Raw genomic sequence first — 50832 nt, 5'->3', positions numbered from 1 at the left:
CGGTCGAGCTGTTCGGCGGGGTGCGGTTCCCGGCCATCGGCGAGCTGCCGTACCTGCTGACCCTGGCGGGACACGGCTTCTACTGGTTCCGGCTCACCCGAGCCGCGGCCCGGGTCGGCCGACGCCGGTGAGCGTGCGCCGAGGAAAGGATGGGTCACCGTGACGAAGACCGCCTCCCTGAGACCGGGCGCGGCCGGCGGGGTCCGCTCCGTCGGACCGCTCGCGGCTCTGCTGCGCGAGTGGCTGCCCGGACAGCGCTGGTTCGCCGGCAAGGACCGGCCCCTCACCGATCTGCGCATGCTGTCGATGACGGAGCTGTATCCGGGCTGTCTGCACGTGCTGGTGCACGCGGGGCAGTCGGGCGTCCCCACGCCGGGGGGCACTCCCCCGGCCGGTGACTGCTATCAACTGCTCCTCGGTCTCCAGGAACATCTGTCGCCGCGGCTGGGCCGGGCCCTGATCGGGAGGGTGGAGGAGGGCGCGCTCGCCGGGCTGACGGTCCATGACGCCCTGCAGGAACCGCGGTCGGCGCAGCTGCTCCTGGAACGGATGCGGCACCCGGGGACGCTCGGTCCGCTCACCTTCGAGTCCGACCCGTCCGTGTCGCTGCCCGCCGGGCTCGCGCCGCGTCTGCTGGAGGCCGAGCAGTCCAACACCTCGCTGGTGTACGGCGACGCGTTCATCCTGAAGATCTTCCGGCGGGTCCAGCCCGGGGTGAACCCCGACCTGGAGGTGCCGGTGGCGCTGGCCGGGCAGGGCTGCGGGCGGGTGCCCGCACCGGTGGCGTGGTTTCGGACGACGCATCCCCAGGAGGCGACGCTCGGTGTGCTGCAGCCGTTCCTGCCCGACGCCTCGGACGGCTGGACGCTGGCGCTGAAGGCCCTGGCCCGCGGCGAGGACTTCACCGAGGAGGCGGCGGAACTGGGCCGGGCGACGGCGGACGTCCATCTCGCGCTGGCGGCGGCCCTGCCGGCCGGTCCGGACGCGGAGGACGGCCGTACCGCGGCGGCGATGACCGAGCGGCTGGAGGCCGCCGCCCGCCATGTGCCGGCGCTGCGACCGTACGTCCCCGGTCTCACCACCGCGTTCACGGCCCTCGCCGTGTGCGACCAGGGGCCGTCGGCCCAGCGCATCCACGGCGATCTGCACCTCGGGCAGGTGCTGCGGGCCGGTCACGACTGGTTCGTGATCGACTTCGAGGGCGAGCCGTCCCGTCCGCTGGCCGAGCGGCGCATGGCGCACTCACCGGTGCGGGACATCGCCGGGATGCTGCGCTCCTTCGACTACGCCGCGCGGCAGCGCCGCCCCTGGCGTCCGGAGTGGGCGCGCCGCGCCCGGGAGGCCTACTGCGCCGGGTACGCGGCCCGGGCGGGCTGGGATCCGCAAAAGAAGCACGCCCTTTTGCGTGCCTATGAGACGGATCGGGCCGTTTACGAAGTGCTGTACGAGGCCCGCAACCGGCCCGACTGGCTACCCGTACCCATGGCGGCGATCCAACGGCTCGCCGTCCGAGGAGGCTGACCCCATGGCCCTGCGCGACACCGCCCTGCCCGAGGCCGCCGGTCCCCGGCCGCTCGCGGCGCCCGCGCTCGACCCCGCCGACCGCGCGCGTCTGCTGTCGGGCGCCCATCACGACCCGCACGCCCTGCTGGGCGCGCGTCCGGTGCCGGGCGGTGTCCTCTTCCGGACCCTGCGCCCGTTCGCCGACTCCGTGCGTGTGGTGGTCGGCGGCGAGGCCATCGCGCTCGCCTCGGAGGAGGACGGCCTCTTCGCCGCGGTACTGCCGCTCGACGCGGTGCCCCGGTACACGCTGCTGGTGTCGTACGGCGCCGACACGCACGCGGTGGAGGACCCGTACCGGTTCCTGCCGGCGCTCGGTGACTTCGATCTGCATCTCGTCCGGGAGGGCCGGCACGAGGAGCTGTGGAAGGCGCTCGGCGCCGAGCCGATGACCCACCAGGGCGTGCCCGGCACCCGGTTCACGGTGTGGGCGCCGAACGCCCTGGGGGTGCGGGTCACCGGTGACTTCTGCTGCTGGGACGGGACGGCCTTCCCGATGCGGTCGCTCGGCGCGGCCGGGGTGTGGGAGCTGTTCCTGCCGGGCCTCGGGGAGGGCACGCGGTACAAGTTCGAGATCACGTCCCGGCACGGCGGCCGGTTCCTCAAGGCGGACCCGATGGCCCGCCGTGCGGAGGTCCCGCCGGACACGGCGTCGATCGTGCACACCTCGCACCACGAGTGGGGTGACGCCGAGTGGATGGCGCACCGGGGGGACATCCCCGTGCACGAGGCGCCCTTCTCGGTCTACGAGGTCCATCTCCCGTCCTGGCGACCCGGGCTGACCTACCGCCAACTCGCCGCGGAGCTCCCGGCGTACGTCAACGACCTCGGGTTCACACACGTCGAGTTCATGCCGGTCGCCCAGCACCCGTTCGCGGGTTCCTGGGGATACCAGGTCACCGGCTTCTACGCGCCGACGGCCCGGCTCGGTACGCCCGACGACTTCAAGTACCTGGTGGACGCGCTGCACCGGGCCGGCGTCGGGGTGATCGTGGACTGGGTGCCGGCGCACTTCCCCAAGGACGACTGGGCGCTCGGGCGGTTCGACGGGGAGCCGCTGTACGAGCCCGGGGACGCGCGGCGGGCCGAGCATCCGGACTGGGGGACCTTCGAGTTCGACTTCGGGCGGACCGAGGTGCGCAACTTCCTGGTGGCCAACGCCACCTACTGGTGCGAGGAGTTCCACATCGACGGGCTGCGGGTGGACGCCGTGGCGTCGATGCTCTACCTCGACTACTCGCGCGACTCTGGGCAGTGGACGCCCAATGTGTTCGGCGGGCGGGAGGACCTGGACGCGGTGGCGTTCCTGCAGGAGATGAACGCGACCGTGTACCGGCGCAATCCGGGGGTCGTCACCATCGCGGAGGAGTCCACCGCGTGGGACGGGGTGACCCGGCCGACCGACCGCGGCGGTCTCGGGTTCGGCCTGAAGTGGAACATGGGCTGGATGCACGACTCGCTCCAGTACATCGCGAAGGAGCCGGTGCACCGCAAGTACCACCACAACGAGATGACCTTCTCGATGGTGTACGCGTACAGCGAGAACTACGTGCTGCCGATCTCCCACGACGAGGTCGTGCACGGCAAGCAGGCGCTGGTGTCGAAGATGCCCGGCGACTGGTGGCAGCGGCGCGCCAACCACCGGGCCTACCTGGGCTTCATGTGGGCTCACCCCGGCAAGCAGTTGTTGTTCATGGGGCAGGAGTTCGCGCAGGGAGCAGAGTGGTCCGAGGCGGACGGTCCCGAGTGGTGGCTGCTGGATTCCGGGTACGCGTCGGCGGGCGACCACCGGGGGGTGCGGGACCTGGTCCGTGACCTCAACACGGTGTACCGGGCGACCCCGGCCCTCTGGGAGCGCGACACCGACCCGACGGGTTTCCGGTGGGTGCTCGGGGACGCGGCCGACGACAACGTCTTCGCCTTCCTGCGGTACGGCGCGGACGGCGCCCCGCTGCTCGCCGTCAGCAACTTCTCGCCCGTCGTCCGCCACGACTACCGGCTCGGCGTTCCCGGCGACGTGCCGGCCTGGGAGGAAGTGCTGAACACCGACGCGGCCCGGTACGGCGGCGGCGATGTCGGCCGGCCCGGACCGGTGAAGGCGGCGAACGAGGAGCTGGTGCTCACGCTGCCGCCGCTGGCCACGGTGTGGCTGCGGCCCTCGGCCGTGTGATCAGGCAGTTCGGGGGGCAGTCGGGTGCGTACCGGCAGCCCGCCGCAGACCCCGGAGACAGGGCGCAGAGAAAGGCATCCCGTGCGTACCGTCGGAGTGGAGGAGGAACTCCTCCTGGTCGACCCGGAGACGGGGGAGCCCAGGGCTCTGTCCGCCGCTGTCCTCGCCCGCGCCGCCCGCTGCGAGGTGGCGGAGCAGGAGCCCGTGTTCCAGAAGGAGCTGCACAACCAGATGGTCGAGTTCGCCACCCATCCGCAGTCGGGGATGGACGAGCTCGCCCGGGAGCTGGTGCGGATCCGCGCGGAGGCGGCGCGCCACGCCAAGGAGACGGGGTGCGCGGTCGCCGCGATCGGCACCTCGCCGCTGGCCGTGCGCCCTTCCGTCAGCATCGGCCGGCGATACCGGTGGATGGCCGACCAGTACGGCATCGCGACGCGTGAGCAGATCGTGTGCGGCTGTCACGTCCATGTCTCGGTGGGCTCCGACGAGGAGGGCGTGGCGGTGGTCGACCGGATCCGGCCGTGGCTGTCGGTGCTGCTGGCGCTCAGCGCCAACTCGCCGTTCTGGCAGGGCCGGGAGACCGGGTACAGCAGTTATCGCAACCGGGTGTGGCTGCGCTGGCCGTCCGCCGGTCCGACCGAGCTGTTCGGGTCGGCGGAGGACTATCACCGGCGGGTGGCGGACATGGTGGCCACGGGCACGATCCTCGACGAGAAGATGGTCTACTACGACGCCCGGCTGTCGGCCCGGTGGCCGACGGTGGAGGTGCGGGTCGCCGACGTCTGTCTGCATGCGGACACCGCCGTGCTCCTGGCCACGCTGGTGCGCGGGCTCGTCGAGACGGCCGCCCGGGCCTGGGAGGCCGGTGTGGAGCCGGTGGAGCACAGTGTCAGTCTGCTGCGGCTGGCCGTCTGGCGGGCCGCCCGATCCGGGCTGACCGGGGACCTGGTCCACCCGGCGACCATGCGGAACTCGCCCGCCGAGAACGTCGTGGGGGCTCTGCTGGAGCATGTCGGGCCGGCGCTGGCGGACAGCGGGGACCTGGAGCGGGCCCGTGCCGCCTGTGCCGGTCTGCTGAGGCACGGCAACGGGTCGCAGGTGCAACGCGAGGTGTACGAACGGACCGGAAGTCTGCGCGAGGTCGTCACCACCTGCGTGCGGCATACGCAGGCATGATGTTCACCGGCCCGCTTGTCTCGGCGTCGGGATCAGTACCGCGATCAGCAACGGGTGTCGTTTAATCCGTTCTCGGCCACAACCGGTCCCACCTGGGCTACATTCGCCACGGTCGATAACGGTTCTCATCGACGGAGTCACCCTTCGTACATGTCAGGAGCAGCGCATGCGCGACTTCGCACTCGCTCCCCCCACCACCACACCCCTGACCGGAGGGCTTGCCGACAGCGTCTTCGAGACAGCCGCGCGCACCCCCGCGCTCGCGGTGCTGGCCCGTCGCCGGGATCCGGCCTCCACCGCGTGGGAGGAGGTGACGGCCGTCGGACTGCGCGACGAGGTGGTGGACCTGGCCAAGGGGTTCGTGGCCTCCGGGATCTCGCCGGGCCACCGCGTCGCGATCATGGCGCGCACCCGGTACGAGTGGACGGTGCTCAGCCACGCGCTGTGGGCGGTGGGCGCCGAGGTGGTGCCGGTCTACCCGACGTCCTCGCGCGACCAGGTGGAGTGGATCCTGCGCGACTCGGGCTGTGTGGGCGTGGTCGTCGAGGACGAGCAGAGCGTGATGACCGTGGGGTCGGTGTGCGCGACCCTGCCCGCGCTGCGGCACGTGTGGCAGCTGGACGCGGGGGCGTTCGACGAGCTCACGCGGCGCGGCGAGCCGATCCCGATGACCACCGTGGACTCGCTGCGCCGCATCGTGCTGCCCGCCTCCACCGCCGTGATCGCGTACACCTCCGGCACCTCGGGCCGGCCGCTGGGCTGCGCGCTGAGCCATCAGAGCCTGGCCAGCCCCGTCGACACGCTGCTGGCCGGCTGGGGCCACACGGCGGCGCCCGCCGGGCAGCAGCCCTCCGTCCTCGCCTTCCTGCCGTTCTCCCACGTGTACGGTCTGATGATCCAGGGACTGTGCATCCGCGGAGGCATCCTGATGGGCCACGAGCCCAGCCTCGGCACCGAGTCGCTCTCGGCGGCGCTGCGGTCCTTCCGGCCGACGTATCTGTACGCGGTGCCGTCGGTCTTCGAGAAGATCTACAAGAACTTCCTGCGCACGGCCCAGGAGTCGGGGCGCGGGGCGCTGTTCGAGCGGGCGGCCGAGACCGCGCGGGACTTCGCGGCGGCCGTCGAGCGGCAGCGGCTGGGCCGCGGCTCGGGTCCCGGGCTCGACCTGCGGCTCCAGCACGCGCTGTTCGAGCGGACGGTGTACCGCAGACTCCGCGCCGCGCTGGGCGGCCGGGTGCACCGCGCCACCTCGGGCGGCTCCCCGCTCCACCGCGACCTGTCCCTGTTCTTCGAGGGCATCGGCGTGTACGTGCACGACGGGTACGGCCTGACGGAGACCAGTGGCGGGGTCACCATGCAGCCGCTGGGCCGGGAGAAGTCCGGCACGGTCGGCCAGGCACTGCCGGGCATGGACCTGCGGGTGGCGGAGGACGGGGAGATCGTGGTGCGGGGTCCCTCGGTGTTCCAGGGCTACGTCAACGACGACACCGCGACCCGGACGGTCCTCAGGGGCGGCTGGCTGGCCACGGGCGACCTGGGTTTCCTGGACAACGACGGCTACCTCACGATCACCGGCCGCAAGAAGGACGTCATCATCACCAGCGGCGGCAAGAGCGTGGCGCCTGCCGCGCTGGAGCAGCGGCTGCGGATGCATCCGCTCGTCCACCAGGCGGTGGTCGTGGGCGACAACCGGCCCTGCGTGGGCGCGCTGATCACGCTGGACCCGGACTTCCTGGCGCACTGGCGCGGCAGCCTGACGCTGCACGGCGACAGCCGGGAGGCACGCGAGGAGAACGCCCTGCGGGAGGAGATCGCGCGGGCGGTGGCCGCGGCCAACAGCACGGTGTCCCGGTCGGAGTCGATCCGCGCCTTCCGGATCCTGCCCCAGCCGTTCGACCAGTCGAACGGCCTGCTGACCCCGTCGATGAAACTGCGCCGCGACTCGATCGTGGCGCACTACGCGGCGGAGATCGAGGCGATGTACCAGGCCCGGGCCCGTCTGCCCCGGCAGAGCGCCCCGGATGACGTGCTGAGCTGGGACGACGCGGACGACGTGTTCCGCTGAGATGCCGCCTCGCGGCGCCGGTTAGGCCGGGCGGGTCCGGGAACCCTGTGAGTGGCGACGCGAGAGATCCGCAACGGAAAGGACGAGGTCCCGGCCCGCCCGGGGCCGTACCACGACATGGCGATCGAGCCACGCGGCGACGACTCCCCGGCCTCCTCGGCGGTCCGGGCCCGCACGGTCCGCTTCACGGGCGAACCGCACGACGTGACGGGCGCGCGACTGGCCACCGAGGAGTTCCTCGACGAGCTCACCCGGGCCGCTCCGCCCACGGCGCCGGAGTACTGGCACGACATCGTGCTGATCGTCACGGAGCTCTCCTCCAACGCCGTCCAGTTCGCGCCGGGCCCCTTCGAGTTGCGGCTGCGCCCCACCTTCGACGGGGTGCACGTCACACTCCACGACACCAGCAGCGTCGTACCGGCCCCGCGGCCGTTCCGTCCGGACCGTGGGGGCGGGGGCATCGGCTGGTACCTGATCGAGACGCTGTGTACGCAGGTCAGCGTGGTGACGGACGACACGGGAAAGGACGTGCACGTCTTCCTGCCCTGGTGACGGGGCCCGCTTCGTGATCACCGCCGCGGGCATGAGGGACGGGTTCCGGGGTAACCGCTCGGCGCGATGAAAGGTCCGCGGCGTCAGCTACCGGAGGTACTCGTGTCCACCGCCCGCAATCCCCTGTCCGTCGAGGTCTCCGTGGTCCGCGAGGACATCGTCCTGGTCACCGTCGAAGGACATCTGGATCTCGACACCGCGACCGAGTTCCAGGCCCATCTGGCCAACCAGTTCCACCACGGCAGGCGGCACTTCCTGCTGGACCTCTCCGACGTGCCGTTCATGGACTCGTCCGGCATGAACATCATCCTGCGGGTCTACCAGCAGGCCCGGGAACTGCCGGGCAGCGTCCATGTGATCGCTCCGACGCCCGCGGTGCGCCGGGTGCTGGACCTGACGGGGGTCAGCCTCACCGTTCCGGTGTCGGACAAGGTGGACGACGCGCTGGCGCTCATCGACCGGGGGCAGCACCTCGCGGAGCAGGAGGTCTGACCCGCAGGGGCCGTGCGGACGGGCGTCCGCCCCGGAGACAACAGTTGCCATTTGACAACTATGAGCGTGAGGCAACAAAGTGTGCGGGGTCAGTCATGCGGGAGGGATCACGGATGTGCGCTCCGGGCACCACGGGTGCTCAGGCCGTGGCAGCGTCCGCGTCGACGGACTCCGTCTCGTGGATCTGCGCGGCCGCGGCCACACAGAAGGCCTCCAGCCCCCGTAGCAGCGCGGTCCGCTGCGCGACGGGCATCTGCTCCAGGACCGCTTCCAGCGCGGCCTCGCGCCGCGCGCGCAGATCGGTCAGGAAGGAGCTGCCGCGCCGGCTGAGGAACAACTGGAGCTCGCGGCGGCTGTTCGCGGCGGCCCTGCGCTCCACGAAGCCCACCGCCTGCAGCCGGTCGCAGAGTCTGCTGGTGGACGGCGGCGTGGAGCCCAAGTGGTCGGCGAGCGTACGCAGGTTGATGCCTTCGTTGTGCTCCAGGATGAACAGCACGCGCAGCTGGGAGGCGGAGACCGGGGCCGTGGAGGCACGGCCCCACAAAACTTCCAGCAGCTCCGCCGCCTCGGAGGTCACCCGCGCGACCTCATGGGGCTGCGGGCGTGAGGAGGGGGACATCACGGTCCCACTCTCCCAGGCTTCGCCGAAGCTGTCAGCCCGCCCCCTCCGACGAGGCGCCCGGCGGCGGCCCGGGAAGCAGCCGTCCAAGGCCGCGCAGGCCTGTTCCGACCCCTTCCGTCCCCACCGGAGAACGGCGTGACCGACAACGTGAACCGGCTCGTGACCGCCGGGCGCGCCCTGCGCTCCGCGGCTCCGCACGAGCTGCCCGAAGCCCTGCGCGAGGTGCTGTGCACCCGGTACGCGGCCGAGACGGCCGAGTTCCTGCTCGCCGACTACGGCACGAACGTCCTGCTGCCCCTGGCCCCGGCGTCCCCGGGGACCGGCCCCGAGCCGGTGCCCGTGCGCGGCAGTGTCCCCGGACGCGCCTACGGGGCCCAGGAGCCCTACGTCGAGGAGCTGAACGGCGGCCGGGTGCGCGCGCATCTGCCGGTCACCGTGCGCGGTGACCGGATGGGCGTGTTGTCCGTCACCCTGCCCGGCAGGGCCGTGGAGTCCGCGGAGCTCGCCGAACTCGCCGAGGTGGCGCGGCTCCTGGGCCACGAGGTGCTGGTCGCGGAGCGCGACACCGACCGCTACCTCCGGGCCCGCCGCACCGACCGGCTGACACTCGCCGCGGAGATGCAGTGGCAGCTGCTCCCGGCCCGTTCCTGCTCCCGGCCCGAGTACGCGCTCGGCGCCCAGCTGGAACCCGCGTACGCGATCCACGGCGACAACTTCGACTGGTCGGCCTCCGCCGACCATCTGATGGTGTACGTCACCAACGGCATGGGCGAGGGCATCGAGGCGTCCCTGCTGACCAGCCTCGGCATCAACGCGCTGCGCAACGCGCGCCGCGCGGGCATCCCCATCGCCGACCAGGCCGCCCTGGCGGACCAGGCGATCCACGCCCACTACCGGGGCGAGGTGCACCTGTCCGTCCTGCTGGTGGACATCGAACTGTCCACCGGCCGGATGCAGGTCGTCGACGCCGGCTCCCCGCGGATGCTGATGCTGCGCGAGAAGGTGCTGACCGCGGTGGACCTGGAGGCCCAACTGCCGCTCGGCATGTTCGAGGAGACGGACTACGTCGCCCAGGAGGTCACCCTGCTCCCCGGCGACCGGCTGCTGTTCGTCAGCGACGGGGTGCACGCGGTGCCCTCGCCCGGCGGCGAGATCTACGGCGAACGCGCGCTGGCCCGCGCGGTGCACTCCGCCGCACTGCTGCCGGCGGCGGAGGTGCCCGCCGCGGTTCTGCGGGAACTCTCCCAGCACCGCGGCAGACCCGAGCCGGACGACGACGCGCTGGTCGTGTGCCTCGACTGGTTCGGCAGGCCGCCCGTGCCCGCGTCCGGCTCCCACTGACCCCTTCCACCCCCCTTCCGCCCCTTTTCTGACCCCCGACAGCGGTTTCCCGCACTGTCCGACGGGATCGCGACGGCACGACGACCGAGGAGTGAAGCAGGTTGCCGGAGCACGACACACCCGCACATCACACGGCACCGGCGGACGAGGTCGGCGCGTTCCTGCGCCGGCGCCGTGAGCAGCTCGCCCAGCGCTGGGCCGACGAGACCCTGTTCCGTACGGTGTTCACCGTGTCCCGGGACGAGGCGGTGGAGGCCGGGCGGGCCGTGGTCGACGCCCTCGCCGAGGTCGCCGAGGGCGGCCGGGTCCAGGATCCGGAGAGCGCCGGATTCGCGCCGGTGCGTGATCAGTTGGCCCGGATGTCGGCCGCGCTCGGCCGCCGGGGCCACACGCCGTCCCAGGTGTCCACCGAGGTGGACGCCCTGCGCGTGCCCGCCGCGGACCTGCTGGTCGCCGACCCGCCGGACGCACCGGCCGAGCGGGTGCGGGAGTGCGCGACGACGCTGAGCGTCCTGATGGGCACCCTGCGGCTGGTGGTGATGGAAACCGCGCTCACCGAGGGCGAGGCACTCATCGACCGGCAGCGGCTGCAGCTCATGGAGGTGGCCACGCCCGTCATCCGGCTCTGGGACGGGATCGTCGCCGTCCCCCTGATCGGGACGCTGGACAGCGCCCGCAGCCAGGTCGTGATGGAAACGCTCCTGGAGTCGGTCGTGACCGAGCAGGCGCAGTTCGCGATCCTGGACATCACCGGGGTGCCGACCGTGGACTCGCTGGTCGCCCAGCACCTGATGAAGACCGTGGCGGCGGTGCGGCTCATGGGCGCCGAGTGCGTCGTCTCGGGCATCCGGCCCGCCATCGCGCAGACCATCGTGCACCTCGGCCTCGACCTGGGCACGGTACTCACCCGGTCGAGCCTCGCCGACGCCCTCGCGTACGCCCTGCACCGGCTGGGCGCGGACATCGTGCAGACGACACCCGGCGGTACGGAGCCGCGGTGAACGACGACCTCCCGCGCACCGGTGCGGGTCCCGTGCCGGTGCTCAGACTCGGTGACGTCCTGCTGGTCACCCTCCAGGGCGATCTGCACGACGGCATGGCGGCGCAGCTCCAGCAGGACGTGGCGGAGGCGGTCGTGCGCAGCCGGGTGACCGGCGTGGTCATCGACATCTCCGGAGTCGGGATCGTCGACTCCTTCCTCGGCCGGGTGCTGGCCGAGATCGCGGCGGGCGCCCGGCTGCTGGCCGCGCGGACCGTGGTGGCCGGTATGCAGCCCGCGGTCGCGCTGACGCTGGTGGAGCTCGGTCTGACCCTGCCGGGCCTGCGGACCGCGCTCAGCACCGAGGCGGCCCTGAGGATGCTCGGCCGGCCGGCCGCGGGCGGCCCGCAGGGGAGCGCCCGGTGAGCGGCACCGCCGCGGCCGTCGAGGCCCGGCTGCCGATCCGCTCCGACCTGGACCTGGTCCGGGTCCGCCAGCAGGTGCGCCAGGCCGCCGCCACGCTCGGCTTCGGCCTGGTGGAGCAGACCAAGCTGGTCACCGCGGCCAGCGAACTGGCCCGCAACACCCTGGTCCACGGCGATGGCGGCGAGGTGCGGACGGCCCGGGTGGCCGACGCCCGCGGGCAGGGGCTGCGCCTCACCTTCACCGACCGGGGCCCCGGCATCCCCGACGTGGAGCGGGCGCTCGGCGACGGCTACACCTCGGGGGACGGTCTCGGCATGGGGCTGGGCGGGGCCCGCCGGCTGGTCCACGACTTCACCATCGACAGCACGCCCGGCGCCGGCACCACGGTCACGGTCACCTCGTGGGCGGCGCGCCCGCCGAGGCCGCGCGAGGGGCAGTGATGGCACGCGTGTGGGACGTCCCGGTGCAGGACTCGACGCGGGTGCGCGACACCCGGGTTGCGGTGGAGGAGGCCGCGGCGCTGGCCGGTCTCGACGAGCCGCGCACCTCGGCCGCCGCGCTGGTGGCGACGGAACTGGCCACCAACCTCCTCAGGCACGGCGGCGGCGGCCGGCTGCTGGTGGAGGCCGTGGCGCCGCCCACCGGTCTCGAAGGGGCGACGGCGGTGCAGACGGCGGTGCAGATAGCCGCCGTGGACCACGGTCCGGGTATCGCGGACGTACCGGCCGTCCTCGTGGACGGTTTCTCCACCGCGGAGTCGCTCGGCGCCGGACTCGGCACCTGCCGCCGGCTGGCCGACGACTTCGCCCTGCACAGCGCCCCCGGCCGCGGCACGGTCGCGCTGGCCCGGATCGGCGGCGGCGCGCGGGGGTCCGTCGGCGGCGCACAGGCCCGCGGGACCCGCGCCGACGGGGTGCGGGCCGCCGGGGCGAGCGCGTGCGGCGCGCGGGCCGGAGGTGTCAACGTGCCGTTCGCGGGAGCTGAGCACTCCGGGGACCTGTGGACCTTCGTACGGGCCGGTGACCGGCTCACCCTGATGCTGGCCGACGGGCTGGGGCACGGCCCCGCGGCTGCCCACGCCTCGACCGCCGCGGCCGAGGAACTGCGCCGGCTCGCCCACCTCTCCCCCGCCGACGTGCTGCGCCGACTCGACGGGGCGCTGCGCGGCACCCGGGGCGCAGCCGTCGCGGTCGCACAACTCGACACGCGGGCCGGGCTGCTGCGGTTCGCGGGAATCGGCAACACCGGGGCCCGGCTGTACGAGGGCGGCGCGTGGCGGCCGCTGCTGTCCCGGCCCGGTATCGTCGGCGTGCACCGGCCGTCGACGGTGCCGGAGACCGAGGCCCGCTGGGCCGCGGACCGGCTGCTGATCCTGCACACGGACGGGCTGCCGAGCCGCTGGGTGCCGCCGTCCGACCCCGCCCTGCTCACCGCCGACCCCGCCGTGACCGCGGCCGTGACCGTGCGCGACGCGAGCAGTCCCGCGCGCCCGGTCCGCGACGACACCGCGGTGGCCGTCCTCACCCCCGACCCGCCGGACCTCCCATGACGCACAGCTGGCCGATCACCACCGTCACGGACGCGGCAGGCGCCCGTATCGCCGTCGCCCGGCTCGCCGCCGCGCACGGAGTGCCGCCCCTGGAGCGCACCCGGCTCGCCGCGGCGCTCAGCGGGCGGCTGCGCCAGTGTCTGACCAAGGGCGGCGACTGGCTGCTGACCGCGCGGGCGGCGAACGGGCTGCTCGGCCTGGAGGTGCGGCCCGCCCCCGGGGCCCAGGAGCCCGTGTGGACCGCCGAGGCGCCCTGCCCGGAACCGTCGCGGACGACGGTCTGCACCGAGGTGGCGGACGACCCGGCGCTGCTCGCGGAAGCGCTGCTGGGCGCCGACGAGGACACCGCACTCGTCCTGGACCGGCTCGCCGAGCAGGAGGAGCTCGTCGGGTACCACCGTGAGGAACTGCATCAGACCAACCAGGGCGTGGTCGCGCTGCACGCCGAACTCGACGCGGCCGGCCGGGCCCAGCGCGAGGCGTTCTCGGCGGAGCGCGCGGCCCGGCACGAGGCGGAGCGCGCGCGCCGCCGGCTGAGATTCCTGGCGGACGCCAGCGCCGCGCTGACCGCCTCCCTCAACCACGAGCAGATCGTGCGCCGGCTGCCCGACCTGCTGGTCCCCGAGTACGCCCGCACGGCCGAGGTCTGGCTGTTCGACGCCGAGGACGACCGGCGGCGGCCCACCGCGCACCCGGCGGCGGCCGTGCGCGCCGCCCGCACCGGGCGCCCCCAGTACGCCGCCGCGCACCCCGGCGGGCTGCCCGGCGTCGACGACCAGCCGCCGTCGGCGCTGGACCCCGGCCGCCCACTGCTGTGCGTGCCGCTGGCGGCCCGGAGCGCGCCCCTGGGCGTGCTGACGCTCACCCCGCCCGGCGAACGCTGGGACCCCGACGACGCGGTCATGCTGGTGGAACTCACCCGGCGGGCGAGCACCGCGCTGGACAACGCGCGCCGCTTCGAGCACAACCGGGACATCGCCGAGACACTCCAGCGCGCCCTGCTGACGGAGCTGCCCAGCACTCCGGGTCTCAGCCTGGCCGCCCGTTATCTGCCCGCCACCCACGGGCTCAACGTCGGCGGCGACTGGTACGACGCGTTCCGTCAGCCCGACGGCGCTCTCCTCGTCGTCGTCGGCGACGTCACCGGGCACGGGCTGCACGCCGCCGTGATGATGAGTCAGCTGCGCACCGCCCTGCGCGCGTACGCCGTCGACGGGGCCGGCCCCGGACAGTTGCTGACCCGGCTGCACGCCATGCTCCACCATCAGCAGCCCGATCTGTACGCGACCGCGGTGATCGCCCGCTTCCGGCCCGGCGAACCGTCACTGACGTGGGCGGCCGCGGGCCATCCGCCGCCGGTGCTGCGCGACTCCGCGGGGCGGGTGCGTACGCTCGACGCCAAGCCCGGCGCGATGCTCGGCATCCCGTTGCGCCAGGAGATCGCCGACCACACCCTCCCCATCGATCGCGGATCGACCCTCGCGCTCTACACGGACGGGCTGGTCGAGCGCCGCGCCCAGGGGATAGACCCGGGCATCGAGCGGCTCGCGACGGCTCTCGGCTCACTGCGCACGGCGGAGCTGGACAGGGACCTGGACGGGTCGGCGGAGCGCATCCTCGATCCCCTGCTCAGCGACTCGGAGCGCGACGACGACGTCTGTCTGCTCCTGTGCCACCTCGACGAGGCCGCCCCCCTGACGGGAACCCTGACGGCCCTCTGACGTGAGGTCAGCAGTCCTCGCCCCGCCGCAGTTGCGCCCGCTGGAACGCGTACAGCCCCTGCTGCAGGTCCGTGCGCTGCGCCGGGGTCATCCCGGCGAACACGGCCGCGAGCCGTCGTACCCGCCGCTCGGTGACGTCCGTGAGGACTCGCCGCCCGTACGCGGTCACCTCGAGCTGGACCTCGCGCCGGTTGCGCGGCTGGACGCTCCGTTCCAGCAGGCCCGCCGCCTCCAGCCGGTCGCACAGCCGGCTGGCCGTGGGCACGCCGATGCCGAGCTGCTCGGCGAGCGCGGTGAGATTGAGCTCGGGCCGGTGCCGGACGGTTCTGAGCGCGAGCAGCTGCCGGGGCGACAGCCGGGGCACGGCCTCCTCCGTCGCCGCGAACCAGCAGGCGACCAGGGACTCCACCGCGTCGGCGACCTGGCGGGCCGCCGCCTCCCGCACCCCCCGGTCGTGGGAGCCCTCCGCGCACGCCACCTCAGTACCCTCCGGCCACCGCACTTGTCATGTACGTCGGCCTACCCGAAGGTCCGGGGCGTACACGGGCCTCGCCCGGGGTACCACCTGAGCCTCAGAAGAAACGTTCATCTACATGCCTCGCAGGGCTGGCGCAACCGGCCCCGGCGCGATGGGATCGACGAGGTGCGAGATGCTCGCGGGAGGGCACGCGCATGTTGTCGGGCAGACCGCCTGGAGCCGCAGAAAGGGATGGACAACGTGACACGACCAAGGATCCTGGTGGTGGGCGCGGGCTTCGCGGGGGTGGGGTGCGTCCGGCGTCTCGAACGCGGGCTCTCCTCGGCGGAGGCCGAGATCACCCTGGTGACGCCGTTCGCCTATCAGCTCTATCTGCCGCTGCTGCCACAGGTCGCCTCCGGGGTGCTGACACCCCAGTCGATCGCCGTGTCGCTGCGCCGCAGCCGCAAGTACCGCACCCGGATCATCCCGGGCGGAGCCATCGGCGTGGACCTCAAGTCGAAGGTCTGCGTCATCCGCACCATCACCGACGAGATCGTGAACGAGCCGTACGACTACATCGTGCTGGCTCCCGGCAGTGTGACCCGCACCTTCGACATCCCGGGGCTGACCGAACACGCCTTCGGGATGAAGACGCTCGCGGAGGCCGCGTACATACGCGACCACGTCATCTCCCAGCTCGACCTCGCCGACGCCAGCCACGACGACGCCGAACGGGCCTCCCGGCTGCAGTTCGTGGTCGTGGGCGGCGGCTACGCGGGCACCGAGACCGCCGCGTGTCTGCAACTGCTCACGCACAACGCGGTCAAGCGCTATCCGCGCATCGACCCGAAGCTCATCAAGTGGCATCTGATCGACATCGCGCCGAAGCTGATGCCGGAGCTCGGCGACAAGCTGGGCCGCAGCGCGCAGGAGGTGCTGCGCAAGCGGGGCATCGACATCTCGCTGGGCGTGTCCATCGCCAAGGCGGGCCCCGAGGAGGTCACCTTCACCGACGGCCGGGTGGTGCCGACCCGCACCCTGATCTGGACGGCCGGGGTGGTGGCGAGCCCGCTGATCGCCACGCTCGGCGCGGACACCGTGCGCGGGCGGCTCGCCGTCACCTCGAAGATGGACCTGCCCGGCCAGGACGGGGTGTTCGCGCTCGGCGACGCGGCCGCGGTGCCGGACGAGGCGAAGGACCCGGAAGGCACCGAGGGCACGGTCTGCCCGCCGACCGCGCAGCACGCGATGCGGCAGGGCAAGGTGGTCGCCGACAACGTCATCGCGGCGCTGCGCGGGCAGCCGCTGAAGCCGTACGTCCACAAGGACATGGGGCTGGTCGTCGACCTCGGCGGCACCGACGCCGTGTCCAAGCCGCTCGGCATCGAGCTGCGCGGGCTGCCCGCGCAGGCCGTGGCACGCGGCTACCACTGGTCGGCGCTGCGCACCGGCGTGGCCAAGGCGCGGGTGCTGACGAACTGGACGCTGAACGCGGTGGCCGGTGACGATTTCGTGCGCACCGGGTTCCAGGCGCGCCGGGCCGCCAAGCTGAAGGACTTTGAGTACACCGACAACTATCTGACACCGGAGCAGGTGCGGGCGCACGTCGAGGGCTCGGATCCCGGGTCCGCGTCCGGGTGACCGGTGCGGGGGTGAAAGCTGCGGCGGCCCGGTGGGGGGACCGGGTCGCCGCGTCCGACCCCGGGCTGCTGCGGCTGGCGGCGGGGCTGCGGACGGTGGGCGCCATCTCGCTCACACTGGCGGTGCTGTCGCTGCTGGGCACGGACGTCCCGCATCTGGTCGCGGGGGCCATCGCGGCGATGGTGTCCACCTTCGCCATCCGGGAGAAGGAACGCGACCGGCAGGCCGTGACACTGGCGCTGGGGCTGCCGGTGGCGCTCGCCTCCCTGTCTCTGGCGGCACTGCTCAGCTCGCTGCGGACGGGCGGCGACGTCTTCTTCGTCGTGCTCATCTTCTGCGCGGTGTACGGCCGCCGGTTCGGCGACCGGGGCACCGCGCTGGGGCTGATCGGGTTCCAGGTGTACTTCCTGTCCCTGTTCGTCGGCGTGCGGACGGAGAGTCTCGCGGGGTTCTGCGGGGTGGTCGTCCTCGCCTTCGGGTGCAGCGCGGTGGCGCGGTTCCTGCTGGTGCCGCAGACCCCGGCGGGCATCCTCGACCGGCTGCGGCAGGCCTTCCGGGCCCGGCTCGCGCAGTTGCTCCAGGCGCAGGCGGAGCTGCTGGACGCCGGCCCCGACGACGTGGAGAAGGTCCTGGAGCGGGTGCGCGAGGGCACCGCCCGGCTGCACGAGACGGCCATGATGATCCACGGCCAGCTGGAACAGGGCACGCCGGAGGCTTCGGTGGCCCGGCTGGTGCAGCGCCGGATCGCCGACGCGGAGATCACCGCCGAGCGTCTCGGCCTGCTCCTGCTGACGGCGCGCAGCGCCGAGCGGGCGGACACGCTGACCCTGCACCTGCCGGGCGCGCCGGTGCCGGAGGGCGGGCGTCTTCCGGTGCGGGACGACGCGCTGGACACCCTGCGCCGTGACCTGGCGGCCCTGCGGCTGCTCGTACGGCATCCCGTGGCGGAGGGGACCGGTCTGCCGCAGGTGCGCAACCGGCTGCTCGGGTACCGGGACGAGGAGAAACTGCCGGAGACCACGGCGGCCGTGCAGGACGTCTTCCGTGGCGTGGGCGAGGCGGCGCGTGCCGTGCTGGGGCTGCGGATCGCGCTCGACGGGCCGCAGGACGAGTCCGAGGACAGCCCCGAGACGGCCCGCTCCCGGGAGGAGCTGGACGCCGAGGACGCGGCCATCGAGGGCGGCGGGGAGGAAGAGGAGGGCGACACGGGTCTCAGGCGGCCGACCACGCGGGCCGCCGTGCAGGTCGCCGTCGGGTCGTCGCTGGCCATCGTGGGCGGCGAGCTGCTCTCCGAGAACCGCTGGTACTGGGCGGTGCTGACCTGCTGGATCGTCTTCCTCAACACCGCCTCCACCGGGGAGATCCTCGTCAAGGGCTACCGGCGGCTGCTGGGCACGGTGCTCGGGGTGGTCGCGGGCATCGTGCTGGCCGGTGCCGTCGGACATCACACCTGGACGGCGTTCGCGGTGGTGCTGCTGTGCGTGTTCGCGATGTTCTACACGGCGCCGCTGTCGTACACGCTGATGTCGTTCTTCGTGACGGCCGCGCTGGGGGTGCTCTACACGCTGCTGCACACCTACAGCCTGTCGGTGCTGGTACTGCGGGTGGAGGAGACGGCGCTGGGCGCGGCCTGCGGGGTGGTCGCGGCGGCGCTGGTGCTGCCGGTGCACACGGACCGCCGTACGAACGAGCTGCTCACGACCGTCCTGGACCGGCTCACCGATGTCACCACGGCCGCCGTCGACCAGCTCAGCGGCGGCCCTCCGGCCGACCTCCTCGACCTGGCCCGGGACCTCGACCGGGCGCTGGCCGACCTGGGGGCGGCCACCCAGCCGCTGACGCACCCCATCACCCCGCTGCGCACCCGCCGGGACACCGCCCGGTACGTGGTCGCGCTCCTGGAGACCTGCGCCTACCACGCGCGGTCGCTGGCGGCCACCGCCGAGCTGCTGCCCACGCATCCCTCGATCGCCGCCGATCCCCGGCTGCGCGGGGCGGGGCAGCGGATCCTGCACAACATCGGCGCGATCGCCGCGCACGTCGCGGACGAGCACGCCGGCGCCGAGGTGCTGACCGGCCCGAGCATCGCCTCGCTGCTGAAGCCCGGCGGGTACGGGACGCCGCGCTACGGGCGGGTCACCGACCGGGTGCTGCGGCATCTCCAGCGCCTGGACGAGGCAGTGGTGGGGCTGGCGCGGCCGCTGGGGGTGCCGGTGGCCGGGCCGGCATGAGGCTCAGAAGTCGGTGGGCAGGTCGCTGGCGGCGGCGATGCCGCGCAGTTCCTCGGTGTCGTGCTGCCGTTGCCGGATGCAGCCGGCGATCTCGGCGAGCCGGGTCGGATCGTTCGCGGTGGCCGCGTCGGTGACCACGCGGACCGGTCCGGTGCCGTCGACGTGTATCTCGACCAGCTGGTTGTCCAGGCGGCCGGTGACGGCGGTGGCGATGACGAGGGCGGCCTCGTCGCGTATCTCCTGGGGCAGGTCGTCGGCGTCGTTCGGGTCCAGGGCGAAGTCGAGGCTTTCCGGTGGCTGCTCGTCCAGGGCGCGCAGCGCGGGTGCGACGAGCTTCAGCAGCATCTGGTAGTCCTCGCTGTCCATGCGCACCCGCAGGAGGTCGAGGTACATGTCGACGGGCCGTCCGTCGGGTCCGTCCGGGGGGAACTCGGAGTCGTTCATCTTCCCCGGGTTCCCCGTCGGCCGCACGTCAGACCTTGCGCCAGCGGGCCATCGCGAACGAGAACAGGCCGAAGAGGACGAGGCCGGCCGCGACGCAGGCCAGCAGTCCCGGTCCGGCGGGCGTGTGGGCGAAGGAACGCAGCGTGTCGTCGAGCCCCTTGGCCCGGTCCGGCCGGTAGTCGACGGCCGCGCGTACGGCGAAGCCGCCCGCGGCGGCGAACACCAGGCCGCGGGCCGCGCCGCCGCCCACGCCGGTGATGTCGACCAGGCGCCGGGTGCGCGGGGACATCTCCCCCAGCCGCAGCTTCTCGTGATAGGCCCGGGTGACGGCCCGGCCGCCGATCCACACGCCCACGACCACGATGCCGGCCCCCGCCGCGCCGACGATCCACTGTCCGCCGGTTACGTCGAGCAGCCGGGCGGTGACGTCCTTGGACTGCTTGTCGCTGGAGCCGCCCCCGTCGCCCGAGCCCGCGGCCAGCGCGAGCACGGAGTAGGCGACGAAGGAGTAGAACACGCACCGGGCCAGTGACAGCAGGCGCTTCCTGGCGCCGCGTCCGTCGGGTCCGGCCGCGCCGAAGGCCGCCTCGGACAGCCGCCACAGCGCCATCCCGGCCAGGGCGGCACCCAGGACCCACAGCAGCAGCGCGCCGAAGGGTTTCTCCGCGATCTCGCCGAGGGCCCCCCGGCGGTCGGCCTCCCGGCCGCGCTCACCGAAGGCGATCTGCAGGGCGAGCACGCCCACGAGCAGATAGATCACCCCCCGCGCCACGAACCCGGCCCGCGCGGCCCCCTTCACCACGGACCCGCGTGCGGCCCGCCGCGCCTCGAACCTGCCGTCCCGTGCCAGGGCACTCGCGTTCATCCCGACCTCCAGTCGTCTCAGGGACTCCGACTGCCCCGAAGGACGGGGGACATACCCCATCGGCGGTGCGCAGGGGCAGGGACACGGGTCGTAAGTCATGTGGCTGCGGGGGCCGTTGGGGCGTGGGCGGTCAGCCTGTGGCGCGGCCGTGCCGGGCCCGCTCCGCGCGGCCCAGGGCGTGCAGGTACTCCAACGCGTCCATGAGGACCGTGTGTTCGTGCCAGACGAGCCAGCGGCCCGCCTGGGTGCCCATGACGTCCAGGGCCTTCAGCTGAGGTGTGCCGAGGGCGCTCAGCGGGCGGTCGACATGGGCCGACACCATGCCGACGCACAGGCCGGCCGACGAGGTGAGGGGCACACTGTGGCAGGCCCTGCTGCCCGCCGCGAGGATGGCCTCCCGGGCGGGTTCGGTGAACACCGGGTCGTTCTCCACGTCGCTCACGGTCACCTGCGCGACGTCCCGGGCGGCCTTCGCGCAGGAGGTGCCCTCCTCGTCGACGTACTCGAAGAAGTCGATGAACTCGTCCGTCAGCCCGGTGTGCCGCTCGATTCGGAGCCCTCCGCCGACCCGGTCGACGGTCTGCACGTTGCCCATGTCCGTGCCGACCACCGCGAGCGTCCGGTTCAGCACGGCGCCCAGCACCGCGCCCCGGCTGCGCCCGCCCGCCGAGTCCCGCGGCATGAAGCCGAGATCCGGCTCCGGGCGGCGCACCCGCCGCGGGAACCACAGCACCGTCCGCTCGTCGGGCCGGGGCGTGGTGACCAGCGCCCCGGCCAGCGTGCGCATCTTGACGTTGAACCGTTGCGAGCTCCGCCGCAGCAGGGCGAACGCTTCGGCCGCCCCGGCCAGGGCGTAGCGCTCCTGGAGCATGCCCTGTGCCTGGGAGATCAGCGGGTGGGCCCGGACACGGGCGCGCAGGGCTCGCACCTCGGCGCGCAGCCGCAGCACCTCCTCGCGTTCCGGGTCCCCGTCCGCCGTCAGGTGTTCCGTCGCGGTCATGGGGGCCTCCGTCCGCTCGTCGCCGTCGCGCGACCGCTCACGCGCGGTCGCTCCGGCACGCCTGCCCCGACCGCTCACGCGTACACGTGGGGCCCCCGGTCCGAGTACGGTCCCCGGCCGGTGTACGGCTCCGGTTCCGAGGCCGCGTCCAGGTCCGGGCCCGGCGTCGGAGCCGGCAGCGGACCTCCCGCCAGGTCGGCGGCCTCCGCCGCGGCGAGCCATCCCCGCGCCGCCACCAGCGCGCGTCCCACGTCCCGGGTCCCGGTGGAGACACACAGCGTGTACGCGAGATCCTGCGCCCGCGCCCGCGCCTCGGGGGTGTCGGCGGCCGTCAGCGCCTCGTACTCCTCGACGAGTGTGCGCAGGACGGCGGGATGGGGCATCAGCATCGGCCTTCTCTTCCTTTCCCTGAGTCTGGTCGATCCGGTCCCGTTCCGTAACGGGTCGTCGTTGCCGGTCATGCCTGGTCGTCCACCTGCCGCCCCATGGCCTCCGCGCGCACCCGCTCGCAGCTGCGGCTGATGAGGCGGGAGACGTGCATCTGGGAGATGCCCAGCCGGTCGGCGATCCGGCTCTGGGTCATGTCCTCGAAGAAGCGCATGTAGAGGATGGCGCGTTCGCGTTCCGGCAGATGGCGCAGGCCTTCCTTGGCGGACTCGCGGTCGACGACGGTGTCGAAGGAGGCGTCGGGGCCGCCGAGGGTGTCGGCGAGGCTGTAGCCGTCGTCGCCGGCCGGGAGTTCGGCGTCCAGCGAGAGGGTGCTGAAGCTCTCCAGAGCCTCGACGCCGGCGGCGACCTCGTCCTCGGTGAGGCCGGTGTGGGCGGCGAGGTCGGCGACCGAGGGCTCCGGGGAGCCCGGGCTCTGGGTGAGGTCACGGCGGGCGAGCCGGACCTTGTTGCGCAGTTCCTGGACCCGGCGGGGCACGCGCAGCGCCCACATACGGTCCCGGAAGTGCCGCTTGATCTCGCCGGTGATGGTGGGCACGGCGTAGCTCTCGAAGGCCCCGCGTTCGGGGTCGAAGCGGTCGACGGCCTTCACCAGGCCGAGTGCGGCGACCTGGCGGAGGTCCTCGACGGCCTCCCCGCGGTCGCGGAACCGGCCGGCGATGCGGTGGGCCATGGGCAGCCACGCCGTGACGATCTCGTCCCGGAGGGCGTCCCGCTCGGGACCGGGCTCCAGGCTGTTCAGCCGCACGAACCGGCTCGCGGTGTCGGGGGCGTCGTCGTGGGTCCGCCGGGTGTGCGCGGCGGAGCGGGCGGATGCTGCGGGTCGGCTTGTCGACATGTCGGTGAGCATGCGGATTCGCTCCTGAACGGTCGTCTCAGGGATTGACCACGGGAGGGCCGCCGTCGTCCGGGGCACAAGGGACGCCCCGGAGCGGACATACCGCTCCCGTCGGCGCGCCTCCGGTCCGAAGCACGAACCTCCGTCTGCCCGGCCCCCGGAGGTACAAACTCCGCGCGGGGGAAAGGTGTTGTGACGCCGGGCGCGGGGGTGGAACCGGGGGTTCAGAAAACGGGGACCACGGCGGTGATGCGCTTGCCGCCCGAGGGCAGGTCGGCGACCTGGACGTCCCGGGCCAGCCGGCACACGATGGGCCAGCCGCGGCCGCCGGTGCGGCGCCGGCCGCGTTCGTCGAGCGGGTCGGTGACCACCGGGAGCCGGTCGCTGCGGTCGCTGACGGAGACCCGCACGGCCCGTTCCTCGACGTCCACGGCGAACGCGGTGACACCGCCGCCGTGCAGAATGGCGTTGGTGGTGAGTTCGGAGGCGACGAGGAGCGCGTCGGAGAGGGCTTCCTCGTCGTACGGACAGCCGGTGGCCCCGCACCGTCCCGTCACCGCCCGCTGCACGGCCTGCCGCACATCGGAGGGCCGGCACCGCCCGGGCCCGTCCCGTCCGTCCGGTACGTCCGCACGGTCGGTCGAGTTGTTGACACGCATCCTTTCGCTCCCCTGACTGTCACTGGCTGGGTCGATTGGCTGTCACTGGCCGGCTCGATGGCGGGAGGGGCCGCACCGCGGCCGGCGGAGGCGGGGGCCGGGGCGAAGACCGTTGGCCGGTACTCCGTGCCCGGCGGCGAACCGGGTCGTCCGATGGCCGGCGGCGCGGCCCCGCCTCTGTTCTGTTGACCGCCCCACCGGGCCGGCGTGCTCCCGCCGGGCGATGCGGCCCTCTCCTTGTCGGCTGGCCGTCCTCGGCGTCCCCAAACCTGTCGTTCTGTCCGGGCATGAAGTCGTGGACATGAAGTGACGGACATGGGGTGACGGACGTGAAGTCATGGACGTCAGGTCGTGGGAGCGCGGCAGCGGGGTACCCGGACGGTATGACGGATGTCGTGGACTCGGACGAACTGTTGCGCCGCATCCAGCGGGCGAGGACCTGTGCACGGGCGGAGTCGCAGAGCTGGCGGGAGCGTGGCGGTGAGCTCGAGCGGACCGATCCGGAGGCGGCGGGCGAGGCGCGGGTGCGCGAGCTGGCGTACGAGGCGGTGCTCAGGGTGCTGGACGAGATCGTGACCCCCGGGCGGCGCGGGCGTACGGCTTCGACGTGAGAGGCGAAGTGAAACGGGTCACGTGACCGGGTTGTGGCTACGCGAAATCTCCGCGGATGGTTTACCGTTCATTCATAGGTGGTGAGCGGGGTCGAGGATTCCCCTCCTCCGCACATCTTCCTTGACAGCCCTGGCTGGCTTCCCCCGTCCAGCCAGGGCTTTTTCATGCCCGGGCGCGGAAAGTCCCCTCCGCCGAGGTGCCCGGCGGGCCGGCAGCGGATGAAATGGGCTGAGGAGAAAGCACCGCACGCACCGCGACCGATCTCCGGCGAGGAGCCCCGCGCCATGACCAGAGCGACCAAACTGCTGACCGCCCTCCCCCCGCCCCAGCGCCGGCGCCTGATGGAACTGGCCCGGGAGGTCTCCTTCCCGGAGGACGCCCGGATCTTCGAGGCGGAGGGCACGGCCGACCGCTTCTGGGTGGTCCGCTCCGGCGCGGTCTCCCTCGTCCAGCAGGTGACGTCCGTGCAGCGGGTCACCGTCGCCACCCTGGGCGCCGGGGACCTGCTCGGCTGGTCCTGGCTGTTCCCGCCGTACCGCTGGGACTTCGGCGCGGAGGCCTTCAGCCCGGTCCGTGCCTACGAGTTCGAGGCGCAACCGGTACTGAAGCTCTGCGAGGAGGATCCGGCGCTCGGCATGACCCTGGTGCGGATCGTGGCCGAGATCCTCGCCCACCGGCTGGAGATGACCCGCAACAGGCTCATGGAGCACTACGGGACACGCCGGCGCGGGGTGTCGTAGCGGCCGCGTCGGACGCGGCACCGGCAGGAGGCCCGCGAGGGACCTGCGGTCAGATGCGGTAGCGGCGCAGCGCCGGTGCGGCCGCCGCCAGGACCAGCATCACGGCGACGACCAGCAGACCGCCGCCCGCCACCGCCGCGCGGGGGCCGAAGGCGGCGCCCGCCGTACCGTGCAGGACGTCGGCGAGGCGCGGACCGCCCGCGACGACGACCGTGAAGACGCCCTGCATCCGGCCGCGCATCTCGTCGGTGGCGGCGGACAGCAGGATCGCCCCGCGGAAGACCATCGAGACCATGTCGGCGACGCCGGCGGCGGCGAGGAACAGCACCGCGAGCCACAGGCTGCCGCTCAGTCCGAAACCGGCGATCGCGGCGCCCCAGGCGACGACCGCGCCGATGACCATCCAGCCGTGCCGGCGGGCCCGCGAGAACGTGCCGGAGAACAGTCCGCCCAGCACCGCGCCGATGGGGATCGCCGCGAACAGCAGACCCAGGGCGAGACCTTCGCCGTAGGAGGCGTAGGTCTCGGCGGCGAGCTGCGGGAAGAGGGCGCGGGGCATGCCTAGGACCATGGCGACGACGTCGGCGAGGAAGGACAGCAGCAGGACCTTGTGCCGCGAGATGTAACGGAAGCCCTCGGCGATCTCCCGCACCCCGGCGCGCCGGGCCGCGGTGCCCGCCAGCGGCGGCAGCGCGGGGAGGCGGACGACGGCCCAGAGGGTCACGCACAGGGCGACGGCGTCGATCAGGTACAGCTCGGGCAGGCCGATCACGGGTATCAGGGCGCCGGCCAGCAGCGGGCCGGCGACCAGTCCCGTCTGCATGACGGTGGAACCGAGGGCGTTGGCCGCGGCGAGCTCGTCCGCGGGGACCAGCCGGGCGATGGAGGCGTTGCGGGCGGGCGCGTTGAGGCCGAAGAACGCCTGCTGGGCGGCGAGGAGCACCATCAGGACGGCCACCGAGTCGAGGCCCGCGAGGGCCTGGAGCCAGAACAGCACCGAGGTGACGGCGATCCCGCTGTTGGTGATCAGCAGCAGTCTGCGCCGGTCCATGGTGTCGGCGACGGCGCCGCCCCACAGCGCGAACACCACCATCGGCACGAGTCCGGCGAGGCTCGCGTAGCCGACCCAGGCCGAGGAGCCGGTGATGTCGTAGATCTGCTTGGGCACGGCGACCGCGGTGAGCTGGCTGCCGACGGCCGTGACGATGGTGGAGGACCACAGTCGCCGGTAGGCGGGGCGGCGCAGGGGCCGGGTGTCCATCGCCCAGCGGCGCCAGCCGCGCCTGGGGGCGTCCTCGGGACTCGGGCCGCCGTCGTCGGACGCGGCCTCGGGTGCGGTGCTGCTCTCGCTGGTGTCCACGGGCTTCCTGGTTGCTCGTTACATCTTTCGGTCCGGGGGCCACTATCCCAGCACCTCCGGTACTGAAGCCGCTGTTTTGGACGGGTGATCTCACATTCCGGACCTCAGGCACCCGTGACGAGCAGCACACCGAGGGTGATCATCGTGACCGCGACCAGGCCGTCCAGGACCCGCCAGGCGGCCGGCCGGGTCAGGAAGCGGCCGAGCAGCCGGGCGCCGAAGCCGAGGGCGGCGAACCAGCACAGGCTGGCGAACGCGGCACCGAGGCCGAAGGTCCAGCGCAGCGGACCGCGGTCGGCGGCGATCGAGCCGAGCAGGAAGACCGTGTCGAGGTAGACATGCGGGTTGAGCCAGGTCAGGGCCATACAGGTGAGGACGGCCCGGCGGCGGGAGCCCGCGGCCTCGCCGTCCGTGCGCAGCGCGTCGGCCCCGGGCCGCACCACCCGGCGGGCCGCGAGCAGCCCGTAGCCGAGCAGGAACGCGCCGCCGATCCAGCCGACCGCGGTCAGCGCCCCGGGCCAGGCCACCACCAGGGCACCCACCCCGCCCACGCCCAGGGCGATGAGGACGGCGTCGGAGAGGGCGCAGATCCCGACGACGGCCAGGACGGCGTCCCGGCGGATCCCCTGGCGCAGGACGAAGGCGTTCTGGGCGCCGATGGCGACGATGAGCGAGAGACCGGTGCCGAAGCCTGCGGCCGCGGCGGCGAGTGCGGTGGACATGGCCTTCACGCTACGGAGACGATCACTGCCCGTACAGCTAAAGATTCTTACGTATCATTAGCCTTCGTGATGACCGGTGCCATGCCCGCCCTTCCGATGCCCGATCTCCCTCTCGACCAGGTGCGGACGCTGCTGGCGGTGGTGGACGAGGGCACCTTCGACGCCGCGGCGGCCGCCCTGCATGTGACGCCGTCGGCGGTGAGCCAGCGCGTGAAGGCGCTGGAGCAGCGCACGGGACGGGTCCTGCTGCTGCGCACCAAGCCGGTGCGGCCGACGGAGTCGGGCGAGATCGTCGTGCGGTTCGCCCGCCAGCTTGCCCGGCTGGAGCGCGACACGCGAGCCGAGCTGGGCATGAGCGGGGCCGGCGAGCCGACCCGGGTGACGGTCGCGGTCAACGCGGACTCGCTGGCGACCTGGTTCCTGCCGGCCCTGACCCGGGTGCCGCAGGAGCCGCCGCTCTGCTTCGAACTCCACCGCGAGGACGAGACCCGCACGGCGGAGCTGTTGCGCGAGGGGCTGGTGATGGCCGCGGTCACCTCCTCGCCCGAGCCGGTGACCGGCTGTTCCGTGCGGGCCCTGGGCACGATGCGCTACCTGGCCGCCGCGAGCCCGGAATTCGCGGCCCGCCATCTCGACGACGGCCCCCTGCCCGAGACCCTGACCCGGGCGCCCGTGATGAGCTTCGACCGCAGCGACGACCTCCAGGACGCGTTCGTGCGCGGGCTGCGGCGCGGTGCCGGCGGCGCGAGTCCGGTACGACACGCCGTGCCGACCTCGGAGGGTTTCGTGGCCGCGGTCGTCTCCGGGTTCGGCTGGGGCATGGTGCCCGAGGTGCAGGCCGACGCGCTGCTGCGGACCGGCCGGCTGGTCTCGCTGTCCCCCGACCGCCCCCTGGACGTCCCGCTCCACTGGCAGCAGTGGAAACTCGACTCGCCCGCCCTCGCGGCGGTGGCCGACGCGGTGGCGGCCACCGCCGCCGAGGCCCTCAGGGCCTGAGCCGGGCCAGCGTCGCCGCCGCGCTGTCCAACAGCATCTCCAGGGCCGTCGGATAGGCGCTGGTGACCATGCGGGCCGACAGCAGCGGCGCCGCCTCGGCGATCCGGGGGTGGGTGGCGGCGGGCAGCCGGGCGTACGTCGAGCGCCACATGGCGTCGTCGGCGCGCTGCGCGGCGCGGGGCAGTGCGAGGGACGCGGCGTCCAGGGCGGCGAAGGCCAGCGTCTGGTCGATGAAGGCGTGGTAGATGCGGACCGTCTCCGGCAGCGGGAAGCCGGCGGTGCGCAGCACGTCCAGGACGGCCTCGTCGGCGGCCAGTTCGTTGGCCCGGCCGGTGACCCGGCTCGCGGTGAGCTGGGCGGCCTGCGGATGGGCGACGTACGCGGCGTGGACGCGCAGCCCGACGGCGTGCAGGTCCGCCCGCCACTGGCCCGTCGCCGCCCAGCCGCGCAGGGCCTCACCGATGAGCGCGTCCCCGATGGCGAGGGTCAGCTCGTCCATGCCGCGGAAGTACCGGTACAGGGTGCTGGGGTCGCAGTCGAGGGCCAGTCCGAGGCGGCGGGCGGTCAGCCCGGTGCTGCCGTGCTCCCGCAGCAGCCGCAGCGCGGTCTCGACGATCAGCCGCTCGGAGAGCACGGTGCCGCTCCTGGTGGGCCGGCGCCGACGCCGCTTCTCCTCCGGAACGACCGTCTTCGGCATGACCTCTCCCGTGTCGCGACGCTTATGCCAACGCCATTGACCTTACGACGGCGGAGCGCGTTGACTCTCCGGCGGGCCCCTTCTTTCGTACCTTTCGCACACCTTCGACCGAGGGAGTTCTCGTCATGCGTGTCCTGCTCGTGGGCGCCGGCGGCGTCGGCACCGCCATCACCCGGATCGCCGCCCGCCGTCCGTTCTTCGAGGCCATGGTGGTCGCCGATTTCGACCCCGCCCGCGCCGCAGCCGCCGTGGCCGCGCTCGACGGCGACGACCGCTTCCACGCCGAGCGGGTCGACGCCGCCGACGAGGCGGCCGTCTCCGGCCTGCTGGCCCGGCACCGCTGCGACGTGCTCCTCAACGCCACCGACCCGCGGTTCGTGATGCCCCTGTTCCGGGCGGCGCGGGCCGCCGGGGCCACCTATGTCGACATGGCGATGTCACTGTCCCGGCCGCATCCCGAGAAGCCGTACGAGGAGTGCGGGGTCAAGCTGGGCGACGCGCAGTTCGAGCAGGCCGACGACTGGGTGGCGGCCGGCGGTCTCGCGCTGGTCGGCATGGGCGTGGAACCGGGCCTGTCGGACGTGTTCGCCCGGTACGCCGCCGACGAACTGTTCGACGAGATCGAGGAGATCGGCATCCGCGACGGCGCCAACCTCACCGTCGACGGCGCCGACTTCGCGCCCTCCTTCAACATCTGGACCACGATCGAGGAGTGCCTGAACCCTCCGGTGGTCTACGAGGCCGGCCGCGGCTGGTACACCACCGAGCCGTTCAGCGAGCCGGAGGTGTTCGACTTCCCGGAGGGCATCGGCCCCGTCGAGTGCGTGAACGTGGAGCACGAGGAGGTGCTGCTCGTGCCCCGCTGGGTGGACGCGCGCCGGGTCACCTTCAAGTACGGCCTGGGCCGCGAGTTCGTCGACACGCTGAAGACGCTGCACAAGCTGGAGCTGGACCGCACCACGCCGGTGACCGTGCCCAGCGCGGCGGGCCCGGTGCCGGTGTCGCCCCGGGACGTCGTCGCCGCCTGTCTGCCCGACCCGGCGACCCTCGGCGAGCGCATGCACGGCAAGACCTGCGCGGGCACCTGGGTGCGAGGGACGAAGGACGGGGCGCCTCGCGAGGTGTACCTGTACCACGTGGTCGACAACCAGTGGTCGATGGCGGAGTACGGCAGCCAGGCCGTGGTCTGGCAGACCGCCGTCAACCCGGTCGTCGCCCTCGAACTCCTGGCCACGGGAGCCTGGTCCGGCACGGGCGTCCTGGGCCCCGAGGCGTTCCCGGCACGTCCCTTCCTCGGCCTGCTGACGGAGTACGGCTCGCCGTGGGGGATGCGGGAGCAGTGACTCCGTCAGACGTCGGCCGGGGCGGGCGCGGCGGGCAGCGTCAGGGTGAAGACGCTGCCGGTGCCGGGCGTGCTCTCGGCGGTCGCCGTACCGCCGTGGGCGGCGACCAGGTTGCGGACGATGGAGAGGCCGAGCCCGCTGCCGCCGGTGCGCCGGCTGCGGGACTTCTCGGCGCGCCAGAACCGTTCGAAGACGTACGGCAGGTCCTCGGCGGTGATGCCGGTGCCGGTGTCGGCGACGGCCAGGACGACGTCCGTGCCGCTGCGGCGGGCGGTGAGGGTGACCGTGCCGCCCTCCGGGGTGTGCCGCACGGCGTTGGCGACGAGGTTGCCGAGTGCCTGCCGCAGGCGTACCGGGTCGGCGTCCAGCCAGGACGTGGTGTCGGTCTCGGTGCGCAGGGTGACTCCGGCCGTCCGGGCGGCGACGCTGTGGGCGGCGGCCACCTGGGCGAGGAGTTCGTCGGCGGGGACGGGCTCGCGGTGCAGCTGCAGGGTGCCGGCGTCGGCGGCGGCGAGGTCGCGCAGGTCGTCGATGACCCGCTGCAGGAGCACGGCCTCCTCGTGCAGGGCGCCGAGCAGTTCGGCGTCGGGCTCGACCAGACCGTCCCGGGTGACCTCGAGCCAGCCCCGGATGTTGGTGAGCGGGCTGCGCAGTTCGTGGGCCACGTCGGCGACGAGGGCCTTGCGCAGGCCCTCCAGCTTTTCCCGGCGCTCGGCGAGGTCGTTGAACGCCTCGGCGAGGATCCCGGTCTCGTCGCGGGTGGTGACGGGCACGCGCGCGTGACTGTCCAGGGGCTGCTGGGCGGCCTCGGTGAGGGCGCGCAGGGGCCGCACCAGACGGGTGGCGACGACGGCCGAGACGGCGACGGTGAGGGCGAGGACCAGTCCGGCGGTGCCGATGACCTTCGTCTTGTTGGCGGGGGACATGTTCCAGCGGGGCGTGACCGGGCTGTCGCCGCCGCCGAGGAAGAGTTCGGCGGCGGGGGCGACGTACGGGTCGAGCTGCTCGATCCGGGCGGTGTCGAGGCACTTCTGCAGTGCGCGCAGGGTCTTGTCACCGACGGCCTGGCCGAACTTCGGGGTCATGGCGGGGGTCATCCCGGCGCCGCCGGTGACCCTGGCGAGGTAGACCGGCGCCCCGCTGTCCCAGCCCTCCCCGAAGGCATGGGGGTAGCCCTCCCGGGTGAAACAGCCCTCGGCGCTGTTCTGAAGGGCGTCGAACGCCTTCTGCTCCGTGGGCATCGGATGGTCGATCGTGGCGGCGGCGCACTCGGCGGCGCCGTCGGACGACTTCACGGGGCCGTCGTCGTCGGTGAGCACCGGGCGTCCGCCGGGCGTGTGGGTGAGGGTCACGTCGAAGCCGAACCGCGTGTAGCAGGCCCGCTGTTCCGCGGCCATGCGGTCCAGTGCGGTCCGCTCCTCGGAGGTGAGCCGGTAGGGGCCGACCACGCGCGGGTCGACGCCGCTGAGCTGGGCGCCGGATTCGGTGTAGGTGTCGGTGTTCAAGGGGTCGACGGTGGCGGCGGAGCGGGGCGGCAGGGAGGCGCCGCGGGATGCCGAGTCGGCGAGCGGGGTGCGGTCGGTGGTGGTCAGGGCGATGCGCCGGCCGGTCTTCGCGGACAGGGCGCGGACGACGGGCTTGACCGCGGTCCAGTCGGAGTGGGTGGCGGCATATCCGCTGAGTTCGGCGAGGATCTCCATGTCGTCGGCGAGGGCCTGGCCCTGTTCCTCGCGCAGGGCGCTGGTGGTGGTGGCCACGGCGAGCCAGGCGGTGGCGGCGACGGAGCACACGGCGATCAGGACCGAGGTGACCAGCAGCCGCACCAGCAGCCGTTTGCGCAGGGGTATACGGTTCACGCGCGGCCCCCGCTGAGCTTGTAGCCGACGCCGAAGACGGTGAGCAGCCGTACGGGTCTGCGCGGGTCGGCCTCGATCTTTCGGCGCAGGTTCATGATGTGCACGTCGATGGCCCGCTCGGTGGAGGACCGGTCGAAACCGCGGGTGCACTGCAGCAACTGCCGCCGGGAGAAGACCTGTTCGGGTTTCTCGGACAGTGCGAGCAGAATCTGGAACTCGGCGGGCGTGCACTCCACGGGCGCCCCGTCGCAGGTCACCTCGTGACGTACCGGGTCGACGGCGATCCCGGCGGCGCGCATCACGGGATCCTCGCGTCGGCCGGCGGCCTGTCCGCTGCGCCGCAGCACGGTCCGGATCCGCGCCATCAGCTCACGCGGGCTGTACGGCTTGGTCATGTAGTCGTCGGCGCCGACGTCCAGGCCGAGCAGGACGTCCTCCTCGGCGGCGCGGGCGGTGAGCATCAGCACCGGGATGTCGTCCTCGCGGCGCAGCTCCCGGCAGACCGCGAACCCGTCGAGCACCGGCAGCATCAGGTCGAGGACGACCAGGTCGGGGCTGAGTCTGCGGGCCGCCTCGACGGCTGCGGGCCCGTCGTGGACGACGGTGGCGGTGTGACCCTCGGCCAGCAGGGAGCGCCGGATCAGCTCGGCCTGCATCGTGTCGTCCTCGGCGACCAGTACATGTGCGCACACGCGGTGAACGGCCCTTTCTCAGCGGGCGAGTGAGGCGCCGTCACCCATGACGACTACCGGGTGCTGGGTTGGGTCGAGGGCGCGGAGCAGTTCCTTCATATGGGCCTCGGAGAGACTCACACACCCATGGGTGGGTCCGCCGTGGTCGACGTGGAACCAGATCCCGCCCCCGCGCCCCGCACCGAGCGGTTTGGTCCCGTCGAGGGGTGAAGTGCCGGGCTGACGGTTGTAGTTGATGGCGACAACGTAGTCGAAGGTCCCGGCGAGCGACTCGCCCTCGAATCCGGTGCCGGTGGCCTGGAAGCCGGAGTTCTGGTCGTACGGCAGTTTCGTCCCGGGGTCGGGCAGGAGGCCGCCGGCGTCGGTGAGGCCGTAGACGCCGACGGGCGAGTGCAGGTCGCCGCTCATGTGCTGGTCGCTCCAGCCGTTCAGCGCGTTGCGCGCGGGCCACGGCGTGCCGGCCTGCCAGCCGGCCGCGGTGCGCTGGTACAGGACGACCGACGAGACGTTGGAGTTGCTGCCACGGCCGGTCACCACGACCACCTGCCGAGCGTCGGCCGGCACGGCCGCCCGGGTCTTCGGCCCGAGGCCCGGTATCCGCGTCGGCAGGGCCGCGTCGGAGGGGGCGGGAACTCCGGCCTGGATCGTGGTCGTGGAGTTCGTGGGGTTCGTGGAGTTCGCGGGGTGCGTTGGGCCGGTGGAGGCCGCGACGCCGCCGCCGCATCCCGTGAGCAGGAGGAGGGACGCGGCGAGCAGCACTGCGTGGGGTCGGTGCGTGATCATGGTCCGAGCTTGGCCGACAGTTGTTTGGAACTCGTCAGTTCCAAGAGCCCGTTCGGCTACGGGTGGCTGGGCTTGCCCTGAGCGTACAGCCAGGTCATGAACAGCTGGTCGAGGTTCTTCCCCGACTCCCGCTCCGCGAGCCGCTCGAACTGGGCGGTGGTGCCGTGGCCGTGGCGGTGCTTCTTCGCCCAGGCGAGCAGGATCCGGAAGAAGTCCTTGTCGCCGACGGCGTTGCGCAGGACCTGCAGGGTCATGGCGCCGCGGGCGTAGACGGGGGTGCCGAAGATGTTGGCGCCGCTGCCGGGGTTGCCGGGCGGGAACTCCCACAGGGCGTCGCTCGCGGGACGGGCGTACAGGGCGTCGAAGGTCTTCTGGGCGCTGTCGCCGCCGTGCTGCTCGCTGTAGAGCCACTCGGCGTAGGTGGCGAAGCCCTCGTTGAGCCAGATGTCCTTCCAGGAGGTGAGGGAGACGGAGTCGCCGAACCACTGGTGGGCGTTCTCGTGGACGAGGGTGCTCAGGTCGGGGGCCCTGTCGTACAGCGGGCGGGACTGGGTCTCCAGGGCGTAGCCGACGTTCGGGGCGTGGTCGACGATGGAGCCGGCCGCGCGGTACGGGTAGGGCCCGAACAGCTTGCTCTCCCACTCCAGCACCGACGGCAGCTTCTTCAGCACGGGTGCGGCCGCGGTGGCCTCGCGCGGGTCCACGGCGTCGTAGACCTTGAGGCCGTCGCGGGTCGTGTACTGCTTGACCTTGAACCTGCCCACGGTCGCGGTGGCGAGGTAGGCGGCCATGGGTGCCTTCTGGCGCCAGCGGAAGGTGGTCTTCCCGTTCCTCGTGCTCTGGCCGAGCAGGAGGCCGTTGGCGACGGCGGTGCGGTCCTTGGGGACGGTGATCGTGAAGTCGTACGACGACTTGTCGAGGGGGTGGTTGTTCGCGGGGAACCAGGTCATGGCGCCCTGCGGTTCACCGGCGACGAAGGCGCCGTCGTCGGTGGGGATCCAGCCGTCGAGCGAGCCGTCGGGGTCGGTGACCGGGCCCGGCTTGCCGTTGTAGGTGACGGTGATGCGGAAGGACTGGCCCTTGCGCAGGGGCCGGGCGGGCGTGACGACGAGTTCCTGGCCGTCCCTCTTGTACGAGGCCTTGCGGTGATCGACCGTCAGGCCGGTGATCTTCAGGCCCGTGAAATCGAGGTCGAAGCGGGTCAGCCGCTGAGTGGCGCGGGCGGCGAGGACGGCCTTGCCGGTGAGGTGACGGCTGCTCGGGTCGTAACCGAGCGTCAGGCCGTAGTGGGAGACGTGGTAGCCGCCGTTGCCGGCCAGCGGGAAGTACGGGTCGCCGACGCCGGGGGCACCCACCGAACCGGCCGCGGTGGCCGGGCCGGCCGCCGTGAGCAGGGCCGCCACGGCGACGGGGACGGTGGCGACGACGGCTTCTCGGCGCAGCAGGGCTGGGCGTCTGCGGGGGTGGGTCACTTGCGCTCCTTGGGGGGTGGCGGGTGAGCAAACGTCCCTCAGACTAGGCAACACGACCGCTGGATTCCCCCTCGTTCGGGTCAAGCCACGCGGCGTTCCGGGAGATCCCCGGATTAGGCTCGGCCGCATGAGTGTCCGCGTGCGCCGTGTGTACGAACCGCCCGAGCCGGAGGACGGTGTCCGGGTCCTCGTCGACCGCCTGTGGCCGCGCGGCCTCGCCAAGGACGCGGCCCGGGTCGACGAGTGGCCCAAAGCGATGACGCCCTCGACCGAACTGCGCCGCTGGTACCACGCGGGCGAGGGGCCGTACGACGAGTTCGCCCGTCGCTACGAGGCGGAGCTGGCCGCCCCGGAGGCGGCCGAACTCCTGGACCACGTCCGCGCGTTGACCCGCGAGGGGCCGGTGACCCTGCTGACGGCCTCGAAGGAGCCCGGGCAGAGCCACGCGGCCGTGCTGCTCCGTCTGCTGGGGTAGTCAGCCCGTCTGCTTCGCCGCCGCCCGGCCCGCCGCGCGGCCCGAGAACAGACAGCCGCCGAGGAAGGTGCCCTCCAGGGCGTTGTAGCCGTGGACTCCGCCGCCGCCGAAGCCGGCCACCTCGCCCGCCGCGTACAGGCCCTCGATCGGCTGCCCGTCGGTGCCCAGGGCGCGCGAGTCCAGGTCGGTCTGGATGCCGCCGAGGGTCTTGCGGGTGAGGACGTGCAGCTTGACGGCGATCAGCGGGCCGGACTCGGGATCGAGGATGCGGTGCGGGGTGGCGACCCGGCCGAGGCGGTCGCCGATGTAGCGGCGCGCGTTGCGGATGCCCTGCACCTGGGCGTCCTTGCTGAACGGGTTCTCCATCTGCAGGTCGCGGGCCCGGATCTGGCGCCGCAGGTCCTCCGCGTCGAGCAGCGGCTTGTCGGTGAGGCCGTTCATCTTCTCGACGAGCCGGTCCAGCGTGTCCGCGATGACGAAGTCGGCGCCGTGGTCGAGGAAGGCCTGCACGGGAGCGGGCGCGCCCTTGCCGAGGAGCCGGTCGCGCAGGACGGCCCGGCGGTCCTTGGCGGTGATGTCGGGGTTCTGCTCGGAGCCCGAGAGGGCGAACTCCTTCTCGACGATCTTCCGGCTGAGCACGAACCAGGAGTGGTCGTACCCGGCGATGTCCTCGGTGGTGCGCAGGTGCTTGAGGGTGTTCAGGGTGTCGTAGCCCGGCAGGCAGGGGTCGGGCAGCCGGCGGCCGAGCGCGTCGAACCACATGGAGGACGGGCCGGGCAGGATGCGGATGCCGTGGCCGGGCCAGATGGGGTCCCAGTTCTGGATGCCCTCGGTGTAGTGCCACATGCGGTCGCGGTTGACGAGGCGGACGCCGGCCTCGGCGCTGATGTCGAGCATGCGGCCGTCGACGTAGGCGGGCACGCCGGTGACCATCTCGGCGGGCGGGGTGCCGAGCCGCTCGGGCCAGTAGCGGCGGACGATCTCGTGGTTGGCGCCGATGCCGCCGCTGGTGACGACGACGGCCCGGGCGGTCAGTTCGAACTCGCCGATCGGGTCCCGGTTGGAGGCGACGCCGCGGGCCGAGTCGTCGGCGGCGAGGACCGTGCCGCGCACGCCCCGCGCGGCGCCGTCCTCGAGGACCAGGGCGTCCACCCGGTGGCGGTGGTGGAAGGTCAGCAGGCCGTCCTTGGCGGCCTGCCTGGCGTACTTGACGAACGGCTCGACGACCCCGGTGCCCGTGCCCCAGGCGACGTGGAAGCGGGGTACGGAGTTGCCGTGCCCGTCGGCGCGCAGGTCTCCGCGCTCGGCCCAGCCGACGGTCGGCAGCAGTGAGATGCCGTGCCCGGCGAGCCAGGTGCGCTTCTCGCCCGCCGCCCACTCCACATAGGCGCGCGCCCAGCGCACCGCCCAGGAGTCCTCGTCCTCGGTGCGGTCGAACTGCGCGCTGCCCTGCCAGTCGTTCCAGGCGAGGTCCAGGGAGTCCTTGACGCCGAGCCTGCGCTGCTCCGGGGAGTCGACGAGGAACAGCCCGCCGAACGACCAGAACGCCTGGCCGCCGAGGTTGGCGGCGTTCTCCTGGTCGACCAGGGCGACCCGTCTGCCCCTGCTGGTGAGTTCGTGCGCCGCGACGAGGCCCGCGAGGCCCGCTCCGACGACGATGACGTCCGCGTCCATGGCGAGGGTTCCCTTTCTCATTCGGAACATTCGGGAGGGGTGCTGCCGTCGGTCAGCAGCGCGGTGAGCAGTTGCCTGAGCCAGGCGCGGGCGCCGTCCACGTCCTTGTCGAGCAGCAGTTGGGTGGTGACGCCGTCGTACGCGGCGACGACCGCGTGGGCGGCGGCGTCGGCGCCGCCCAGCGCGGCGGGAAGGGCGGTGTGGCCGCGGGCCGGGGCGAGTCGGTCGGCGATCGCGCGGCGTAGCCGGGCCCGGTGTTCCAGGAGGGTCTGGGCCACCGCCGCGTCCCGGGCGGCGTGCACCAGGAAGTCCGTCTTCACCAGCAGCCAGTCCAGGTCGAGGAGGAGGACCTCGGTGACGCGGTCCACGGAGGCCGGTACGTCGAGGTCGGGCCCGTCCCCGGCGAGGGCGTCGGCGACCTGCTGGGCGATGAGGTCGGCGCGCTCCCGGTAGAGCGCGAAGAACAGCTCGTCCAGGCTGGCGAAGTTGGAGTAGAAGGCGCCTCTGCTGTAGCCGGCGGCGTCGCAGACCTCCTCGATGGAGACCCGGCCGAAGCCCTTGGCGGCGAACACGGCGAAGGCGGCGTCGAGCAGGTTGGCGCGCGTGCGGACCCGGCGTCTGGTGACGCGGCCCGTCGACGGGCGTGTCTGTTGCGCGACCATGATCGGACCTCCGTTCGATACACGAACGTATCCGATACATCGATGTATCGAAAGGGTCCCGACGCACCCGGCCGCACATGATCTACGAACACGTTTTCGATTAGCGCGTACGCTGGAGGAATGACCCCGCACCACCTCCAGGGCTCCCTCTTCGACCAGACCGACGAACCCCGCCTCGGCCGCTTGACCGGCCTCACCCGTACCCGCCTCGGCGCGGGCGCCTGGATCGACGTGCTCCCGGGATGGCTCAGCGGATCGGACATCCTGTTCGAACACCTGGCGAGCGAGGTGCCCTGGCGCGCGGAGCGCCGGAGGATGTACGACGACGTGGTCGCCGTACCGCGACTGCTGGCGTTCTACGACGCGGGAGAGGAACTCCCCCACCCGGTCCTGGAGGAGGCCCGCCGGGCGCTGAGCGCGCACTACGCCGAGGAACTGGGCGAGCCCTTCGTGACGGCCGGCCTGTGTCACTACCGGGACGGCCGGGACAGCGTCGCCTGGCACGGCGACCGGATCGGGCGGGGCGCCCGGGAGGACACCATGGTCGCGATCGTCTCCGTGGGGGCGCCCCGCGACCTGTTGCTGCGCCCGGCGCACGGTCACGGCGGCGAGACCCTGCGGCGGCCGCTCGGGCACGGCGACCTGATCGTGATGGGCGGCTCCTGCCAGCGGACCTGGGAGCACTGCGTCCCGAAGTCGGCCCGCGCGGCCGGACCGCGCGTCAGCATCCAGTACCGGCCGCGCGGGGTGCGCTGAAACCCGGAGACGGAGCCGACGCGCCGTACCGGGCCGGACGCGTCCTGCCCGACCCGGCCGTCGTCCGGGAGACGCGACGACCCGCCGTCGGCTCCCCGGTCGCGATCTGCTTTGCTGTGCGCGTCGGACAGGCTCCTCAACCACACAGGACGACGATCATGGGCGCGGACGTACGGCAGGTCGGGGACGGCACCTATCTGGTGCACGGCTCGAACACCAACTGGGTGATCCTCACCGAAGGGGACGCCGTCACGCTGATCGACACCGGTTACCCCGGGGACCGGCAACAGGTCCTCGACTCCCTGGCGGCGGTGGGCAGTTCGCCGCAGGCGGTCGCGGCCGTACTGATCACCCACGCCCACAACGACCACCTGGGCTCCGCCGAGCACCTGCGCTCGACGTACGGGACCCCGGTGTACCTGCACGAGGCCGAGGTGCCGCACGCCCGGCGGGAGTTCCTCCAGCAGGTCACCGTCGGGAAGATCCTCAAGAACATCTGGCGTCCGGGTGTGCTCCCGTGGATGCTGCACGTGCTGCGCTCCGACGGCGCCGCGCAGTACCCCGTCAGCACGCCCGAGGCGTTCCCGGTCGCGGCCGGCCCGCTCGACCTGCCGGGCCGGCCGGTCCCGGTGCACACCCCCGGGCACACCGACGGCCACACCGTCTTCCACCTCCCGCAGACCGGGATGGTGGTCTCGGGTGACGCCCTGGTGAGCGGCCATCCGACCTCCCGCCTCCAGGGGCCCCAGCTGCTGCCCGACATGTTCCACCACGAGCGCTCCCGCGCGGTGGCCTCGCTGGAGCTGATCGAGGCGCTGGACGCGGATGTGCTGCTGCCCGGCCACGGACCGGTGCACCAGGGGTCCGTGAAGGCGGCCGCCCAGCAGGCCCGCGAACGCGCCCTCTAAGGTCGGGCCATGGCTTTGCAGATCAGCGCCACGAATCCGGAGCACCCGGCCCTCCTGCTGGAGCTGCCCTGGGACCTTCCCCTGGAGGAGTGGCCCGACGAGATCCTCGTCCCGCTGCCGCGCGGTATCTCCCGGCACGTGGTGCGCTACGCGCGCGCCGGTGACGAGGTGATCGCCGTCAAGGAACTGGCCGAGCGTCCGGCGCTGCGCGAGTACGAACTGCTGCGCGACCTGGACCGGATCGGCATCCCCGCCGTCGATCCGCTGGCCGTGGTCACCGGGCGCGCCGACCCGGACGGTGAACCGCTGGAACCGGTGCTGGTCACCCGGCACCTGGGCGGCTCGATGCCGTACCGGTCGATGTTCGAGACGACCATGCGGCCGGCGACCATGCACCGGCTGATGGACGCGCTCGCCGTGCTGATCGTGCGGCTGCACCTCGCCGGGTTCGCCTGGGGCGACTGCTCGCTGTCCAACACGCTGTTCCGGCGGGACGCGGGCGCCTACGCCGCCTATCTGGTCGACGCCGAGACCGGTGATCTGCACCCGCAGCTCAGCAACGGGCAGCGCGAGTACGACCTCGATCTCGCCCGGGTCAACATCAGCGGCGAGCTGCTGGACCTGGAGGCGTCCGGGGCGCTGCACCCCTCGGTGGACGCGATCGAGTTCGGCATGGAGATCTGCGCCCGGTACAACGCGCTGTGGGAGGAGCTGACCCGCACCTCGGTGTACCCGGCGGGCAAATACCACTACATCGAGCGCCGGATCCGCCGGCTCAACGAGCTGGGCTTCGACGTCGCCGAGATGCAGATCGAGCACTCCTCCAACGGCGACACGGTCACCTTCGTGCCGAAGGTCGTCGACGCCGGCCACCACCAGCGCCAGCTGCTCCGGCTGACCGGTCTTGACACCGAGGAGAACCAGGCCCGGCGGCTGCTGAACGACCTGGAGAGCTGGATGGCGACCCAGGACGACTACGCGCCGGGCGACCCGCTGGCCGCCCGGCCCGAGGTGCTGGCGCACCGGTGGGTGCGGGACGTGTTCCGGCCCACCGTGCGCGCCGTGCCGCTGGAGCTGCGCGGCTCCATGGACCCGGCGGAGATCTACCACGAGCTGCTGGAGCACCGCTGGTACCTGTCGGAGCACGCGCAGCACGACATCGGGCTGGACACGGCCGTCGAGGACTACATCGAGAACATCCTGCCCACGGCCCGGGACACGCTGGCGCCCACCGTGCCCGAGTGAGTCACCCGTGCGGGACCACGGCGACCGGGCAGTCCGCGTGGTGCAGGACGCCGTCCGCGACGGAGCCGATCGCCGCGCCCACGGCGGTGCGGTGGACCCGCCGGCCGACGACCATCAGCTGTGCCCGCCCGGCCACCGACAGCAGCACCTGTCCCGCGCTGCCCATCTCCACGTGCTCCACCACGGGCACGTCCGGGAACCGCTCGCGCCACGGCTCCACCGCCGCGGCCAGCGCCTTGCTCTCCAGCGGCTCCAGGCCGCCGGCGTCGTCGAGGAGCTTGAGCGACGCCGGGCTGTAGGCGAACACCGGCGGCAGCGTCCAGGCCCGCACCACGCGGACGCCCGCGCCGCGCGCGGCGGCCGTCTCGAAGGCGAACCGCAGCGCGGGGGCGCTGTCGTCCGGTTCGCCGTGCTGGCCGACGACGATCTCGTGCCCGCCCGCCTCCGCCGACGGCCGGTCACCGGCCCGGACCAGAACCACCGGGCAGGCAGCCTCGGCGATCACCTGCCGGCCGACGGAACCCAGCAGGAACCCGACCACGGGACCGTGCCCGCGGGAGCCGAGGACCAGCAGCTCGGCCTCCGCCGCGGCCGCGACCAGCGTCTCCACCGGCTGCCCCTCCAGGACGTCGGTGGTCACGGTCAGCCCCGGATGCCGGTCGGCGACCTCGGCGACCGCCCGCTCGGCCGACTCGCGCACCCAGTCCTGCTGCGCCTCCCGGTCCGCCACCTCGGGCGCCGTGTCCGGCTGGAACCGCCAGGCGTGCACCACCCGCAGCGCCCTGTCCCGCCGTACGGCCTCCCGGGCCGCCCAGGCGAGCGCGGCGAGGCTCTCGTCCGTCCCGTCGACCCCTGCCGTGATCGGGCCCGTCATCCCGTTTCCTCCCTGTGGTGTCCACCTGTGTCCGGTGTCAGTCTTCACTACGCTGACCGGCATGGACCTCGAATGGGAGCAGGTGATCGTCGACGCCGCCGATCCCGTGGCGCTGGGACGGTGGTGGGCCGCGGCCCTGGACTGGGTGGTGGTCGACGACGCGCCGGACGAATACGAGATCCGGCCGGCTCCGGACCGGCTGCCGGGGCTGTTGTTCGTGCGGGTGCCCGAGAGCAAGCAGGTCAAGAACCGGCTCCACCTGGACTTCCGCCCCCAGGACCAGCGGGCCGAGGTGGACCGGCTGCTGTCCCTCGGCGCGCGCCACGCGGACATCGGCCAGGGCGAGCAGCCGTGGGTGACGCTGACCGATCCCGAGGGCAACGAGTTCTGTGTGCTCGCGCGACGGCGGACTTGACCGTGCGTGCACCGTCCTCGGGCATCACGGCGCGAACCGGGGCCGTCGAACATACGATGGGCATTCGGGGAACAGCCCTCGACACAGCCCCTCAGTCCTGACCGCTCTCGGGGTGGGAGACGTATGGCACAGGCCGCCGAAACCGCGCGGACCGTCATCCTGACCGTGGACGACGACCCGGGGGTCTCCCGGGCTGTCGCCCGTGACCTCCGGCGCCGCTACGGCGCCTCGTACCGGATCGTCCGTGCGGAGTCCGGCGAGTCCGCGCTCGACGCGCTGCGCGAGCTGAAGCTGCGCGGCGACCTGGTGGCCGTGATCCTGGCCGACTACCGGATGCCGCAGATGAACGGCATCGAGTTCCTCGAACAGGCCCTGGACGTGTACCCGGGCGCCCGGCGGGTGCTGCTGACCGCGTACGCGGACACCAACGCGGCGATCGACGCGATCAACGTCGTCGATCTCGACCACTATCTGCTCAAGCCCTGGGACCCCCCGGAGGAGAAGCTCTACCCGGTCCTGGACGACCTGCTCCAGGCGTGGCGGGCCAGCGATCACAAGCCGGTGCCGGCCACCAAGGTCGTCGGGCACCGCTGGTCGGCCCGGTCGTCGGACGTGCGGGAGTTCCTCGCCCGCAACCAGGTGCCGTACCGCTGGTACTCGGTGGAGGAGCCGGAGGGGCAGCGGCTGCTGGCCGCCGCCGGTGCCGACGGGGAGCGGCTGCCACTGGTGATCACGCCGGACGGCACCCCCCTGGTGGAGCCGGAGGCCCCCGAGCTGGCCGCGCGCGTGGGGCTCGCGACGACGCCTACGGCGGACTTCTACGACCTCGTGGTGATCGGCGGCGGCCCGGCCGGGCTCGGCGCGGCGGTGTACGGGGCGTCGGAGGGACTGCGGACCGTGCTCGTGGAACGGTCGGCCACCGGCGGTCAGGCCGGACAGAGCTCTCGGATCGAGAACTACCTGGGCTTCCCGGACGGAGTGTCGGGGGCTCAGCTCACCGACCGGGCGCGGCGGCAGGCCGCCAAGTTCGGCGCGGAGATCCTGACCGCCCGTGAGGTGACGGGACTCGAGATCAGCGGGGCCGCGCGGGTGGTGCGGTTCGCGGACGGGTCGACGGTCGCGGCGCACAGCGTGATCCTGGCGACCGGAGTGCAGTACCGGCAGCTGGAGGCGGCGGGCTGCACCGATCTGACCGGCTGCGGAGTCTTCTACGGCTCCGCGCTCACCGAGGCGGCCTCCTGCCAGGGACACGACGTGTACATCGTCGGCGGCGCCAACTCGGCGGGCCAGGCGGCCATGTACCTGTCCCGCTTCGCCAAGTCGGTGACGCTGCTGGTGCGCGGCGCCGACCTGTCGGCCTCGATGTCGTACTACCTGATCCAGCAGATCGACGAGGCCCCGAACATCTCGGTGCGCAGTCACACGGTCGTCGACGCCGCGCACGGCTCCGAGCGCCTGGAGCGGCTGACCCTGCGCCATGTGGAGAGCGGCGACCGGGAACAGGTCGACGCACAGTGGATGTTCGTGTTCATCGGGGCGGCACCGCTGACCGACTGGCTCGGCGACACCGTGCTGCGGGACGGACGCGGGTTCATCCTGGCCGGACCCGACCTGACCGTCGACGGACGGCCGCCGGCCGGCTGGGAGCTGGACCGGCCGCCGTACCACCTGGAGACCAGCATTCCCGGCGTGTTCGTGGCGGGCGACGCGCGCGCCGAGTCCGCGAAGCGCGTCGCGTCCGCCGTCGGAGAGGGAGCCATGGCCGTGATGCTCGTCCACCGTTATCTGGAGCAGTCGTGAGCGGGCAGCTGATGCCGTGCAGCCCTGGGGAGATCAGCTCGCTGTTCCTGTTCGAGAAGCTCGCCCCCGAGCAGCTCGGGCGGCTGTGCAGCGAGGGGCGCGTGGAGCGGTTCGAACCGGGTCCCGTCTACACCGAGGGCGATCCGGCGACCTGCTTCTACGTGATGATCGAGGGGACCGTGGTGATGTCCCGGCGGGTCGGCGGCGACGACGTGGAGGTCAGCCGCACCTCGCAGCGCGGGGTGTACGCGGGGGCCATGCAGGCCTACTTGGGCGACCGGGTGCCGCAGGTCTACCAGAACTCGATGCGGGTGACCGAGCCGACGCGGTTCTTCGTGCTGCCCGCCGAGTCGTTCGCGTCGGTCATGCGGGAGTGGTTCCCGATGGCGGCGCATCTGCTGGAGGGGCTGTTCTTCGGCTCGAAGAACACCCAGCGGGCCGTCGGCCAGCGCGAACGGCTGCTCGCCCTGGGCTCGTTGTCGGCGGGGCTCACGCACGAGCTCAACAACCCGGCCGCGGCGGCCGTCCGGGCGACCGCCACACTGCGCGAGCGGGTGGCGAAGATGCGGCACAAGCTCGGCATCATCGCCGGAGGGCCCTTCTCCCGGGACGCGCTGGCGAGCCTGATCGAGGTCCAGGAGCGCACCGCCGAGCGGGTCGCCAAGGCGCCGGTGCTCACCCCGCTGGAGGCCTCGGACCGTGAGGACGCGCTCACCGAGTGGCTCGAGGACCACGGCATGGACCACGGCTGGCAGTACGCGCCCACGTTCGTGCAGGCGGGACTCGACGTCGACTGGCTGGAGCAGGTGGCGGCTGCCGTGGACGCGGAGATCCTGCCGAACGCCGTGGGCTGGCTCAACTACACCGTCGAGACCGAGCTGTTGATGTACGAGATCGAGGACTCCACCACCCGTATCTCGCACCTCGTCGACGCGGCCAAGCAGTACTCGCAGCTGGACCGCGCGCCCTACCGGACCGTCGACGTCCACGAACTCCTCGACAGCACCCTGCTGATGCTCTCCGGGAAGATCGGGCAGCGCATCGAGGTCGTCAAGGACTACGACCGGACGCTCCCCGAGGTGCCCGCCTACCCGGCGGAGCTGAACCAGGTGTGGACGAACCTCGTCGACAACGCGGTGTTCGCCATCAACAGCGCGGGCGGGGAGGGCACCTTGACCGTGCGCACCGCACGCGAGGGCGACCGGCTGCTGGTGGAGCTCCGGGACACCGGTCCCGGGATCCCGCCGGACATCCGCGGCCGTATCTTCGACCCCTTCTTCACCACCAAGCCGGTGGGCGAGGGCACCGGTCTCGGGCTGGACATCTCGTGGCGGATCGTCGTCAACAAGCACCACGGCAGCCTCCAGGTGGAGTCCGCGCCGGGCGACACCCGCTTCCAGGTGCTGCTGCCGCTGACCGCCGAACCCGACCCGGACTCCACGTCGCCGCGCACGGAGGAACCCGTATGACCGACACCGACGCCATCGATCCGAGCGTCCCGCCCAGCGGCACCGGCTGCGTGGAGTGCGACGCGGCCGGGGGCTGGTGGTTCCACCTGCGGCGCTGCGCGACCTGTGGCCACATCGGCTGCTGCGACTCCTCCCCCGCGCAGCACGCCGGCGCCCACTACAAGGCGACCGGGCATGCGGTCATACGCAGCTTCGAGCCGGGCGAGGAGTGGTTCTGGGACTTCTCGGCCGACGAACTGTACGAGTCGGGACCGGAGTTGGCACCGCCGGTCTGTCGTCCCGAGGACCAGCCGGCGCCGGGGCCGAAGGGGCGGGTGCCCGAGGACTGGGCACGGTCGCTGCACCGCTGAGGAGGCCCTCCCGGCGACGGCCCCGGTGTCGGTGGTGCGTGACAGGATGGAGTGGTGTCACAGACCGTGTTCGCCAGTCCGTTCGCCAGTCCGTTCGCCGGCCCTTTCGTCGGCCGGGAAGAAGAGCTCGCCCGGCTCCTGGGGGTGCTGGAGCGCGCCAGGGCCGGCGAGGCGCGGGCGGTGCTGGTCGCCGGGGACGCGGGGGTGGGCAAGACCCGGGTGCTGGACGAGGCGGCGGCGCGGGCGGCCGGGGCCGGGATGACCGTGCTCGTCGGCCACTGCGTCGACCTGGGTGACGTCGGGCTGCCGTACCTGCCGTTCACCGAGATCCTGGGCGTGCTCGCCGCCGACGAGCGGTTCACCGCCGCCCTCGCCGCGCACCCGGTGGTCGACCGGCTGCTGGGCGCGGGCCCGGACGCCGTGCGGGACACCGGAGGGCGCCTCGCGCTGTTCGAGGGGATGGCGGGGCTGCTGGCCGACCTGTCGGACGTCGCGCCGCTGCTGCTCGTCCTGGAGGACCTGCACTGGGCCGACCAGTCCTCCCGTGACCTGCTGCGCTTCCTGCTCAGCCGGGGCCTGCTGCAGCGGCCCGCGGGCGCCGGCACCGCGCACCGTCTGGCGGTGCTGGCCTCCTACCGCGCGGACGACCTGCACCGCCGGCATCCCCTGCGCCCGCTGCTCGCCGAGCTGGTGCGGCTGCCGGGCGTGGACCGGCTGGAGCTGCGGCCGCTGGCGGACGCGGAGGTGACCCGGCTGGTGCGCGCCCTGGAGGAGCGCCCGCTGCCGGAGGCGACGGTGCGCGGGATCGTGGAGCGCGCCGAGGGCAACGCCTTCTACGCGGAGGAGCTGCTCGCGGCCACCGGCGCGGAGGCCGGCGGGATGCCGAGCGGGCTGTCCGACGTGCTGCTCATCCGCGTCGAGCAGCTCTCCGACACCGCCCAGCAGGTGCTGCGCACGGCGGCCGTCGCCGGGCGGCGCGTGGAGCACGACCTGCTGAGCGACGCGGTCGGGCTGCCCGAGGAGGAGTTGGAGGCGGCGCTGCGCGAGGCCGTCGGGCGCCAGCTCCTCGTCCCCGGCGGCGGCGACACCTACGCGTTCCGGCACGCGCTGGCCCGCGAGGCGGTGTACGCGGACCTCCTCCCGGGGGAGCGGTCGCGGCTGCACGGCGCGTTCGCCCGGCTGCTCACCGGGCGCGGGCGGCAGGCCGAGACCGCGGCGGAGCGCGCCCACCACCACCGCGAGAGTCACGCCCCGGCCGAGGCGCTCGCCGCCTCCCTGGAGGCCGCCGATCACGCCCGGCACCTCGGTGCGCCCGCCGAGGAGCTGCGTCATCTGGAGGCCGCGCTCGATCTGTGGCCCGCGGTGGAGGCGGCCGCCCGGCCGTCGGGCGAGGGGACCGACCGGGTCACGCTCATGCTGCGCGCCTCGGCCGCGGCGGCGCACGCCGGGGAGGCGCACCGGGCGGTCGCCCTCAACCGGGCCGCGCTCGCGGGCGTCGGCCGGGACACCGACGCCGAACTCGCGGCGCGCGTGCGCTACACGCTGGCCGGCACCCTCATGAATGTCGACAGCCTCCGGGCGGCCTTCGCCTACAGCAGCGAGGCGCTGGAGCTGATACCCGCCGACCCGCCGTCGCCGACCTGGGTGTGGGCGGCGGCCACGCACGTCCTGGCGGCCCGTCACGTGGGGGACGACGCGACCGCGTCGCTCTTCGCCCGCAGGGCGCTGGCCGCCGCCGAGCGGCTGCGTATGGCGGACGCGCAGGCCGATCTGCTGATCTCGCTCGCCGTCCTGGAGAAGGGCGGCCGCCGCTCCCCCGAGGCCCGCACCCATCTGCTGCGGGCCCGCGAGCTGGCCCGGGACTCGGGCAACGCGCCGGTCGAGATGCGGGCCCTGTTCACCCTGGCCATCGCCGCCTATGAGGCGGGTACCCCCGAGGAGAGCCTGCCGTGGCTCGCCGAAGGGCTGGACCGGGCCCGCCGCGCGGGGTTGCTGTCCTCGCCGTATCCGCTGGAGATGCGCTATCTGCATCTGCTGGTGCTGTACACGCTGGGCCGCTGGGACGAGTGTGTGCGGGTCGCGGAGACCGACCTGGCCGTAGTGCCGGCGGCCGGCGGGTACGCGGTCGGGGCGGCGCTGTACACGGCGTTGGGGCGCGGCGACCGGGGGGCGGCGGACCGGGCGCGCGCCCTGCTGGACGGTCCGGACGACTGGATGGCCGCGCTCGTCGCCGGCATCGTCCTGACCGACGCGGCGGCCCAGTGGGGCGGGGCCGAGGCGGCGGTGACCCAGCTGCGGTCCTCGGTCGAGGCGCTCACCGACGACGCGGGCAGCCGCCCGGACGCCGTGGTCCGGCTCACCGCGCTCGCCCTCGCCCCGGTCGCCGACGCGGCGGCCGCGGCCCGGCTCACCGGCGACCCGGCGACGGCGGACCGCTGGACGAAGGTCGCGGGCGAGCTGCTGGAACCGGCCCGGGAGGCTGCCAGGCGCGCCAGGAGAGGTGCCCCGCAGGGGCCGGAGGGGCAGGCCTGGCTGGCCCGCGCCGAGGCGGAGTGGGCCCGGGCCGCCGCCGGGCAGGACGTGGCGGCCTGGGCGGAGGCGGTGGCCGCGTTCGCCGACGGCGACGTGTACGAACTGGCGCGCTGCCGGCTGCGGTACGCCGAGGCGCTGCTGGCGGCCGGCCGGCGCGAGGAGGCGGCGGGCGAGGCCCGTGCGGCGCGGGAGACCGCCGTACGGCTGGGCGCCGCGCCCTTGCTGGAGCGGCTGGACGCGCTGATCCGCCGGGGCCGTCTCGCGGAGGCGCCGCCGGGCGCGCGGGAGGGGTCGGTCGCGCTCACCGCGCGGGAGGAGGACGTGCTGCGGCTGCTGGCGCTCGGGCGCAGCAACCGGCAGATCGGTGAGGAGCTGTTCATCAGCGGCAAGACGGCGAGCGTCCATGTCTCCAACATCCTCGCCAAGTTGAGCGCGGCGAGCCGGACGGAGGCCGTGGCGATCGCCTACCGGGAGGGGTTGCTGGAGCCGGCGGGCGGCACGTCCGGATGATGGCGGCGCGCGTTGCCGATCCGCGCGCCCTTTCCCGCCTCATCACTCCCCCGGTGAGGAACCGAACAGCCGACGTAGGCATACAAAAAGCCCATACGCTCACGGATCTCAGCCGTTGTACCGCAGGCCTCAGGAGACCCGTGAACCACCGCACCACCGCAGCCGCCCTCGCGTCCTGCGCCCTCGCCGTCGCCGCACTCACCGCCTGTGGCTCGGGGGAGCCGACCGCGAGCCACCAGGAGCCGGCGGCGAAGGGAAGGACACCGGCTGCCGCCACGACCGCCCCCGCCACCGGCCCGGCGTCCGCGTCCGCTGCCGGTACCCCGGACTCCTCCGCGTCGCACCCGGCCGGAGGCGCCACGACCGCCCCTGCCGCGAAGGAAGCGGCCTCGGACGACCGGACGGCGAAGAAGGGCGGAGCCGCCCTGCCACCGCGCCCCGACACCAAGGGCGAGGCCGCCTACGTCCGGGCGCTGACCGCGATCGACCCGGACATCGTGCACGACAAGGAGGACCAGGCCGTCGAGCGCGGCCGCGACCAGTGCGCCACCCTCCGTGAATTCCCGGACGACCGGGAGAAGCAGATCGGCGCCGCCCTGCGGCGCTTCACCTCACCCGGTCACCCCGACGGATTCGGCCGCGCCAAGACCACCCGGATCGTCGACGCCGTGCACACCAACCTCTGTCCCGGCTACTGAGGGGCCGGGGTGTTCTCCGGGGTCACGTTGACGGCGGCCCAGGACCGGTCCACGGCCTTGTACTCCGCGCTGCTCTGGCCGTACAGGTCCTTCGCCGCCCTGAGGGTCGCGGTGCGCGCGCCGTGGAAGTCGGTCGAGGAGACCATGTAGCGGGTCAGCGCACGGTAGTAGATCTTCGTGGCCCTTGCCCGGCCGATGCCCTTGACCGAAGCCCCGTCGTAGGTCGGCGAGTCGTAGGTGACGGCGCCGATCTTCTTGCGGCCGCTGCCCTCGGCGAGCAGGTAGAAGGCGTGCGAGGAGACGCCCGAGCCGGCGTGGACCTCGGTGTAGTAGGCCTCGGGCGACCAGTAGTCGACCGTGCCCTCGAGGACGTCCAGGGACGGCTTGTCGAGGCGGCGCAGGAACTTCTGGTCCAGGCCCAGCTTCTCGCCGATCAGGTAGTTCGGCGGGTTCTTGGGGTTGTCGGCGCTGAACTCGACGTCGGAGCCGAAGATGTCCGCGAGGGACTCGTTCAGGGAGCCGGGTTCGCCGTACTGGTTGCCGTCGGCGTCGACGAAGGTCGGCTCCAGTGCGGCGGTCGCGTCCACCACACCGTGGGACAGCTCGTGGCCGGTGACGTCCAGGACGACGAGGGGCTTCTTGAACATCTCGCCGTCGCCGTCGCCGTACAGCATGCAGTCGCAGGTCGGGTCCCAGAAGGCGTTGGCCACCTTCCTGCCGAAGTGGACCATGGCGCGGGCGCCCTTGCCGTTGTTCCGGATGCCCTTGCGGCCGAAGGTCTTCTTGTAGAAGTCGAGCGTCTGGACGACGCCGTACTGGGCGTCGACGGCGGCGCTGGCGCGGCTGGAGACCGCGCCGTTGCCCCACTTGTTGGTGGTGCCGGTGAACTTCGTCCCGCGCGCGAAGTTCTCCAGCTCCTTGTTCTTCGCGTCGCGCGTCTCGGTCCCCCAGTGGGTGGGGTCCTTGAGCAGGTAGCTGCGCGCCGCGGTGCGGGTCGTGGTGAGCGGCACCTTGCCTGCGAACAGGGAGGTGCCGGTGCCCTTGGCGGTGGAGGGGTAGCGGGCGGCGGCCGAGGAGGCCGCGGTGAGTGCCGAGGCCCCCTGCGCGGTGCCGGTGGCGGGATCGAGGGTCTCACCGCGCTCGCGCAGGGTGTCGACCAGCTTCGGCGAGAGGAACTCGTCGCTGTCGGGCGTGTTGCTGCGCACCTTGCCGGTGACGGCGTCGACGACGACCGTACGCGAGCCGCCGGCCTCGGTGGTGTCGCTGCCGGTCACCCGGACCCGGTAGGCGAGCGCCGCGGCGCCGCCCCGGGCGTCGACCACGAGTTCGGCGCTCTGCGCGTCGCCCGCGGCCACGGCGGCGGCCTTCGTCTCGGCCTGGCCGGCCGTCAGCCGGGCCTCGGCCGTGGCGGGAGCGACGGCGTGGCCTGCGGCGCGGGTCACGCCGGTGTACGCGAGGCCCTTGGCGAGGTGGACGACGAGGTCGCCGCCGAGGACCGGCATGCCCTGGTGGGTGCGGACGAACCGGACGTGGCGGGCGCCCTCCGGGTCGATCATCACGTCCTGGGCCAGCAGTTCGTCGCCGTGGCCGACACCGGTCGCCGAGGCGTGGGCGAACGCGGCGGCGCGGGCGGCCCGCACCACGGCGGTGGCCTGCGCGTCGACGGCTGCCGTGGCCCGCGTCTCCCCCGCGGACGGGCCCGCGAACGCCGTGCCGGCCAGGCCCGTTGCCGCCGTGGCCACGGCGAGGGCGACGGCCAGGGTGCGTATGTGTGCGCTGCGCAAAGGTGAGGGTCCTTCGTTCAGGCGGCCGGGGCAGACCCCGACCGCCGTGGGACATGGCGCCGCCCGGGCGCCACAGGGGCTGGTCGGGCCCCGGACCTCACCCTTGCGGATAAGTCATGTCCATGTAAAGCGTAACTCGTCGCCCCATGAGGGCTTTCATGGCGATACA

Annotated in this window: 48 protein-coding genes; 29 read left to right on the top strand and 19 right to left on the bottom strand. The window is 73.0% G+C overall.

Annotation, left to right across the window (positions count from 1 at the left end):
• The 7 genes from ABT057_RS26335 to ABT057_RS26305 form a co-directional block, all read left to right on the top strand.
• Positions 1 to 131, top strand: a 131-nt coding sequence (locus ABT057_RS26335) for an alpha-glucosidase C-terminal domain-containing protein (RefSeq protein WP_352346055.1), incomplete at its 5' end; no start/stop codon positions are given.
• Between the two features lie 28 nt (positions 132 to 159).
• On the top strand, positions 160 to 1521 hold the full coding sequence (locus tag ABT057_RS26330) for a maltokinase N-terminal cap-like domain-containing protein (protein ID WP_352346047.1): 1362 nt from the start codon (positions 160 to 162) through the stop codon (positions 1519 to 1521).
• Positions 1522 to 1525: 4 nt separating this feature from the next.
• Positions 1526 to 3730: a 1,4-alpha-glucan branching enzyme gene (glgB, locus tag ABT057_RS26325; protein ID WP_352346046.1), complete on the top strand. Its 2205-nt coding sequence runs from the start codon at positions 1526 to 1528 to the stop codon at positions 3728 to 3730.
• Positions 3731 to 3811: 81 nt separating this feature from the next.
• Positions 3812 to 4906: a glutamate--cysteine ligase 2 gene (locus ABT057_RS26320; protein WP_352346045.1), complete on the top strand. Its 1095-nt coding sequence runs from the start codon at positions 3812 to 3814 to the stop codon at positions 4904 to 4906.
• Between the two features lie 166 nt (positions 4907 to 5072).
• Positions 5073 to 6971, top strand: coding sequence for an AMP-dependent synthetase/ligase (locus ABT057_RS26315; RefSeq protein WP_352346044.1), 1899 nt, complete (start codon positions 5073 to 5075; stop codon positions 6969 to 6971).
• Between the two features lie 117 nt (positions 6972 to 7088).
• Positions 7089 to 7523: an ATP-binding protein gene (locus tag ABT057_RS26310; protein ID WP_352346054.1), complete on the top strand. Its 435-nt coding sequence runs from the start codon at positions 7089 to 7091 to the stop codon at positions 7521 to 7523.
• A 102-nt stretch (positions 7524 to 7625) separates the two neighbouring features.
• Positions 7626 to 8015 carry an STAS domain-containing protein gene (locus ABT057_RS26305; RefSeq protein ID WP_352346043.1) on the top strand — a complete coding sequence of 130 codons (390 nt, stop codon included), beginning with the start codon at positions 7626 to 7628 and terminating at the stop codon, positions 8013 to 8015.
• Between the two features lie 139 nt (positions 8016 to 8154).
• On the opposite strand, the gene ABT057_RS26300 is transcribed toward ABT057_RS26305, so the two are convergent.
• Positions 8155 to 8634, bottom strand: a complete 480-nt coding sequence (locus ABT057_RS26300; RefSeq protein WP_352346053.1) for a MarR family winged helix-turn-helix transcriptional regulator — start codon at positions 8632 to 8634, stop codon at positions 8155 to 8157.
• Between the two features lie 138 nt (positions 8635 to 8772).
• Between ABT057_RS26300 and ABT057_RS26295 the strand changes: the two genes are divergently transcribed.
• The 6 genes from ABT057_RS26295 (at position 8773) to ABT057_RS26270 (ending at position 14653) form a co-directional block, all read left to right on the top strand.
• On the top strand, positions 8773 to 9978 hold the full coding sequence (locus ABT057_RS26295; protein ID WP_352346042.1) for a PP2C family protein-serine/threonine phosphatase: 1206 nt from the start codon (positions 8773 to 8775) through the stop codon (positions 9976 to 9978).
• Positions 9979 to 10079: 101 nt separating this feature from the next.
• A complete protein-coding gene (locus tag ABT057_RS26290; protein WP_352346041.1) occupies positions 10080 to 10979 on the top strand; it encodes an STAS domain-containing protein in 900 nt (299 codons plus the stop codon).
• A complete protein-coding gene (locus ABT057_RS26285; protein WP_352346040.1) occupies positions 10976 to 11383 on the top strand; it encodes an STAS domain-containing protein in 408 nt (135 codons plus the stop codon). Before ABT057_RS26290 ends, ABT057_RS26285 begins: the two co-directional genes overlap by 4 nt.
• Positions 11380 to 11823 carry an anti-sigma regulatory factor gene (locus ABT057_RS26280; RefSeq protein WP_352346039.1) on the top strand — a complete coding sequence of 148 codons (444 nt, stop codon included), beginning with the start codon at positions 11380 to 11382 and terminating at the stop codon, positions 11821 to 11823. The genes ABT057_RS26285 and ABT057_RS26280 overlap by 4 nt, the downstream gene beginning before the upstream one ends.
• Positions 11823 to 12932: an ATP-binding SpoIIE family protein phosphatase gene (locus ABT057_RS26275; protein WP_352346038.1), complete on the top strand. Its 1110-nt coding sequence runs from the start codon at positions 11823 to 11825 to the stop codon at positions 12930 to 12932. The genes ABT057_RS26280 and ABT057_RS26275 overlap by 1 nt, the downstream gene beginning before the upstream one ends.
• Positions 12929 to 14653, top strand: coding sequence for a PP2C family protein-serine/threonine phosphatase (locus tag ABT057_RS26270; RefSeq protein WP_352346037.1), 1725 nt, complete (start codon positions 12929 to 12931; stop codon positions 14651 to 14653). The genes ABT057_RS26275 and ABT057_RS26270 overlap by 4 nt, the downstream gene beginning before the upstream one ends.
• A 7-nt stretch (positions 14654 to 14660) precedes the next feature.
• Here the strand turns inward: ABT057_RS26270 and ABT057_RS26265 are convergent, their stop codons facing one another.
• Positions 14661 to 15131, bottom strand: a complete 471-nt coding sequence (locus ABT057_RS26265; RefSeq protein WP_352346036.1) for a MarR family winged helix-turn-helix transcriptional regulator — start codon at positions 15129 to 15131, stop codon at positions 14661 to 14663.
• Positions 15132 to 15362: 231 nt separating this feature from the next.
• On the opposite strand from ABT057_RS26265, the gene ABT057_RS26260 reads away from it, so the two are divergent.
• Together ABT057_RS26260 and ABT057_RS26255 are read left to right on the top strand one after the other, a co-directional pair.
• Complete coding sequence (locus tag ABT057_RS26260) at positions 15363 to 16754, top strand: NAD(P)/FAD-dependent oxidoreductase (protein WP_352346035.1); 1392 nt, start codon at positions 15363 to 15365, stop codon at positions 16752 to 16754.
• An 11-nt stretch (positions 16755 to 16765) separates the two neighbouring features.
• A complete protein-coding gene (locus ABT057_RS26255) occupies positions 16766 to 18985 on the top strand; it encodes an FUSC family protein (RefSeq protein WP_352346034.1) in 2220 nt (739 codons plus the stop codon).
• Between the two features lie 3 nt (positions 18986 to 18988).
• Here the strand turns inward: ABT057_RS26255 and ABT057_RS26250 are convergent, their stop codons facing one another.
• The 6 genes from ABT057_RS26250 to ABT057_RS26225 all read right to left on the bottom strand — a co-directional run bounded on the left by ABT057_RS26250 (position 18989) and on the right by ABT057_RS26225 (position 23238).
• The gene (locus ABT057_RS26250) at positions 18989 to 19429 is read right to left on the bottom strand and encodes a hypothetical protein (protein ID WP_352346033.1); all 441 of its coding nucleotides are present in this window, start codon (positions 19427 to 19429) and stop codon (positions 18989 to 18991) included.
• A 28-nt stretch (positions 19430 to 19457) separates the two neighbouring features.
• Positions 19458 to 20294, bottom strand: coding sequence for a DUF1206 domain-containing protein (locus tag ABT057_RS26245; RefSeq protein ID WP_352346032.1), 837 nt, complete (start codon positions 20292 to 20294; stop codon positions 19458 to 19460).
• A gap of 130 nt (positions 20295 to 20424) precedes the next feature.
• The gene (locus tag ABT057_RS26240) at positions 20425 to 21294 is read right to left on the bottom strand and encodes an ANTAR domain-containing protein (protein ID WP_352346031.1); all 870 of its coding nucleotides are present in this window, start codon (positions 21292 to 21294) and stop codon (positions 20425 to 20427) included.
• Positions 21295 to 21368: 74 nt separating this feature from the next.
• Positions 21369 to 21683, bottom strand: coding sequence for a DUF5133 domain-containing protein (locus ABT057_RS26235; RefSeq protein ID WP_352346030.1), 315 nt, complete (start codon positions 21681 to 21683; stop codon positions 21369 to 21371).
• A 68-nt stretch (positions 21684 to 21751) separates the two neighbouring features.
• Entirely contained in the window at positions 21752 to 22591 is an 840-nt protein-coding gene (locus tag ABT057_RS26230) for a SigB/SigF/SigG family RNA polymerase sigma factor (protein ID WP_352346029.1), read from the bottom strand.
• A gap of 212 nt (positions 22592 to 22803) precedes the next feature.
• Positions 22804 to 23238, bottom strand: a complete 435-nt coding sequence (locus ABT057_RS26225) for an ATP-binding protein (protein WP_352346028.1) — start codon at positions 23236 to 23238, stop codon at positions 22804 to 22806.
• Positions 23239 to 23621: 383 nt separating this feature from the next.
• Here ABT057_RS26225 and ABT057_RS26220 point away from each other — a divergent pair, with 383 nt between their 5' ends.
• Both ABT057_RS26220 and ABT057_RS26215 read left to right on the top strand, forming a co-directional pair.
• On the top strand, positions 23622 to 23849 hold the full coding sequence (locus ABT057_RS26220; RefSeq protein ID WP_352346027.1) for a hypothetical protein: 228 nt from the start codon (positions 23622 to 23624) through the stop codon (positions 23847 to 23849).
• A gap of 285 nt (positions 23850 to 24134) precedes the next feature.
• Positions 24135 to 24590, top strand: a complete 456-nt coding sequence (locus ABT057_RS26215) for a cyclic nucleotide-binding domain-containing protein (RefSeq protein ID WP_352346026.1) — start codon at positions 24135 to 24137, stop codon at positions 24588 to 24590.
• 49 nt (positions 24591 to 24639) lie between these two features.
• Here ABT057_RS26215 and ABT057_RS26210 read toward each other — a convergent pair whose 3' ends face one another.
• Both ABT057_RS26210 and ABT057_RS26205 read right to left on the bottom strand, forming a co-directional pair.
• Positions 24640 to 25950, bottom strand: a complete 1311-nt coding sequence (locus ABT057_RS26210) for an MFS transporter (protein ID WP_352346025.1) — start codon at positions 25948 to 25950, stop codon at positions 24640 to 24642.
• A 104-nt stretch (positions 25951 to 26054) separates the two neighbouring features.
• Positions 26055 to 26672 carry a LysE/ArgO family amino acid transporter gene (locus ABT057_RS26205; RefSeq protein WP_352346024.1) on the bottom strand — a complete coding sequence of 206 codons (618 nt, stop codon included), beginning with the start codon at positions 26670 to 26672 and terminating at the stop codon, positions 26055 to 26057.
• A gap of 96 nt (positions 26673 to 26768) precedes the next feature.
• Between ABT057_RS26205 and ABT057_RS26200 the strand changes: the two genes are divergently transcribed.
• Positions 26769 to 27668 (top strand): LysR family transcriptional regulator ArgP, encoded by a 900-nt coding sequence (locus tag ABT057_RS26200; protein WP_352346023.1) that lies wholly within the window; start codon positions 26769 to 26771, stop codon positions 27666 to 27668.
• Here ABT057_RS26200 and ABT057_RS26195 read toward each other — a convergent pair.
• Positions 27658 to 28365, bottom strand: coding sequence for a TetR/AcrR family transcriptional regulator (locus tag ABT057_RS26195; protein WP_352346022.1), 708 nt, complete (start codon positions 28363 to 28365; stop codon positions 27658 to 27660). The genes ABT057_RS26200 and ABT057_RS26195 overlap by 11 nt on opposite strands.
• 125 nt (positions 28366 to 28490) lie before the next feature.
• Here ABT057_RS26195 and ABT057_RS26190 point away from each other — a divergent pair, with 125 nt between their 5' ends.
• Positions 28491 to 29708 (top strand): saccharopine dehydrogenase family protein, encoded by a 1218-nt coding sequence (locus tag ABT057_RS26190; RefSeq protein ID WP_352346021.1) that lies wholly within the window; start codon positions 28491 to 28493, stop codon positions 29706 to 29708.
• Between the two features lie 5 nt (positions 29709 to 29713).
• Here the strand turns inward: ABT057_RS26190 and ABT057_RS26185 are convergent, their stop codons facing one another.
• Genes ABT057_RS26185 through ABT057_RS26170 form a run of 4 tightly spaced genes read right to left on the bottom strand, consistent with a single transcriptional unit; the run spans position 29714 to position 34511 of the window.
• The gene (locus tag ABT057_RS26185) at positions 29714 to 31564 is read right to left on the bottom strand and encodes a sensor histidine kinase (RefSeq protein ID WP_352346020.1); all 1851 of its coding nucleotides are present in this window, start codon (positions 31562 to 31564) and stop codon (positions 29714 to 29716) included.
• On the bottom strand, positions 31561 to 32256 hold the full coding sequence (locus ABT057_RS26180; protein ID WP_352346019.1) for a response regulator: 696 nt from the start codon (positions 32254 to 32256) through the stop codon (positions 31561 to 31563). The genes ABT057_RS26185 and ABT057_RS26180 overlap by 4 nt, the downstream gene beginning before the upstream one ends.
• 18 nt (positions 32257 to 32274) lie before the next feature.
• Complete coding sequence (locus ABT057_RS26175; RefSeq protein WP_352346018.1) at positions 32275 to 33039, bottom strand: L,D-transpeptidase family protein; 765 nt, start codon at positions 33037 to 33039, stop codon at positions 32275 to 32277.
• A 56-nt stretch (positions 33040 to 33095) separates the two neighbouring features.
• On the bottom strand, positions 33096 to 34511 hold the full coding sequence (locus ABT057_RS26170) for a M1 family metallopeptidase (RefSeq protein ID WP_352346017.1): 1416 nt from the start codon (positions 34509 to 34511) through the stop codon (positions 33096 to 33098).
• Between the two features lie 127 nt (positions 34512 to 34638).
• Here ABT057_RS26170 and ABT057_RS26165 point away from each other — a divergent pair, with 127 nt between their 5' ends.
• The gene (locus tag ABT057_RS26165; protein ID WP_352346016.1) at positions 34639 to 34986 is read left to right on the top strand and encodes a DUF488 domain-containing protein; all 348 of its coding nucleotides are present in this window, start codon (positions 34639 to 34641) and stop codon (positions 34984 to 34986) included.
• Here ABT057_RS26165 and ABT057_RS26160 read toward each other — a convergent pair whose 3' ends face one another.
• Positions 34987 to 36660, bottom strand: a complete 1674-nt coding sequence (locus ABT057_RS26160; protein ID WP_352346052.1) for an FAD-binding dehydrogenase — start codon at positions 36658 to 36660, stop codon at positions 34987 to 34989.
• 17 nt (positions 36661 to 36677) lie between these two features.
• A complete protein-coding gene (locus tag ABT057_RS26155; protein ID WP_352346015.1) occupies positions 36678 to 37322 on the bottom strand; it encodes a TetR/AcrR family transcriptional regulator in 645 nt (214 codons plus the stop codon).
• A gap of 120 nt (positions 37323 to 37442) precedes the next feature.
• On the opposite strand from ABT057_RS26155, the gene ABT057_RS26150 reads away from it, so the two are divergent.
• The 3 genes from ABT057_RS26150 (at position 37443) to ABT057_RS26140 (ending at position 40231) form a co-directional block, all read left to right on the top strand.
• The gene (locus ABT057_RS26150) at positions 37443 to 38078 is read left to right on the top strand and encodes an alpha-ketoglutarate-dependent dioxygenase AlkB (RefSeq protein WP_352346014.1); all 636 of its coding nucleotides are present in this window, start codon (positions 37443 to 37445) and stop codon (positions 38076 to 38078) included.
• 158 nt (positions 38079 to 38236) lie between these two features.
• On the top strand, positions 38237 to 38986 hold the full coding sequence (locus tag ABT057_RS26145; protein ID WP_352346013.1) for an MBL fold metallo-hydrolase: 750 nt from the start codon (positions 38237 to 38239) through the stop codon (positions 38984 to 38986).
• Between the two features lie 9 nt (positions 38987 to 38995).
• A complete protein-coding gene (locus ABT057_RS26140) occupies positions 38996 to 40231 on the top strand; it encodes a DUF4032 domain-containing protein (RefSeq protein ID WP_352346012.1) in 1236 nt (411 codons plus the stop codon).
• A 1-nt stretch (position 40232) separates the two neighbouring features.
• On the opposite strand, the gene ABT057_RS26135 is transcribed toward ABT057_RS26140, so the two are convergent.
• Positions 40233 to 41105 (bottom strand): universal stress protein, encoded by an 873-nt coding sequence (locus ABT057_RS26135; RefSeq protein WP_352346011.1) that lies wholly within the window; start codon positions 41103 to 41105, stop codon positions 40233 to 40235.
• A gap of 61 nt (positions 41106 to 41166) precedes the next feature.
• On the opposite strand from ABT057_RS26135, the gene ABT057_RS26130 reads away from it, so the two are divergent.
• The 6 genes from ABT057_RS26130 to ABT057_RS26105 all read left to right on the top strand — a co-directional run bounded on the left by ABT057_RS26130 (position 41167) and on the right by ABT057_RS26105 (position 48879).
• A complete protein-coding gene (locus ABT057_RS26130) occupies positions 41167 to 41520 on the top strand; it encodes a VOC family protein (protein ID WP_352346010.1) in 354 nt (117 codons plus the stop codon).
• Positions 41521 to 41643: 123 nt separating this feature from the next.
• Entirely contained in the window at positions 41644 to 43320 is a 1677-nt protein-coding gene (locus ABT057_RS26125; protein ID WP_352346009.1) for an NAD(P)/FAD-dependent oxidoreductase, read from the top strand.
• Complete coding sequence (locus ABT057_RS26120) at positions 43317 to 44789, top strand: ATP-binding protein (RefSeq protein WP_352346008.1); 1473 nt, start codon at positions 43317 to 43319, stop codon at positions 44787 to 44789. Before ABT057_RS26125 ends, ABT057_RS26120 begins: the two co-directional genes overlap by 4 nt.
• Positions 44786 to 45139, top strand: a complete 354-nt coding sequence (locus tag ABT057_RS26115; RefSeq protein WP_352346007.1) for a UBP-type zinc finger domain-containing protein — start codon at positions 44786 to 44788, stop codon at positions 45137 to 45139. The genes ABT057_RS26120 and ABT057_RS26115 overlap by 4 nt, the downstream gene beginning before the upstream one ends.
• Before the next feature lie 54 nt (positions 45140 to 45193).
• On the top strand, positions 45194 to 48181 hold the full coding sequence (locus ABT057_RS26110) for a helix-turn-helix transcriptional regulator (RefSeq protein WP_352346006.1): 2988 nt from the start codon (positions 45194 to 45196) through the stop codon (positions 48179 to 48181).
• 140 nt (positions 48182 to 48321) lie between these two features.
• A complete protein-coding gene (locus tag ABT057_RS26105; protein WP_352346005.1) occupies positions 48322 to 48879 on the top strand; it encodes a hypothetical protein in 558 nt (185 codons plus the stop codon).
• Here ABT057_RS26105 and ABT057_RS26100 read toward each other — a convergent pair.
• Complete coding sequence (locus tag ABT057_RS26100) at positions 48873 to 50663, bottom strand: M4 family metallopeptidase (RefSeq protein WP_352346004.1); 1791 nt, start codon at positions 50661 to 50663, stop codon at positions 48873 to 48875. The genes ABT057_RS26105 and ABT057_RS26100 overlap by 7 nt on opposite strands.
• Between the last annotated feature and the right edge of the window lie 169 nt (positions 50664 to 50832).

This window comes from Streptomyces sp. NPDC002588 (genome assembly GCF_040295925.1).
Taxonomy (GTDB): domain Bacteria; phylum Actinomycetota; class Actinomycetes; order Streptomycetales; family Streptomycetaceae; genus Streptomyces.
Note: the sequence above shows the minus strand (reverse complement) of the source record. Positions and strands in the feature narration are given on the sequence as shown.

Excerpts from the sequence above, each read along its gene's own strand:
- glgB (WP_352346046.1), top strand. The coding sequence starts at position 1,526 with ATGGCCCTGCGCGACACCGCCCTGCCCGAGGCCGCCGGTCCCCGGCCG.
- ABT057_RS26315 (WP_352346044.1), top strand. The coding sequence starts at position 5,073 with ATGCGCGACTTCGCACTCGCTCCCCCCACCACCACACCCCTGACCGGA.
- ABT057_RS26310 (WP_352346054.1), top strand. The coding sequence starts at position 7,089 with ATGGCGATCGAGCCACGCGGCGACGACTCCCCGGCCTCCTCGGCGGTC.
- ABT057_RS26300 (WP_352346053.1), bottom strand. The coding sequence starts at position 8,634 with ATGTCCCCCTCCTCACGCCCGCAGCCCCATGAGGTCGCGCGGGTGACC.
- ABT057_RS26275 (WP_352346038.1), top strand. The coding sequence starts at position 11,823 with ATGGCACGCGTGTGGGACGTCCCGGTGCAGGACTCGACGCGGGTGCGC.
- ABT057_RS26270 (WP_352346037.1), top strand. The coding sequence starts at position 12,929 with ATGACGCACAGCTGGCCGATCACCACCGTCACGGACGCGGCAGGCGCC.
- ABT057_RS26260 (WP_352346035.1), top strand. The coding sequence starts at position 15,363 with ATGGACAACGTGACACGACCAAGGATCCTGGTGGTGGGCGCGGGCTTC.
- ABT057_RS26250 (WP_352346033.1), bottom strand. The coding sequence starts at position 19,429 with ATGAACGACTCCGAGTTCCCCCCGGACGGACCCGACGGACGGCCCGTC.
- ABT057_RS26245 (WP_352346032.1), bottom strand. The coding sequence starts at position 20,294 with ATGAACGCGAGTGCCCTGGCACGGGACGGCAGGTTCGAGGCGCGGCGG.
- ABT057_RS26240 (WP_352346031.1), bottom strand. The coding sequence starts at position 21,294 with ATGACCGCGACGGAACACCTGACGGCGGACGGGGACCCGGAACGCGAG.
- ABT057_RS26235 (WP_352346030.1), bottom strand. The coding sequence starts at position 21,683 with ATGCTGATGCCCCATCCCGCCGTCCTGCGCACACTCGTCGAGGAGTAC.
- ABT057_RS26230 (WP_352346029.1), bottom strand. The coding sequence starts at position 22,591 with ATGCTCACCGACATGTCGACAAGCCGACCCGCAGCATCCGCCCGCTCC.
- ABT057_RS26225 (WP_352346028.1), bottom strand. The coding sequence starts at position 23,238 with ATGCGTGTCAACAACTCGACCGACCGTGCGGACGTACCGGACGGACGG.
- ABT057_RS26220 (WP_352346027.1), top strand. The coding sequence starts at position 23,622 with ATGACGGATGTCGTGGACTCGGACGAACTGTTGCGCCGCATCCAGCGG.
- ABT057_RS26215 (WP_352346026.1), top strand. The coding sequence starts at position 24,135 with ATGACCAGAGCGACCAAACTGCTGACCGCCCTCCCCCCGCCCCAGCGC.
- ABT057_RS26205 (WP_352346024.1), bottom strand. The coding sequence starts at position 26,672 with ATGTCCACCGCACTCGCCGCCGCGGCCGCAGGCTTCGGCACCGGTCTC.
- ABT057_RS26200 (WP_352346023.1), top strand. The coding sequence starts at position 26,769 with ATGCCCGATCTCCCTCTCGACCAGGTGCGGACGCTGCTGGCGGTGGTG.
- ABT057_RS26195 (WP_352346022.1), bottom strand. The coding sequence starts at position 28,365 with ATGCCGAAGACGGTCGTTCCGGAGGAGAAGCGGCGTCGGCGCCGGCCC.
- ABT057_RS26190 (WP_352346021.1), top strand. The coding sequence starts at position 28,491 with ATGCGTGTCCTGCTCGTGGGCGCCGGCGGCGTCGGCACCGCCATCACC.
- ABT057_RS26175 (WP_352346018.1), bottom strand. The coding sequence starts at position 33,039 with ATGATCACGCACCGACCCCACGCAGTGCTGCTCGCCGCGTCCCTCCTC.
- ABT057_RS26165 (WP_352346016.1), top strand. The coding sequence starts at position 34,639 with ATGAGTGTCCGCGTGCGCCGTGTGTACGAACCGCCCGAGCCGGAGGAC.
- ABT057_RS26160 (WP_352346052.1), bottom strand. The coding sequence starts at position 36,660 with ATGGACGCGGACGTCATCGTCGTCGGAGCGGGCCTCGCGGGCCTCGTC.
- ABT057_RS26155 (WP_352346015.1), bottom strand. The coding sequence starts at position 37,322 with ATGGTCGCGCAACAGACACGCCCGTCGACGGGCCGCGTCACCAGACGC.
- ABT057_RS26150 (WP_352346014.1), top strand. The coding sequence starts at position 37,443 with ATGACCCCGCACCACCTCCAGGGCTCCCTCTTCGACCAGACCGACGAA.
- ABT057_RS26145 (WP_352346013.1), top strand. The coding sequence starts at position 38,237 with ATGGGCGCGGACGTACGGCAGGTCGGGGACGGCACCTATCTGGTGCAC.
- ABT057_RS26140 (WP_352346012.1), top strand. The coding sequence starts at position 38,996 with ATGGCTTTGCAGATCAGCGCCACGAATCCGGAGCACCCGGCCCTCCTG.
- ABT057_RS26135 (WP_352346011.1), bottom strand. The coding sequence starts at position 41,105 with ATGACGGGCCCGATCACGGCAGGGGTCGACGGGACGGACGAGAGCCTC.
- ABT057_RS26130 (WP_352346010.1), top strand. The coding sequence starts at position 41,167 with ATGGACCTCGAATGGGAGCAGGTGATCGTCGACGCCGCCGATCCCGTG.
- ABT057_RS26125 (WP_352346009.1), top strand. The coding sequence starts at position 41,644 with ATGGCACAGGCCGCCGAAACCGCGCGGACCGTCATCCTGACCGTGGAC.
- ABT057_RS26115 (WP_352346007.1), top strand. The coding sequence starts at position 44,786 with ATGACCGACACCGACGCCATCGATCCGAGCGTCCCGCCCAGCGGCACC.